The 57,671-nt window shown below is 55.1% G+C and carries 48 protein-coding genes and 1 tRNA gene (1 of these 49 running past the window's edge); 19 read left to right on the plus strand and 30 right to left on the minus strand.

What is annotated here, in order from left to right:
• Positions 1 to 130: 130 nt before the first annotated feature.
• Positions 131 to 1,930 (minus strand): aspartate--tRNA ligase, encoded by a 1,800-nt coding sequence (gene aspS, locus ACIQ20_RS04515; RefSeq protein WP_395777783.1) that lies wholly within the window; start codon positions 1,928 to 1,930, stop codon positions 131 to 133.
• Positions 1,931 to 2,156: 226 nt separating this feature from the next.
• On the opposite strand from aspS, the gene rnd reads away from it, so the two are divergent.
• Positions 2,157 to 3,362: a ribonuclease D gene (rnd, locus tag ACIQ20_RS04520; protein ID WP_395777785.1), complete on the plus strand. Its 1,206-nt coding sequence runs from the start codon at positions 2,157 to 2,159 to the stop codon at positions 3,360 to 3,362.
• 11 nt (positions 3,363 to 3,373) lie between these two features.
• Here rnd and ACIQ20_RS04525 read toward each other — a convergent pair whose 3' ends face one another.
• From ACIQ20_RS04525 to ACIQ20_RS04540, 4 genes are read right to left on the minus strand one after another with little or no spacing between them, the layout of a single operon-like run.
• Positions 3,374 to 4,879, minus strand: coding sequence for a Ppx/GppA family phosphatase (locus tag ACIQ20_RS04525; RefSeq protein WP_395777787.1), 1,506 nt, complete (start codon positions 4,877 to 4,879; stop codon positions 3,374 to 3,376).
• A 1-nt stretch (position 4,880) separates the two neighbouring features.
• On the minus strand, positions 4,881 to 7,160 hold the full coding sequence (locus tag ACIQ20_RS04530) for an RNA degradosome polyphosphate kinase (protein WP_395777789.1): 2,280 nt from the start codon (positions 7,158 to 7,160) through the stop codon (positions 4,881 to 4,883).
• A 12-nt stretch (positions 7,161 to 7,172) separates the two neighbouring features.
• Entirely contained in the window at positions 7,173 to 7,880 is a 708-nt protein-coding gene (locus tag ACIQ20_RS04535) for a hypothetical protein (RefSeq protein WP_395777791.1), read from the minus strand.
• A 42-nt stretch (positions 7,881 to 7,922) separates the two neighbouring features.
• Complete coding sequence (locus ACIQ20_RS04540; RefSeq protein WP_395777793.1) at positions 7,923 to 8,297, minus strand: hypothetical protein; 375 nt, start codon at positions 8,295 to 8,297, stop codon at positions 7,923 to 7,925.
• Positions 8,298 to 8,375: 78 nt separating this feature from the next.
• Between ACIQ20_RS04540 and purM the strand changes: the two genes are divergently transcribed.
• Positions 8,376 to 9,446 (plus strand): phosphoribosylformylglycinamidine cyclo-ligase, encoded by a 1,071-nt coding sequence (gene purM, locus ACIQ20_RS04545; protein WP_395777797.1) that lies wholly within the window; start codon positions 8,376 to 8,378, stop codon positions 9,444 to 9,446.
• The gene (purN, locus tag ACIQ20_RS04550; RefSeq protein WP_395777800.1) at positions 9,443 to 10,081 is read left to right on the plus strand and encodes a phosphoribosylglycinamide formyltransferase; all 639 of its coding nucleotides are present in this window, start codon (positions 9,443 to 9,445) and stop codon (positions 10,079 to 10,081) included. The genes purM and purN overlap by 4 nt, the downstream gene beginning before the upstream one ends.
• Before the next feature lie 73 nt (positions 10,082 to 10,154).
• On the opposite strand, the gene ndk is transcribed toward purN, so the two are convergent.
• The 4 genes from ndk to ACIQ20_RS04570 form a co-directional block, all read right to left on the minus strand.
• Positions 10,155 to 10,577, minus strand: coding sequence for a nucleoside-diphosphate kinase (ndk, locus tag ACIQ20_RS04555; RefSeq protein ID WP_313586489.1), 423 nt, complete (start codon positions 10,575 to 10,577; stop codon positions 10,155 to 10,157).
• A 101-nt stretch (positions 10,578 to 10,678) separates the two neighbouring features.
• The gene (locus ACIQ20_RS04560; protein ID WP_395777802.1) at positions 10,679 to 11,020 is read right to left on the minus strand and encodes a hypothetical protein; all 342 of its coding nucleotides are present in this window, start codon (positions 11,018 to 11,020) and stop codon (positions 10,679 to 10,681) included.
• Complete coding sequence (locus tag ACIQ20_RS04565; RefSeq protein WP_395777804.1) at positions 11,020 to 11,493, minus strand: DNA polymerase III subunit chi; 474 nt, start codon at positions 11,491 to 11,493, stop codon at positions 11,020 to 11,022. Before ACIQ20_RS04565 ends, ACIQ20_RS04560 begins: the two co-directional genes overlap by 1 nt.
• Before the next feature lie 5 nt (positions 11,494 to 11,498).
• On the minus strand, positions 11,499 to 12,989 hold the full coding sequence (locus tag ACIQ20_RS04570; protein WP_395777806.1) for a leucyl aminopeptidase: 1,491 nt from the start codon (positions 12,987 to 12,989) through the stop codon (positions 11,499 to 11,501).
• A 166-nt stretch (positions 12,990 to 13,155) separates the two neighbouring features.
• Between ACIQ20_RS04570 and ACIQ20_RS04575 the strand changes: the two genes are divergently transcribed.
• The 6 genes from ACIQ20_RS04575 to rsmA all read left to right on the plus strand — a co-directional run bounded on the left by ACIQ20_RS04575 (position 13,156) and on the right by rsmA (position 21,057).
• Entirely contained in the window at positions 13,156 to 14,307 is a 1,152-nt protein-coding gene (locus tag ACIQ20_RS04575; RefSeq protein WP_395777808.1) for an LptF/LptG family permease, read from the plus strand.
• Positions 14,297 to 15,394 carry an LptF/LptG family permease gene (locus ACIQ20_RS04580; RefSeq protein WP_395777810.1) on the plus strand — a complete coding sequence of 366 codons (1,098 nt, stop codon included), beginning with the start codon at positions 14,297 to 14,299 and terminating at the stop codon, positions 15,392 to 15,394. Before ACIQ20_RS04575 ends, ACIQ20_RS04580 begins: the two co-directional genes overlap by 11 nt.
• An 81-nt stretch (positions 15,395 to 15,475) precedes the next feature.
• Positions 15,476 to 17,785 carry an LPS-assembly protein LptD gene (locus tag ACIQ20_RS04585; protein WP_395777812.1) on the plus strand — a complete coding sequence of 770 codons (2,310 nt, stop codon included), beginning with the start codon at positions 15,476 to 15,478 and terminating at the stop codon, positions 17,783 to 17,785.
• A 137-nt stretch (positions 17,786 to 17,922) separates the two neighbouring features.
• Positions 17,923 to 19,218, plus strand: a complete 1,296-nt coding sequence (locus ACIQ20_RS04590) for a peptidylprolyl isomerase (protein WP_395777814.1) — start codon at positions 17,923 to 17,925, stop codon at positions 19,216 to 19,218.
• A 4-nt stretch (positions 19,219 to 19,222) separates the two neighbouring features.
• Positions 19,223 to 20,233 carry a 4-hydroxythreonine-4-phosphate dehydrogenase PdxA gene (gene pdxA, locus ACIQ20_RS04595; RefSeq protein ID WP_395777876.1) on the plus strand — a complete coding sequence of 337 codons (1,011 nt, stop codon included), beginning with the start codon at positions 19,223 to 19,225 and terminating at the stop codon, positions 20,231 to 20,233.
• The gene (gene rsmA, locus ACIQ20_RS04600; protein WP_395777816.1) at positions 20,230 to 21,057 is read left to right on the plus strand and encodes a 16S rRNA (adenine(1518)-N(6)/adenine(1519)-N(6))-dimethyltransferase RsmA; all 828 of its coding nucleotides are present in this window, start codon (positions 20,230 to 20,232) and stop codon (positions 21,055 to 21,057) included. The genes pdxA and rsmA overlap by 4 nt, the downstream gene beginning before the upstream one ends.
• A 4-nt stretch (positions 21,058 to 21,061) precedes the next feature.
• Here the strand turns inward: rsmA and metH are convergent, their stop codons facing one another.
• Genes metH through ACIQ20_RS04620 form a run of 4 tightly spaced genes read right to left on the minus strand, consistent with a single transcriptional unit; the run spans position 21,062 to position 26,677 of the window.
• Positions 21,062 to 23,737 carry a methionine synthase gene (metH, locus tag ACIQ20_RS04605; RefSeq protein ID WP_395777818.1) on the minus strand — a complete coding sequence of 892 codons (2,676 nt, stop codon included), beginning with the start codon at positions 23,735 to 23,737 and terminating at the stop codon, positions 21,062 to 21,064.
• A gap of 11 nt (positions 23,738 to 23,748) precedes the next feature.
• Positions 23,749 to 24,819, minus strand: coding sequence for a homocysteine S-methyltransferase family protein (locus tag ACIQ20_RS04610; RefSeq protein WP_395777820.1), 1,071 nt, complete (start codon positions 24,817 to 24,819; stop codon positions 23,749 to 23,751).
• Positions 24,816 to 25,688, minus strand: coding sequence for a methylenetetrahydrofolate reductase [NAD(P)H] (gene metF / locus ACIQ20_RS04615; protein WP_395777822.1), 873 nt, complete (start codon positions 25,686 to 25,688; stop codon positions 24,816 to 24,818). Before metF ends, ACIQ20_RS04610 begins: the two co-directional genes overlap by 4 nt.
• On the minus strand, positions 25,685 to 26,677 hold the full coding sequence (locus ACIQ20_RS04620; protein ID WP_395777824.1) for an ArsR/SmtB family transcription factor: 993 nt from the start codon (positions 26,675 to 26,677) through the stop codon (positions 25,685 to 25,687). Before ACIQ20_RS04620 ends, metF begins: the two co-directional genes overlap by 4 nt.
• A gap of 114 nt (positions 26,678 to 26,791) precedes the next feature.
• Here ACIQ20_RS04620 and rnhA point away from each other — a divergent pair, with 114 nt between their 5' ends.
• A complete protein-coding gene (rnhA, locus tag ACIQ20_RS04625) occupies positions 26,792 to 27,253 on the plus strand; it encodes a ribonuclease HI (RefSeq protein WP_395777826.1) in 462 nt (153 codons plus the stop codon).
• Here the strand turns inward: rnhA and ilvD are convergent.
• The 3 genes from ilvD to ACIQ20_RS04640 form a co-directional block, all read right to left on the minus strand.
• A complete protein-coding gene (gene ilvD / locus ACIQ20_RS04630; protein ID WP_395777828.1) occupies positions 27,250 to 28,974 on the minus strand; it encodes a dihydroxy-acid dehydratase in 1,725 nt (574 codons plus the stop codon). The two genes, rnhA and ilvD, sit on opposite strands and share 4 nt — an antisense overlap.
• 119 nt (positions 28,975 to 29,093) lie before the next feature.
• Positions 29,094 to 29,843 (minus strand): RlmE family RNA methyltransferase, encoded by a 750-nt coding sequence (locus ACIQ20_RS04635; protein WP_395777830.1) that lies wholly within the window; start codon positions 29,841 to 29,843, stop codon positions 29,094 to 29,096.
• Entirely contained in the window at positions 29,840 to 30,904 is a 1,065-nt protein-coding gene (locus ACIQ20_RS04640) for a Ppx/GppA phosphatase family protein (RefSeq protein ID WP_395777832.1), read from the minus strand. Before ACIQ20_RS04640 ends, ACIQ20_RS04635 begins: the two co-directional genes overlap by 4 nt.
• A gap of 155 nt (positions 30,905 to 31,059) precedes the next feature.
• Between ACIQ20_RS04640 and hspQ the strand changes: the two genes are divergently transcribed.
• Positions 31,060 to 31,392, plus strand: a complete 333-nt coding sequence (gene hspQ, locus ACIQ20_RS04645; RefSeq protein ID WP_395777834.1) for a heat shock protein HspQ — start codon at positions 31,060 to 31,062, stop codon at positions 31,390 to 31,392.
• Positions 31,393 to 31,424: 32 nt separating this feature from the next.
• The gene (phhA, locus tag ACIQ20_RS04650; RefSeq protein WP_395777836.1) at positions 31,425 to 32,285 is read left to right on the plus strand and encodes a phenylalanine 4-monooxygenase; all 861 of its coding nucleotides are present in this window, start codon (positions 31,425 to 31,427) and stop codon (positions 32,283 to 32,285) included.
• Positions 32,286 to 32,434: 149 nt separating this feature from the next.
• On the opposite strand, the gene ACIQ20_RS04655 is transcribed toward phhA, so the two are convergent.
• Both ACIQ20_RS04655 and ACIQ20_RS04660 read right to left on the minus strand, forming a co-directional pair.
• Complete coding sequence (locus ACIQ20_RS04655; protein WP_395777838.1) at positions 32,435 to 33,664, minus strand: OmpA family protein; 1,230 nt, start codon at positions 33,662 to 33,664, stop codon at positions 32,435 to 32,437.
• A gap of 227 nt (positions 33,665 to 33,891) precedes the next feature.
• Positions 33,892 to 33,967 (minus strand) — tRNA-Lys (locus tag ACIQ20_RS04660).
• 252 nt (positions 33,968 to 34,219) lie between these two features.
• Between ACIQ20_RS04660 and ACIQ20_RS04665 the strand changes: the two genes are divergently transcribed.
• The gene (locus ACIQ20_RS04665; RefSeq protein ID WP_395777840.1) at positions 34,220 to 34,813 is read left to right on the plus strand and encodes a hypothetical protein; all 594 of its coding nucleotides are present in this window, start codon (positions 34,220 to 34,222) and stop codon (positions 34,811 to 34,813) included.
• A gap of 37 nt (positions 34,814 to 34,850) precedes the next feature.
• On the opposite strand, the gene tgt is transcribed toward ACIQ20_RS04665, so the two are convergent.
• The 6 genes from tgt to gyrA all read right to left on the minus strand — a co-directional run bounded on the left by tgt (position 34,851) and on the right by gyrA (position 42,294).
• Positions 34,851 to 35,972 (minus strand): tRNA guanosine(34) transglycosylase Tgt, encoded by a 1,122-nt coding sequence (gene tgt / locus ACIQ20_RS04670; RefSeq protein ID WP_395777842.1) that lies wholly within the window; start codon positions 35,970 to 35,972, stop codon positions 34,851 to 34,853.
• Positions 35,969 to 37,033 (minus strand): tRNA preQ1(34) S-adenosylmethionine ribosyltransferase-isomerase QueA, encoded by a 1,065-nt coding sequence (gene queA, locus ACIQ20_RS04675; RefSeq protein ID WP_395777844.1) that lies wholly within the window; start codon positions 37,031 to 37,033, stop codon positions 35,969 to 35,971. The genes tgt and queA overlap by 4 nt, the downstream gene beginning before the upstream one ends.
• 302 nt (positions 37,034 to 37,335) lie before the next feature.
• Entirely contained in the window at positions 37,336 to 37,806 is a 471-nt protein-coding gene (locus tag ACIQ20_RS04680; RefSeq protein ID WP_395777846.1) for a peptidylprolyl isomerase, read from the minus strand.
• Between the two features lie 90 nt (positions 37,807 to 37,896).
• The gene (locus ACIQ20_RS04685; protein WP_395777848.1) at positions 37,897 to 39,030 is read right to left on the minus strand and encodes a peptidylprolyl isomerase; all 1,134 of its coding nucleotides are present in this window, start codon (positions 39,028 to 39,030) and stop codon (positions 37,897 to 37,899) included.
• The gene (gene coaD, locus ACIQ20_RS04690) at positions 39,027 to 39,512 is read right to left on the minus strand and encodes a pantetheine-phosphate adenylyltransferase (RefSeq protein WP_395777850.1); all 486 of its coding nucleotides are present in this window, start codon (positions 39,510 to 39,512) and stop codon (positions 39,027 to 39,029) included. The genes ACIQ20_RS04685 and coaD overlap by 4 nt, the downstream gene beginning before the upstream one ends.
• A gap of 34 nt (positions 39,513 to 39,546) precedes the next feature.
• Positions 39,547 to 42,294, minus strand: coding sequence for a DNA gyrase subunit A (gene gyrA / locus ACIQ20_RS04695; RefSeq protein ID WP_395777878.1), 2,748 nt, complete (start codon positions 42,292 to 42,294; stop codon positions 39,547 to 39,549).
• A 197-nt stretch (positions 42,295 to 42,491) separates the two neighbouring features.
• Between gyrA and ACIQ20_RS04700 the strand changes: the two genes are divergently transcribed.
• Positions 42,492 to 43,556, plus strand: a complete 1,065-nt coding sequence (locus ACIQ20_RS04700; RefSeq protein ID WP_395777852.1) for a hypothetical protein — start codon at positions 42,492 to 42,494, stop codon at positions 43,554 to 43,556.
• A 57-nt stretch (positions 43,557 to 43,613) separates the two neighbouring features.
• Here the strand turns inward: ACIQ20_RS04700 and ACIQ20_RS04705 are convergent, their stop codons facing one another.
• From ACIQ20_RS04705 to ACIQ20_RS04725, 5 genes are all read right to left on the minus strand, one after another.
• Positions 43,614 to 45,962, minus strand: a complete 2,349-nt coding sequence (locus tag ACIQ20_RS04705) for a transketolase (RefSeq protein WP_395777854.1) — start codon at positions 45,960 to 45,962, stop codon at positions 43,614 to 43,616.
• Positions 45,963 to 46,015: 53 nt separating this feature from the next.
• Positions 46,016 to 49,150: an efflux RND transporter permease subunit gene (locus ACIQ20_RS04710; protein ID WP_395777856.1), complete on the minus strand. Its 3,135-nt coding sequence runs from the start codon at positions 49,148 to 49,150 to the stop codon at positions 46,016 to 46,018.
• A complete protein-coding gene (locus tag ACIQ20_RS04715; protein ID WP_395777858.1) occupies positions 49,150 to 50,586 on the minus strand; it encodes an efflux RND transporter periplasmic adaptor subunit in 1,437 nt (478 codons plus the stop codon). Before ACIQ20_RS04715 ends, ACIQ20_RS04710 begins: the two co-directional genes overlap by 1 nt.
• Positions 50,587 to 50,843: 257 nt before the next feature.
• Entirely contained in the window at positions 50,844 to 51,296 is a 453-nt protein-coding gene (locus tag ACIQ20_RS04720; protein ID WP_395777860.1) for a hypothetical protein, read from the minus strand.
• A gap of 251 nt (positions 51,297 to 51,547) precedes the next feature.
• Positions 51,548 to 52,315: a class II aldolase/adducin family protein gene (locus ACIQ20_RS04725; RefSeq protein WP_395777880.1), complete on the minus strand. Its 768-nt coding sequence runs from the start codon at positions 52,313 to 52,315 to the stop codon at positions 51,548 to 51,550.
• A gap of 214 nt (positions 52,316 to 52,529) precedes the next feature.
• Here ACIQ20_RS04725 and ACIQ20_RS04730 point away from each other — a divergent pair, with 214 nt between their 5' ends.
• The 4 genes from ACIQ20_RS04730 (at position 52,530) to ACIQ20_RS04745 (ending at position 56,220) form a co-directional block, all read left to right on the plus strand.
• Complete coding sequence (locus ACIQ20_RS04730) at positions 52,530 to 53,618, plus strand: DUF2336 domain-containing protein (RefSeq protein ID WP_395777862.1); 1,089 nt, start codon at positions 52,530 to 52,532, stop codon at positions 53,616 to 53,618.
• A gap of 65 nt (positions 53,619 to 53,683) precedes the next feature.
• Positions 53,684 to 54,466 carry an NAD kinase gene (locus ACIQ20_RS04735; protein ID WP_395777864.1) on the plus strand — a complete coding sequence of 261 codons (783 nt, stop codon included), beginning with the start codon at positions 53,684 to 53,686 and terminating at the stop codon, positions 54,464 to 54,466.
• A 128-nt stretch (positions 54,467 to 54,594) separates the two neighbouring features.
• A complete protein-coding gene (locus ACIQ20_RS04740) occupies positions 54,595 to 55,086 on the plus strand; it encodes an Hpt domain-containing protein (RefSeq protein ID WP_395777866.1) in 492 nt (163 codons plus the stop codon).
• A 159-nt stretch (positions 55,087 to 55,245) separates the two neighbouring features.
• Positions 55,246 to 56,220, plus strand: coding sequence for an EAL domain-containing protein (locus ACIQ20_RS04745; RefSeq protein WP_395777868.1), 975 nt, complete (start codon positions 55,246 to 55,248; stop codon positions 56,218 to 56,220).
• Positions 56,221 to 56,224: 4 nt separating this feature from the next.
• Here ACIQ20_RS04745 and ACIQ20_RS04750 read toward each other — a convergent pair whose 3' ends face one another.
• Positions 56,225 to 57,373 (minus strand): DUF2336 domain-containing protein, encoded by a 1,149-nt coding sequence (locus ACIQ20_RS04750; RefSeq protein WP_395777870.1) that lies wholly within the window; start codon positions 57,371 to 57,373, stop codon positions 56,225 to 56,227.
• Positions 57,374 to 57,522: 149 nt separating this feature from the next.
• Here ACIQ20_RS04750 and ACIQ20_RS04755 point away from each other — a divergent pair, with 149 nt between their 5' ends.
• Positions 57,523 to 57,671 carry the 5' end (the start) of a CaiB/BaiF CoA transferase family protein gene (locus ACIQ20_RS04755; protein WP_395777872.1) on the plus strand. It continues 1,057 nt past the right edge of the window, so 149 of the gene's 1,206 nt are visible here — the first part of the coding sequence; its start codon is at positions 57,523 to 57,525; its stop codon lies off the right edge, out of view.

Below are 57,671 nucleotides of genomic sequence, written 5' to 3' on the forward strand. Positions count from 1 at the left end.
GCAACAAAAAACCAAAAAAACTCGCTCTCGCCGCCGTAGCCCGAAAACTCGTAACCATCGCAAATGCTGTCCTCAAACCAGTCCACATCTCACATGCTGAACTGACTTGATGACATTGAACAGGAAAGTCCTAGCTATTGGCTTTCTTATCATCCGCCACGACCCGCAGGCCCAAATCGCGCAATTGTTGCGGGGTTGGTAGGGTTGGGGCGCCCATCATCAAGTCTTGGGCGTTTTGGTTCATGGGGAACATGATGACGTCGCGGATGTTGGCGGTGCCAGCCAGCAGCATCACCATCCGCTCAATCCCGGCCGCACAGCCGCCGTGTGGGGGCGCGCCATAGCGGAAGGCATTCACCATGCCGCCAAAGCGGGCTTCAACTTCTGAAGCTGGGTAGCCAGCCAATTCAAAGGCCTTGAACATGATTTCTGGCTTATGGTTGCGAATACCACCCGAGACCAATTCATAGCCATTGCAGGCCAGATCATATTGATAGGCATAGACGCTCAATGGATCGCCTTGCAGGGCTTCTAGACCGCCTTGCGGCATAGAGAACGGATTGTGCGAGAAGTCGATCTTGCCGGTGACTTCATCGGCTTCATACATCGGGAAGTCGACGATCCACGCAAAGGCAAAGCGGTCGGTCTCGGTCAAGCCGAGTTCATCGCCAATCACCATGCGGGCTTTGCCCGCAATGCGCTCAAACGCCTGTGGCTTACCACCCAAGAAAAAGGCCGCATCGCCCGACTCAAGACCCAATTGCTGGCGGATGGCCTCAGTACGCTCTGGTCCAATATTCTTCGCCAAGGGGCCTGCGGCCTCTAGGCCAGAGCCGTCTTCGGCCTGACGCCAGAAGATATAGCCCATGCCGGGCAGTCCTTCTTTCTGTGCGAAGGCATTCATGCGGTCACAGAATTTGCGGCTGCCGCCACCTGGTGCTGGGATGGCGCGGATTTGCGTGCCGGATTGTTCCAAGAGATTTGCAAAAATGGCAAAGCCCGAGCCTTTGAAATGCTCGCTCACCACTTGCATCTTGATCGGGTTACGCAAATCTGGCTTGTCGGTGCCATACCACAGCGCGGAATCCTTGTAGGAAATCTGCACCCAATCGCGGTCGACCTTCTTGCCTTGACCAAATTCTTCAAACACGCCCGCGATCACCGGCTCCATGGTCGCAAACACATCGTCTTGTGTCACAAAACTCATTTCCACGTCCAGCTGATAGAAGTCCGTTGGCGAACGGTCTGCACGGGGGTCTTCATCCCGGAAGCAGGGGGCGATCTGGAAATATTTATCGAAGCCCGCAACCATGATCAGCTGTTTGAACTGCTGGGGCGCTTGGGGCAGCGCATAGAATTTGCCGGGGTTGAGACGGCTTGGCACCAAGAAGTCGCGCGCGCCTTCAGGGCTGGAAGCCGTCAGGATGGGTGTGGTAAACTCGGTAAAGCCTTGGTCCATCATGCGCTTACGGAAGCTATTGACCATTTTTGAGCGCAACATGATGGTGTTGTGCAAGGTCTCGCGCCGCAGATCGATGAAGCGATAACGCATGCGGATGTCTTCAGGATAATCGGGCTCACCAAAGACAGGCACCGGCAATTCGTTGGTGACTTCAGAGTGCACTTCGACGCTGATGACGCGCAATTCTATCCCACCCGTTGCAAGATCGGGGTTAATAGTAGAAGGGTCGCGGGCAATCACTTCGCCTTCCACACCGATGACGCTTTCTGCCCGCAAGCGGGTTAGCTTATCAAAGCTTGGATTGGTTGGCCCGCACACAATCTGGGTGATGCCGTAATGGTCGCGCAGATCGATAAAGGCTACGCCCCCATGATCGCGACGGCGATGAATCCAGCCGGCGATCTTGACGGTTTGGCCAACATGATCGGCGCGAAGCGCGCCGCAAGTGTGTGTACGAAAGGCTGACATGGGTGAGTGCCGATTCAATGAGTTTGTTTGAGTGCGCGATAGACCGCGTGACGACCAAAAGGTCAAGAAAGGAGGGCATATAGCGCGGCCATAAGGTTAGGTCTCGCGCCTTTTGGCACCAGACGTGTTGCACCAAAGTGCCAATCTGGCCTGTTCTGCATTATTTTAGCCGCGAGACCGGCTCTGGCTCTCGCACTTTATGTCAATCCACTCCATACGAGATCGCATGAAAGTGATCCAAACGACCCAAGAGCTGGCCGAAGCCTGCGCCGCCATTGCCCAACATGAGTTTGTCGCGGTCGATACGGAGTTTCTGCGCGAAACCACCTACTGGCCGATGCTCTGCTTGATTCAAGCAGCAGCCGGCGAAGTTGAGATTTTGATCGACCCGCTGATCGAAGGGCTCTCGCTTGATCCGTTCTTGGAACTTCTGGCCAACGATCAGGTGTTAAAGGTCTTCCATGCGCCGCGTCAGGACTTGGAAATCTTCTATCGCTTGATGGCGGGCAAACTGCCCGCGCCCGTCTTTGATACCCAGACAGCGGCTATGGCTTTGGGTCTGGGTGAGCAGATTGCCTATGATGGCCTTGTGATGGCTTTGTTGAAGCGGCCGGTTGATAAGTCGCACCGCTTTACCGATTGGAGCCGCAGGCCCTTGTCGGAAAACCAATTGGCTTATGCTTTGGCCGACGTCACCCATTTGCGCGACCTGTATCCGAAGATGGCGGCTCAGCTGGAGCGCAAAGGGCGGGCTGATTGGGTCGGGGAAGAGATGAAGGCCTTTGTCGATCCTGCTGCTTATGACACTACGCCAGCTAATGCGTGGAAACGCCTGAAGCCGAAGCGTTTTGCGCAAGATTATCTAGCTGCCTTCTTCACCGCTGCGACCTGGCGGGAATGGTTTGCGCAAGAGCGCGACGTGCCGCGTGGCCGTATCTTGAAGGACGATGCCATCTTTGAAATCGCAGAACAACGCCCACGCGATGCGGATGCCATGGACCGCATGCGTGCTCTGCCAAAAGGCTTTGGTCGGTCAAAAGGGGGCGTGCAATTGCTGGAAGCTCTAAACGAGGCTTTGGAAAATCCAGCCGAATTTGCGCCTAAAACAGAACGCCCACCCTCCTCTCCCCCTGGCCTTGGCCCTGTGGTAGAATTGTTGAAAGTGCTGCTGCGCTGTGAGGCGGAGCGTTTGGGCGTGGCGTCTAAGCTTCTCGCAACCGTCTCAGACCTTGAAGAGATAGCGGCGAGCGACGCTGCTGATGTGGCGGCCATGAAGGGTTGGCGGCGCGAAGCTTTTGGCGAAAAGGCGCTGCGTCTTAAGCGCGGGGAAATTGGCCTTGTCATGAAGGGCAAGCGCGTGCGCGTATTTGATGTGGCGGCGGATGCGATCGTCGAAGATGAACCTGAGACGGATGGCGATGAAGCGGCTTGAAGCTTCTTTCGCTACTCCACCAAAGTCGCCACAGGCGTCTTGAGAATTTGGCCGAGTTGATCGAGGCGCTTAAGTGCTTGCTCTGCAAAGAGCCCCTTAAACTCTGGGTTTGTTGACAGGGTCAATTTCCCATCGCGATGGCTCAACTTGGTTTGGGTCAGAAGTTGCGCTGACCTTCCAGACAATTCCGCGCCCAAGCGGATGGCAGCACCTAAAGCATCCGCACGCACCAGACGTTCTTCATCCAACAAGCGCTTGACCAGATTGGGCTCAATCTCATCGAGCTTGGCACCATAACGGCGGGCGGAGACGCGGGCCAGAAAGACACGCTCAATATGGGAGGCAGCAGGATAAGGAGCACGCAGGACGATTTCAAAGGCAATCCGGGCGCGGTCATCGGGGTGCAAGGTGGCACCAACATCAGCCAGCATGCAGGCTGCTGCGCGCAAAATTTCACCACGACGGTCTGGGAACAGCCGCGGCAAATCCTCGAACACGGGCATCACCCACCAGAACAAGGCTTCGCCAAATTCGCGCATGCGGGGGTCCGAGCCGACCATGGCAATAGCTCCGGCCACCAACGGGTCCTGTGCGCGCTCTTGCGGGCTCAATTCTTCCATCAAGATGCCTTCACGAAGACCGTGAGAGGAGATGATGACGCTGTCAAACGCACCAAAGTCGAGCAGAGCCCGCAGCAAAGTTGCAGCATAAGGCAAGGTTTCTGCCCGCTTCCCGGTTGAGCCATCAATGCGTTCCAGAGAGCGCTTGCTTTGACCCGACACAAAGTCGCAAATGGTGATCGCTTCGGCCCGCGTCATGGCATAATTGTGCAGAACTTGCAGAGGATAATTGCGGGTGATCATGTCGATCTTGGCAATGGCCCGCCAAGCGCCACCAACCGCGTGCAATTCCGTTCCGCGCCCAAGTGGCAGGACATCGGATTTGGTCAGCACGTTGTCGATGCGTTGTCGCATGTCCGCCACGTCGAAATTGTCCGTAACGCCCATGGCTAAAGGGCCCAAAGGCCAGCTTTCAGCTTTGCCAGGTCCTTCCGGACTTAAGGCAACCAACTCAAGGCTAGAGCCTCCCAAGTCGCCAGCAATGCCCCCTGCCCCAGGTGCCCCGGCCAAAACGCCCAAGGCAGACAGACGGCCTTCTTCAGGTCCGGAAATAACGCGAACATCAAAGCCCGTTTCGCTACGGATTTGGTTCACGAAATCCGCACCATCGACAGCGTCGCGCACGGCAGCGGTCGCAACCGCATGAATGGTTGTAATCCCAATCGCGTCAATTAGTAGCCGGAACCGCCGCAAGGCTTCTAGCGCTCTGCGCACACCGGTAGGGTTCAGCATACCCGTTTCAGGCACCCCACGCCCAAGACCCGCCAGCACTTTCTCGTTCAAAATCGGTGCATTGGCACGGCCTTCCACCCGGTAAATCACCAGACGGACAGAGTTTGAGCCAATATCGATCACCGCTTGGTCGCGCAGCGGGTTCAAAACAAATCGATTCGGCATATCAGGCCTTGGTGCTGCTGCGCGTCGACTTACGGCGGGCTTTGGCGCGCGGTGCATTTGGACGTGTTAGGCTGGCGGCGCGGCCACGCCCGGAGAGGCTGGGGTTCTCCATAAACCACGTATGCACATTGAAAGGCTCTGCCTGATTGACGGGTACAACCCGTTGATAGGTGCCGTCTGGCTGCATCGACCAGCTTTGCGCCTCGTCCGCCAAATTGGCGACCATGATCTGATCAAGGATTTGCTGGTGCACAGTCGGGTTCTCAATCGGCACCAATGTCTCTACACGACGATCAAGATTGCGCGGCATCCAGTCAGCGGACGAGAAATAGACCCGTGCCGATGGGCTGGGCAGCGTCGCGCCATTGGCAAAACAAACGATGCGTGAATGCTCTAAGAAACGGCCGACAATTGACTTCACGCGAATGTTCTCCGACAAGCCGGGGAAGCTTGGTCGTAAGCAACAGATGCCACGGATGATTAGGTCGATTGGTACACCAGCTTGGCTGGCTTCATACAGCTTCTCGATCACGACAGGGTCTACGAGCGAATTCATCTTCGCCCAAACTCCGCATGGCTTACCTGCTTTGGCAGCCGCGATCTCTTTATCTATCAGACCTAAGAGAACAGTCTTCATATTAACGGGCGAAACCGACAGCTTTTCCATCTGGGCAGGGGTGGCATAGCCGGTGACGAAATTGAACAAACGCCCCGCGTCGCGGCCAAAGGCGGGGTCTGCGGTGAAGAGAGATAGGTCGGTATAAACACGCGCGGTGACGGGATGATAATTGCCAGTGCCAAAGTGCGCATAGGTGCGCAATGCCGTTCCCTCACGGCGCACAACGAGACTGACTTTGGCGTGGGTCTTTAAATGCACAAAGCCATAAACGACGTGGACGCCCGCTCGTTCCAAGTCGCGCGCCCATTTCAGATTGGCTTCTTCATCAAAGCGGGCCTTGATCTCTACCAAGGCCGTGACGGACTTGCCCTGTTCAGCCGCGGCAATCAGGGCCGCGACGATGGGGGAATCGGTAGAGGTGCGATACAACGTTTGTTTGATCGCCAGAACATTGGGGTCGCTCGCCGCTTGCCGCAAGAACTGAACGACAACGTCAAAGCTCTCAAACGGATGGTGGACGAGAATATCTTTTGCCCGAATGGCAGCAAAACAATCGCCGCCAAAGTCTCGGATTCGTTCGGGGAAACGCGCCACATAGGGTTTGAACTTCAGCTCTGCCCGGTCATCTGGAATGATCTGGCTAAGCTGCGCGATACCCAAAATGCCGTTGACGCGCACCACTTCATTCGGTGCGGCGCGCAATTGCTCGATAATGAAAGCTTGCAGGTCCACAGGCATGCCAGCTTCAATTTTCAGGCGCACCACATCGCCTTTGCGCCGTTCGCGCAGGGCTGCCTCTGCTTGGCGCACAAGGTCTTCAGCTTCTTCTTGAAGTTCAACGTCGCTATCGCGGATGACGCGGAACGCACCCGAACCAATAACGTCATAGCCCGGAAACAAAGTGTCTGCGAACAGCCGGATGGCGGTTTCCACCGCCACAAACCGGCGCACACCGTCCAAAATGGGCAGCGGCATAAAGCGGGCTGCTTGCATAGGCACCGGCACCAGCGCCGTCATCAGGCGGCCATCATGCTCTCGCCGCAAGCGGAATGCGACGGTAAAACCAAGATTAGGGATAAACGGGAATGGGTGAGCCGGATCAATCGCTAACGGCGTCAAGACCGGGAATAATTGCGTCAAGAAATCATCACGCAATGTTTCGCGGTCAATTTCGCCGGCCTCTTCAACCGAGACGACGGCAAAGCCGACTTCACGCAATTCGGCATGGATGGCGCGCCAACAGGCCTGCTGACGATCCATCAAGGCGCTGGCGACCTTATCAATGCGCGCCAATTGCTGGATCGGGGTCAGACCATCTTGACTAGGCGTCTTGATGCCATCGCGCACCTGCTCTCGCAGACCCGACACGCGCACCATATAGAATTCATCCAAATTGCTGCCGCAGATCGACAAAAACCGCAGCCGCTCCATGATGGGATGGGCATGATTTTCAGATTCATCCAGCACGCGCGCATTAAACGCCAGCCACGACAACTCGCGGTTGAGATAGCGCTGTGGATCGGGACCGCGCACGATTGGGGACTTTGGCTTGGTCTGACGCACCGGCGCTTTGCGGGTCACCAATTGATCTGGCGTTATGGCCAAACCTTGAACCGAGGGTTCAACACCCAGTGCCGGATCGGAATCTGTGGGTTGGGTCATAGAAGTCCTCAGCTAAGCCTCAAATAAGTCACTGCTTTGCGCGTGCTCATCGGTCCAATCGTTAGGATAGAGCGCGCGCAGCGCACGTTGTGCTAACGCCATAGGCGTTTTTAGTGAAGGAGTCGCGACTGTTTCGAGACAGGCAGTCACAGCTTTTGCAGCTTCAAAGGTCCGTGGGATCCGCGCTGCGAGATAGGTGGCTGAAGGCTCATCCAGTTTAAAGCCCTTTGCAGCGCCATATCGGACGATGAGTTGCGCCAATAATTTCTGCTCTGGTGCCTTCAAAGATTCCGTGGCTATGGCTTTCAATCGGGATTGTAAGTCAGCCAAACGATAAGGCCATTGCGATGGCGGTTGTCTGGATAACACTAAAACTGCCCCACCTTCCCGTTCAAGGCGCGATAATAGCGCAAACAAAGCAGTCTCGTCGGCTTGATCGGCCTCGTCGATCAACGCAACCAACTTCCCTGGTACGGCGGGTGCTTCGGCAAATTGGAGGGTCAGATCGGCACCCTTGAGCACAGGAGCGGAGGCCATTTCAGCCCAGATAGCACCCAAATGAGATTTACCCGAACCCGCCTCGCCAAAAAGACAAAATACGCCACCGGGCCACGTGCGCCACTGGTCCAAAGCCGCCCGCGCAGAGGCGGTTTCCTCTGAAACGACAAACGCCTCAGTAGCATAGTTTGGCGTTCCAAAATCCAGATGCGCTTGGCTCATGGTGTCGGGTATCTTTCCAGAAGCAGATCGCATTGCCTAAACTTAAGAAGCCGCGACTTTCACCACTGCACCGGCACCATCGAGTTTCAACTCTAAGCCCGCACGCGCCAAAATGGCCTGCAAGTCAGCTGGGGTGCCGTCATAGCGAAACAAGATCAGGGCACCATCAATGGAGATCGCGCTGATAGAAACTGAAACACCCTGCAGCCTACTTAGGGCCCCGCGCAATTTGCCCCACTCCTCTATGTCTGAATAGATGGCTGAGGCACTTAGGCTGGATTGGGCTGTTTGCGTCACCGGTGCGGTGGGGCTGGTCGCCGATTGGGCAAATGCGGACGGGGTGAGAAGGATCAGGCCCAATCCAAGACAGGGACCAATCCATCGGGGCATAAAGCCATGAAAACGCGTGTGGGTCATGATCTGTCTATAGCGCGAATGCAGGCCAACGTGAAACACACTCTTGCGGTCAGAGCTGTTGCCGATCATAGGGCTTGCATGACTTCTGACTCACACATGCCGCCCCGTCCTGATGCCGCTCCCGGCACGCTGCCAACCAATGGCCTGACCTATAAGGATGCGGGCGTTGATATTGATGCGGGCGATGCGCTGGTGAAACGGATCGCGCCATTGGCAAAGGCGACTGCGCGTCGTGGTGCTGATGCGGCGCTCGGCGGCTTTGGTGGCCTGTTCGACCTAAAAGCGCTTGGCATGACTGATCCCATTTTGGTCTCAGGTACCGATGGCGTTGGGACTAAGCTTGAGATCGCTCTGGCTGCAGGCATTCATGACGGCATCGGCCAAGACTTGGTCGCCATGTGCGTGAATGACGTTTTGGCACAAGGTGCCGAGCCGCTATTCTTCTTGGATTATTTTGCTTGCGGGAAGCTAGATCTCGAAGTGGCGACAGCGGTCATCAGTGGCATTGCGCGCGCGTGCAAAGAAGCGGGCTGTGCGCTGATTGGCGGAGAGACCGCCGAAATGCCTGGCATGTATAGCGAGGGCAAATACGACCTCGCCGGCTTTACCGTGGGCGCTGTAGAGCGTGACAAAGTCTTGCCAAAACTCGACAGCATGCGGCCCGGCGACGTGCTCGTGGCTTTGCCGTCCTCTGGGCCTCATTCCAACGGCTATTCCTTGATCCGCAAAGTCGTTGCGGTCAGTGGCCTATCTTGGGAAGCCGCAAGCCCATTTAGCGAAGGGCAAACTTTGGGTCAGGCGCTGTTGACCCCGACGACCCTCTATCCAGCCGCTGCGCTGCCGGCGATCCGGGCCGATCTGGTCAAGGGCTTGGCCCACATTACGGGCGGCGGCTTGACCGACAATATTCCACGTATGTTGCCCAAGCATCTGGTTCCCGCCTTGGATGAACAAGCTTGGACTTTGCCGCCGGTCTTCCAATGGCTGCAGGAAACAGGGGGGATCGCCGCCAGTGAAATGGCACGCACCTTCAATTGCGGTATTGGCTTGGTTGCGAGCGTTGCGCCAGAAAACGTGCCTGCCCTGCTCGACCTTTGGCTTGAGCTTGGCCAAGACCCTATCGTGTTAGGCGAAGTTCGCGCCGCATGACCAAAGCGCGTGTCTTGGTACTAATCTCGGGCGGGGGCAGTAATCTGCAGACCCTGATCGATGCCAGCCGTGCCGCTGAGTCTGCCTATGACATCGTCCACGTGATTTCGAACCGCCCTGACGCTTACGGCCTCCAGCGTGCTGAACAAGCAGGCATCACGGCCCGCTGCCTAGACCACAAGGCCTTTAAAGAGCGTAGCCTCTTTGATGCCGCTTTGGCTCAGATGATTGATGAAGTCTGCCCGGATTTGATCGTCTATGCAGGCTTTATGCGCATCATGGGTGCAGACTTTGTCTCGCGTTATGAAGGGCGGATGATCAATATACATCCATCCCTTTTGCCAAACTTTCCGGGGCTTCATACCCATACCCGAGCCCTGGAAGCCGGTGTTACCATCCATGGCTGTACCGTCCATTGGGTGACAGCAGGCGTGGATGAAGGGGCAATCATTGGCCAAGCAGGAGTGCTGATAAAGCCCGGTGACACACCCGATGATTTGGCCGCACGTGTTCTGGTGCAAGAACACCGCCTCTATCCCGTCTGCGTGCAGGCAGTCGCGTCAGGCTCAGCTAAACTTGTCGACGGGCGCACGATGCTGGACGGCAAGCCAGGTGGCATTGCGCTGTTAGGCTAGGCCCTACAAACAAAAATGGCGGCCACTTATGCGACCGCCACTTTCCTGCTTTATTATCGCTTAAACCGGAGGCTTAGCCGACGATTTCGTTGCCGGCGAAGAATTGTGCAATTTCTTGAGCGGCTGTTTCAGCAGCGTCCGAACCATGGACCGTGTTTTCACCAACCGAAACCGCGTGTGCTTTGCGGATGGTGCCTTCAGCGGCGTTGGCTGGGTTGGTTGCACCCATCACATCGCGGTAAGCGGCAATGGCATTTTCGCCTTCAAGAACTTGGACGACAACTGGAGCAGACGTCATGAAGTCAACCAGTTCGCCGAAGAACGGACGTTCGCTATGGACGGCGTAGAAGGTCTCAGCTTGCGCGCGGGTCATGTGGATGCGCTTTTGTGCAACGATGCGCAGGCCAACAGCCTCAATCATCGCATTGACGGCACCGGTCAGGTTCCGGCGGGTCGCATCTGGTTTCAAAATCGAGAAGGTACGTTCGAGTGCCACAGTGGCCTCCTTAAGAAGTTAGCAAGCGCGCCCTCGGTTGAGCGCGCAATCTTGGATTTGGATGGCGCGCCTCTAGCAGTCCCGGCGGCGAGTTGAAAGCCTTATGAGCAATATATCCTGCCAACTCTTGTTCCCCGGTTGATTTCGATATTCAACCGACCCGGCGCTACCGGCTGGGTAACGGGGTCACCCAAACGGTAAATTCGGGTGCCCGGTGGCAGTTTAAGCGTCAGCACATCGCCGATGGTGCGGCCAACTAGCGACTTATAGGGGCCAACATCGCACTTGGGCTGAACTTGGGGGGAAGATTTTTGAGCGGCAGAAGTCGCTACAGTTGGAGCTTTTGGTGCGACCGAAGCTGCAGGTGTGGCTGCCTGGGGTGTGGTCGGGGCTGGTTCAGTCTTTGCAATTTGATCGCTGGCAAAGGCCAACGTGAGGATCATTAGCCATTCTTTGCCCATCGTCCATCCTCTCCTTGGCTCCAATAGGTCGGCAAAAGGCCAGCCTCTTTGGCCACCCGCCATTGCTGGCGCGCATGAGTGACATTGTCGGCGTCACGGCCATCAAACAATACAAATATCCGGGCAACACCCTCTGTCGCGGTCCAACTGGCTCCATCAAGCAAAAACACAGCCTCGGCACGGGCAGAAGGTTCAGATTGGCCAACAGGGCTGGCCCCCAGCTCTATCGGCGATAGGTGACTGTCTTCAGCCTCCGGGGGTTGATGAGGCAGCCAAGAGTTAGGCTTCCAAGTCCATAAGTGGCTATCGAGCGCCTGCAAGCGCTCAGACGAGGGTGACAGCACCTGCGCGCGCCACCCTCGATCTAGGCATTTCTCAATAAGCGGCGGCAAAGTCTCTTCGACGCTGGCCGATTCCAGATGGTAGAACCAGATTTCGGCCGCCGTTTCGATCATGAACTTTAGCCTTCAAAGGAGTCCGCAACCAAGCGATTCAAGAGACGCACGCCATAACCCGTGCCCCAAGAAGGTTCACGCGGATCATCATTGCCGGGCTTCCAAGCTGTGCCCGCGATATCGATGTGGGCCCAGTCCACGCCTTCTTTCACAAAGCGCTGCAGGAATTGCGCCGCGGTGATTGAGCCCGCACCTGCCCCGCCGCCAGAACGCTGCACGTTCTTCATATCGGCAATCGGGCTATCCATCAGCTTGTTATAGGCTGGGGTCAGCGGGAAGCGCCACACAGGCTCTTCGGCCACAGTCCCGGCCTTGGTGATCTTAGCTGACAAATCGTCCGAGTTTGAGAATAGCCCTGCAAACTCATGGCCGAGCGAGATGATGATCGCCCCGGTGAGGGTCGCGAGGTCGATCATGGCTTTCGGGGCGTGCTTTTCTTGTGCATAAGTCATGACGTCACAGAGAACCAAGCGGCCCTCCGCGTCGGTGTTCAGGACCTCAATCGTTTGACCACTCATAGAAGTGACAATATCCCCTGGGCGCTGGGCAAGGCCGTCTGGCATGTTTTCAACAAGGCCAACGAGGCCGACGACATTGGCTTTGGCTTTGCGACCAGCAAGGGCGCGCATGGCCCCAGCGACCGCGGCAGCACCACCCATATCGCCTTTCATATCCTCCATGCCGCCAGAAGGCTTTATCGAGATACCACCTGTATCAAAACACACACCCTTACCGACCAAAGCCAGTGGGGCTTCATCGCCACCACCTTGCCACTTCATCACCACCAACTGGCTCTCGCGTGCTGAGCCCAGACCGACGCCCAGAAGCGAATGCATGCCCAAAGCAGCCATTTGCGCTTCACCTAAAACTTCGACTTCTACGCCAAGCGACTTCAGCTCCTTCAAGCGCTTGGCGAATTCTTCAGGGTGGAGCACATTGGCAGGCTCGTTAACGAGGTCACGGGCGAAGCTGACGCCATCGACCACGGCTTGGTGCGCTGCCCAATCATCGCCGCCTTCGGGGACATCAATGCTGAGTGTCTTCAAGCTGGGCTTCTGTTCTGCCTTGAGCTGGGTGCGATAGGTGTCGAACCGATAGGCGGCCAAGGCAGCCCCAAAACCGATTCGCGCTGCATGGGCAGCATTGGCAACCTTTTTCCAGCCAGCCAGAGCCACGCTGGCAACTTCAATGCCAGAGGTCAAAAGCGCCTTTGCACCAGAGGCAGCCGCACGTTCCAGCACCGCACCATCAACTTTTGCAAGGTCACCAACGCCAACCAACACCACCACATCGAGCGTGTCGCTAGGCGCGTGAACCGTCAAAACTTTACCAGCGCCACCATTGAACTTAGCGGCGGCAACAGCCTTCGAAAGCCGGGATTTGCACGCGCGATCAAGCTTTTGCGCCGGAGGCGACATCGCCGCCTGACCGTCGGCTTGGCCCACAAACGCAATGACTGCCTTCGCCTCTGTTCCGGAAGTAAATTCGATTTTCATAGCTTTAACGCTCCCAAATCCTGCACCGGCTTGCCCTAGCAAGCGGTCAACAAACAGACCCAGCCAAGCTGGATGTAAAGATGATGGCTTCTAAATTGCGCGGCACGGTGTTAGGTGCAACTGGCAAGCTGTCAATCGTTGCCTCCCCAGCACAGCTAACGGAACCATGAACAAGCTCCAACGCTATTATTTTGGCCAATTGGTCCCAGTGTTTCTCCTGATTATGGTCGGGTTGACGCTGATTGCTTTATTGACTCAGAGCCTCTCGCAGCTCGATTTGCTCTTTGAGCGTGGCCAAAGTGCGGCAACCTTCTTGGGTATCTCTCTGCTTGCGACACCCCAGATTATGGCGATTGTTATGCCGGTCGGCCTATTCGCGGCAGTGAGCTGGACCTATAGCCGACTACACCAAGATAATGAGATCATTGTTGCCTATGGCGCTGGGTGGACTTTATGGCGGGTAGCGGAACCTGCCTTTCGATTAGCAGCCTTAGGCGCTGTGGCGGCGCTAGCTGTCAATTTGTTTGTCCAGCCCCTGGCACTGCGGGAAATGCGCGAGCGTTTGTTTGAGATACGCGCAGATTTTGCGAGTTCAATGGTCCGCGAAGGAGAATTTCGTTCGACGGTCGATGGCCTGATGATTTTTGCGCGCCGTATCGACCGCGACGGAACGTTGAATGGCCTTATTATTTCTGACACCAAGTCTGCTTCAAACCCGGTGATCTATGCGGCGCAACGCGGCACAATTGCCAAGCTTGAAACTGGGCCCGTAATCGTGCTGCAGGATGGGTCAGTCCAGCGTAAACTGGACAACGGTCAGATCGATTTGATTGGCTTTTCCAATTATGTCGTTGAGTTACGCGGTTTTGCAGACAAAAATCTTGAGCTCTTCTACAAACCCTCAGATCGTTTCTTGCCTCAATTGTTAAAGCCAGACCTTACCGATTATTGGGACCGCGACCATGTGGGTGATTTATTGGCCGAAGCCCATCGACGGTTGGCCGCCCCAATCATTTGCTTGTCTTCTGTCGCATTAGCGATGCTGGCGGTTTTGGGAGGCTCCTTCTCCCGCCAAGGCTATGCTGCCCGGATTGGGTGGGCCTTTGGTGGACTGATCTTTATGCTCTTAAGCTTTACAGGCTTAATTCCAACGGTTGCTGACACTCCGGGCCTCGGCCTCGTGCTTTATCTAATCCCCTTAGCTGTGCTTTTCTTTTCAACGCGTTCAATGCGGACGCGCTTACCCATTTTTGTAAGTTTATCAGACAGTTTTGAGCCCGGTTTAAAGCCTAAAGAGCGGGGCGATTATGCACATTAGTCGGCTAGATATCTACATCTTCAAACTCACGCTCTCAGGTGTGTTGGTAGCGGCAGGCGGGGTGTGCCTCTCGATCATTTTGGTCGATATCATTGAACAATTGCGCAACGTCTCTGGGGTGGCGAATGCTAACACGTTCACCGCTTTGCGCTTTACGCTGATGCGCACACCAGGAATTCTGGAACTGGCCTTGCCGTTTGCCGTTCTTGTGGGCTCGATTGTCACCTTCATGCGGTTGGCACGGAGTTCTGAGATTGTTGCGATGCGGGCCTCTGGGGTGTCGACCTGGCGGTTTCTAAGTCCAGTTGCTGTCTTGGCTGCTTTAGTCGGACTATTTGCAATCTTCATCCTAGGCCCATCAGCGGCCCGCCTTAACCTCGCCTATGAAACCCAATTACAGGCCCTCAGTGCAGTAGCGACCACCAAAACCGGCGAAGGTGGCCGCACGATGATGTGGATCAAGGATCGCGGGCCAGACCTCCAGCTAACAATATCAGCGGAGGCAGGATCGGCAGGACAGTATAGTAAAGTCACTCTTCTGGCGTTTAGTAAGACGGATTCACGTTTCATCGCACGTTATGATGCACAGACCGCGACACGATCTGAAAAGTCGTGGACCCTATTCAATGGCACAAAATCGTCAGTTGGTGCCCAAGCAACGCTCTTTGCGACCCTTACATTTCCTATTCTCAAAGATCGTTTGGACGACAGCCAGAAGAATAAAGATGCAACGGCGCGGGCGATGTCGATCTGGGATCTCCCACGCGCTGCTCGCGATGCCGAAGCAGCTGGTGGCTCTCCCCAGCGTTATTGGTTGCAATTCCATCGGAAATTGGCGCTCCCAATCGCGCTTTTGTCGATGGCCATGATCGCAGCTGTTTTGTCGTTGAGCAGCGATCGTTTTGGGCATAGAGCCATCATGGCAGCTGCAGCAATTACAGCCGGGCTCCTCGTCTATTTTGTAAATGACATATCCGGCGCTTTAGCCACAGCAGGCTATGCGCCGAGTTGGATTGCAGCTTGGTGTCCGCCCCTTGCAGCTTTATTTATTGCCCTTGCAACGGTCTCCTATCGCGAAGATGGGTGAGCTTAGCCGCTAGACGCGGGGTGAGTCGCTCTTTACACCCAAACCATGTTTTCCGCTGTGGCGACTCATCGAGGATCGCTTATGTCCCGCGCACTGCACCGTCAGTTACTGGCCCTTTCGCTTGGAACCCTCATGGTGCCAGTGCTTGCGTCTGCGCGTGAAAAACCAGACTGGAACCTTCAAGAGGCACCAGCGGCGAAGGTCATCAACAGAACCACAGCTGCAACCGATGCACCAGTTCTAAAAAAGGCAGAAGACCCCGTATTATTAGAAGCCGATGCGATTGAGCAGAGTGACGAAGCGGGGGTCGTCATTGCCAAAGGTAATGTGACCGCGCGTAACAATGGCCGTACGGTTCGTGCTGACCAAATCAATTACAATCAGAATACTGGCATCGTAAAAGCCTTTGGCCATGTAACGGTGGTAAATGCCGATGGTTCAACTACCTTTGCCGATGAACTTACTTTAGACGACGAGTTGTCAAGCGGCGTTGCTGGCAATTTTGCTTCCAAGTTTGCAGACGGCTCGACTTTGGCAGCCAATGCAGTCGTGACGCGCGAAGGCGACCGGAAGCTCATGTCGCAAGCGGTGTTTACCGCCTGCCCCATATGTAAGGATGGCAAGACCAAACCTTCATGGATCATCCGCGCACGTCGTGCGATGCAGAATGAACGCGAAGAGTCGATTGTGTACAATGACGTCGTCTTCGAGGTGAAGGGCGTTCCGGTTCTTTATATCCCTTATTTTGCGCATGGAGACCCATCTTCCGGGCGACGTTCAGGCTTGTTACAACCCAAGCCCGGAGAATCGTCGCGCAATGGCTACTTCATCGAGCTGCCCTATCTTCAGGTAATCGATCCGTCTTCCGACATCACCATCACGCCACTGATCAGCCAATATATCAACCCGGTCCTTCAATTGGATTACCGGCGGAGATTCTATTCTGGTGGCCTCGTTCTAAATGGCTCTGTCACGAAAGAGAAATTCTTTGGCAAACGCGGCGAAAAGCTTGGGGAATCTGATTGGCGTGGCCACATTTTTGGAGATGGCGAGTTTAAAATCAATGATACTTGGAACTGGGGCTTCACCGCCGAGAGCGCCAGTGATGACCTGTATCTGTTCCGCTATCGCATCAGTCAGGACAATACTAAAGCGGGCTTGGTTCGCCCACAAGCTTCGCGGCTGATGTCCCAGCTCTATGTGCAGGGCCAAACAGATCGATTCTATGTGCGGTCATTGAGCGCTGTGTTTCAAGACTTAGTGCCGGGGGAACGGCGGAAAAATGTCCCGCGCGTGGCTCCTTTGGTAGAAGGCACATATCGCTGGCTGATTGGTCCGATGAATGGTCGGCTCGATGTGTCAGGATCTGCCGTATCTCTGATGCGTACCGAGGGGCGTTTAGACTCCATAAGGGGCAATATTGGCGCAACTTGGCGCGGCACTCAAATTCTCCCCGGAGGGTTGGTTCTAGAGCCTATGGCCATGGTTCGTGGCGACTATTTCGACTATAGTGAAGGTTCGAATACCGGGGCCGTTTCAACAACGCCTCTAAAAGCTGACTCGTTCGGGCGAGGTTTGGGATTGGCCTCTGTGGATTTACGCTGGCCCCTGATCCGTCCTGGCAACCGCTTCAATTTGACCTTGGAGCCGCGGATGTCGCTGACTGTTGCTAGCGAAGATGATCAGCAAAACCGCGTGCGCGTAGAAGATGCTTTAGGCTTTGAAATGGATGCAACCAGCCTATTCCGCCCACTTGGTGCGGCCGGCATGGATTTGTGGGAGCCGGGCAGCCGCGTCAGTCTTGGGGTGCGGGCTGGGATCGACGTTCTGCCAACCTCTGCCGCTAATTCGGTGCCACTGCGCGCAAATGCATTTCTAGGACGCCGTATCAGGACCGATAATGCGAGCGCCTTTAGCCGCGCCTCCAATCTGGACAGAAAGGAATCGGATTGGGTTGGCGATTTTGAACTGCGCCATGGCGATTATGGGAGCTTGAATGGTCGTCTGCGTTTCGATGCTGAAACTGGCAAACTGGTCCATACCGAAGCCCTTGCGCGCCTTAAGCTTTGGCGCACCGAGACGAGCCTTCGTTATCATGAATTCGATTCCGGTACGGCCGGACCAAGCCGAGCCAATAAGGAATTACAGGGCTCAGTTATTCTCACGCTCAACAAGAACTTTAAACTGTTCGGCGCGCTCTATCGCGACTTCAATTCTGACACCAATCTGCGCTCTGCATATGGCCTGATTTATGGCGATGACTGCACTGATTTTCGCATTTTCTACGAAGAACTTGGGACGCGAAACCGCTTCATTGAGCCCTCGCAATCTATCCGCTTCCAAATCGCATTCCGCACTTTGGGCGAACTGTCCGACGCCCCATTTGACTGAGGTATATCTGCCTAAAGATCGACAAAATTACTGTGCATTGACTTGCACCTGAGGAGTCCGTTGGTCATGAACGGATTTTCGGATAGAAGACTATGGCAAAACGTCAACAATCGCGCGCAGGCGCATGGAGTGAATGGATGAGCAAGGGGACAATCAGCGCATGTGCAGGCCGCGTCGCACTAGGTGCGGTGCTGGCGCTCTCTTGCGCAGTCTGGCTAAAGCCTCAAGCAAGTCTGGCTCAAGCTCGCCCTTTAAGTGAAGGCGTTGCCGCTATTGTGAATGATCAACCGATTACTCGCCTTGATGTGCGTCAACGAGTCCAATTTCTCATTGCGACATCTGGTGCACAGCAAATCACACCAGAGCTTGTCCAACGCGCCACCTCGGCAGCGTTAAATGGCCTGATTGATGAGCGTCTTCAATTGCAGGAGGCGTCCAAATTTAAGGTGGATGCATCAGACCGCGAAGTTGACCGCATCTTAACCAACCAAGCCCGGCAAAACGGGGCAACGCTAGAAGCTTTCTTCCGCGATTTGGCAGAAATTGGCGTCTCGGCTCAAAGCTATCGAGACAAGACGCGCGCTGAAGTCGTTTGGCAGCGTATCGTCAGCGGGCGTTTTGGATCGCGCGTTCGGGTCAATCGTGATCAGGTAAAATCTGCACTTGATCGTATTTTGGCCAATACAAACAAGCCACAATATTTAATTTCTGAGATTTTTCTGGAAGATGAAAATGCTCAGAGCGCGCCCCAAACGCTCGAAGGTGCCAAGACCTTGGTGCAACAATTAAGGGGAGGCACGCCTTTCCAATTGGTCGCACAGCAATTCTCTTTTGCTCCTTCGGCCTCCACCGGCGGCGATATGGGCTGGATTACCTTGGGCGAGCTAAAGACAGAAGTGGCTGCGGCTGTTGAGCAGATGGGGCCCGGTACAGTCAGTGACCCGATTGTTATTGCTGGTGGCGTCATGATCGTCTCTGTCCGTGAAAAGCGTGAGCCTAGTCCACCTAAAGCCACGCTTAAGCTGAAGGAAATGACTCGCAAAGTTGCGACCGGTGCAGATGAAGCCACATGGAGGCGCGCTGAACAGGCCGCCCGCCTAAGCCGCGACGCTTTGCGCAACGGCTGTGATGGCGTGACACGTGCAGCACAACGCAGTTCGCTGGAAGTCATTGATTATGGCGAAATCCAAGACGAAGATTTGGGCGAGCCCTTCCGCACTCAAGCCCTTGGCCTTTCCAATGGGCAAGCCAGCGCGGTGTTTCGTTCAGATGCCGGTGTCCATGTCATGGTCTTGTGTGACCGTGAAAACACGGGCTCTGACATCCCGACGCTCGAGCAATTGGAAGACCGCCTGTATGATCAGGAATTGGCCCTGATCGCCCGCCGCTATCTGCGGGATATCCGCCGTGAAGCGGCAATTATCCAGCCTTGATCGCGTGACGCCAGATTTATCAGCCCCGAAGCGGCCGCTGGTCATCTCGATGGGCGATCCAGCCGGTATCGGTCCAGAGGTCACAGCAAAAGCTTGGCAAGCCTTACGGCATGGCCCTACACCCTTTTGCGTCTTGGGTGACCCTACGCTTTATGGCTCGGTTCCAACTCAAGTCATTAAAGAGCTATCCGAAGCCCTCCAGTTTTTTGGTGATGCTTTGCCTGTACTGCAAGGCTTAGAGACGCGCGGGGTTGTCTTGGGGCAGCCAAATCCCGCCCACGCTGGCGCCATCTTGGGCGCGATTGAGAGCGGCGTCGACTTGGTTCTTTCTGGCCAAGCGTTGGCCCTTGTAACCGCCCCGATTGCAAAGTCCGTTCTGATGGCTGCAGGCTTTAGTCATCCGGGCCATACCGAATTTTTAGGGGCCTTGTTGTCTACCACCCCTTTTGACCAAACCCGCGGCCCAGTGATGATGTTGGCAGTCGATGGGTTGCGCGTTATTCCCGTCACCATTCACTGCGCGCTCTCTGAAGTCCCCAGCCAATTGACGCAAGAAGCAATCATTCATGCAGGTCTCGTGACTGCCGAAGCGCTACAGCGCGATTTGGGGCTGAAAGCGCCGCGCCTAGTCGTTGCAGCACTCAACCCGCACGCGGGTGAAGAAGGGGCGTTTGGCGATGAAGAAAGCCGGATCATTGCCCCTGCAGTTGCGGCCCTTCAAGCTATGGGTCTCAATGTCAGAGGTCCCCTCCCCGCCGACAGCCTTTTCCATACCGAAGCACGCGCGACCTTTGATGTGGCCATCTGCATGTATCATGATCAGGCGTTGATCCCGCTAAAAGCGCTCGATTTCTGGGGTGGAGTCAATGCTACTTTGGGTCTGCCCATCATCCGAACCAGCCCCGACCATGGGACAGGGTTTGACATAGCCGGACGAGGTATTGCGCGTCCAGAATCCATGATTGCAGCCATTCAGATGGCGGCGGCAATGGCGCATGGGCGGATGAACCAATGAGCGGCGATCTGCGACAAGCGCTGGAAGAATCGGATTTGTTCGCGCGTAAAAGCTTGGGCCAACACTTTCTCTTGGACCTAAATCTAACTGGAAAGATTGCGCGCTTAGCTGGGATTCAAACTGGCGAAACGGTGCTGGAGATTGGCCCAGGTCCAGGTGGCCTAACCCATGCGCTTCTAGCCAGCCCCGCTGCGAAAGTCATTGTGGTGGAGAAAGACCCCCGCTTTGTGGCGCATTTGAATAGCTTTTTTGCTGACCAGCTCGATCGCTTGGTGGTGATTGAAGCCGATGCGCTAGCGATCGAGGAAGAAGTCCTCCTTGCCAGCCATGGGGCGACGGGCCCTGCCCGCATCATTTCAAACCTGCCCTACAATGTCGGAACGCCTTTATTGGTGAAATGGCTCAAAGCCGGGCCTTGGCGCGGGCCGATGTGCTTGATGTTTCAAACCGAGGTCGCTGAACGTATTTGCGCCCGCCCAGGCAGCCCGCATTATGGCCGACTTGCGGTACTGGCGGCTGCTCGTTGTGACGCCCGTCTGGCGCTGCATGTACCGCGCCTAGCCTTTGTACCGCCGCCTAAAGTCGAAAGTGCTATCGTGATCTTAGAAGATCATAACAGGCCATTTGCCGACTTAGCCGGCCTTGAACACGTCACCGCCCATGCCTTTGGCCAGCGGCGCAAAATGTTGCGCGCTAGCCTGAAAGGGCTGGGTAATTGCGAAGCCATCTTACGCACCGCTGGCATTGATCCAACGGCGCGACCTGAGACGATAGAGCCTGAAGGCTTCTTCGCCTTGGCCAAGGCTTGGCGGGCAAGCGCTTAACGCTCTAAGCCTCTTGGACAATTTTCGCAGGCTGGGTTGGGTCATAAGCCAGAATTGGCGCTAACCAACGTTCGGCCTCGCGCATCTCCATGCCTTTACGGATGGCATATTCGCTCACCTGATCGCGGTCGATCCGGCCTACGCCGAAATACTCAGCCTGTGGATGGCTGAAGTAGAGGCCCGAAACAGACGACCCCGGCAACATGGCGAGGCTCTCCGTAAGCTTCATTCCAACTTTAGCTTCGGCATCCAAAATTTTAAATAATTGTTGTTTCTCGGTATGATCTGGCTGCGCAGGATAGCCAGGTGCAGGACGAATTCCGCGGTATTTTTCACCAATCAGATCTTCCACTGGCAATTGCTCATTGGGCGCATAGCCCCAATGGTTCTTGCGTACCAATTCATGCATCCGCTCAGCAAAGGCTTCGGCTAGGCGGTCGCAAAGGGCTTGGAACAAAATGGCCGAATAATCATCATTGGCGTCCTTGAAGGCTTGCGTGCGTTCACGTTCGCCATGACCTGCAGCAACCGCAAAGCCACCGATCCAGTCGTCCACGCTCTCCGGGGCAACAAAGTCAGCCAAGGCCAGATTGGCACTGCCCGCACTCTTGATCATTTGTTGGCGCAACGTGTGGAAGGTGGTCTCACGTTTTGTCCGGCTCTCATCTTGCCAGACTGCAATATCGTCTCCAACCCGGTTGGCTGGCCAGAAGCCGATCACACCCTTTGCCGTAACCCATTTCTCGGCGACCATCTTATCGAGCATGGCGCGCGCATCCGCATAAAGCGGCTTGGCCGCCTCCCCCACGATCTCATCTTCCAAGATCGCCGGGAACTTGCCGTGCAATTCCCAGGTGGCAAAGAAGGGCGTCCAGTCGATGACGGGCACCAAGTCCGCCAGCGGATAATCGTCAAACACCTGCGTGCCGATAAAGCCCGGCTTAGGTGGCGCATAGTCAGTAAAGTCCAACTTGGCGGCATTGGCGCGGGCCGCAGCCAAAGTCGCGCGCGGGCGCTTATCTTGACCGGCAAAATGGGCAAGGCGCGCACGTTCTTGATCGTCAAGTGTCTCTTGGATCAGATCTTGGCGATCGTCGCCCAAGAGCTTTTGCACAACAGGCACCGCGCGGCTCGCGTCGGTCACATATAGGACAGGCCCCTTATAGTTTGGTGCGATCTTGACCGCAGTGTGGGTGCGCGAAGTGGTCGCCCCGCCAATCAGCAAAGGCATATCGCCAAAGCCTTGCCGCTGCATCTCGCTGGCAACCCAGCTCATTTCGTCAAGTGACGGCGTAATCAGACCGGACAGGCCAATAATATCCACCTTATGCTCGCGGGCAGCTTCAAGGATCTTCTCGCAACTGACCATGACGCCCAAGTCCACGACATCGAAGCCATTACATTGCAAAACGACGCCGACGATATTCTTGCCGATATCGTGCACATCGCCCTTTACCGTGGCCATCAGGACCTTGCCTGCTGCCTGATCCTGCGTTCCTAAGCGCAGTTTTTCCTCTTCCATGTAAGGCAGAAGGTGAGCAACGGCTTGCTTCATCACGCGGGCGGATTTCACCACTTGGGGCAAGAACATTTTGCCAGAGCCAAACAGGTCGCCAACCAAGTTCATCCCGTCCATCAACGGGCCTTCAATCACATGAAGTGGCCGATCAGCTTCAAGGCGAGCGGCTTCTGTATCTTCCACGATGAATTCGGTGATGCCATGCACGAGCGAATGAGCCAGACGCTCTCGAACCGGGGCTTCGCGCCACGACAGGTCCTTGACCGCTGCCTTTTGACCTTCTTTGCCGCGATAGTTTTCGGCCGTTTCCAGCAAGCGCTCAGTGGAATCGGCGCGACGGTTCAAGATCACATCTTCGCAGCGCTCGCGAAGCTCCAGATCGATGGAATCATAAACAGCCAACTGGCCGGCATTCACGATCCCCATATCCATCCCCGCTTTGATCGCGTGATAGAGGAAAACAGCATGCATGGCTTCACGCACGGGCTCATTACCCCGGAACGAGAAGGAGACGTTAGAAACCCCACCCGACACATGGGCGTGGGGCAGGGTTTCCCGAATGATCCGAGTCGCTTCGATAAAGGCGACGCCATAATCGTTATGCTCTTCAATGCCGGTCGCGACTGCAAAAATATTGGGGTCGAAAATGATGTCTTCGGGAGGAAAGTCGAGCTTGTCACGTAAAAGATTATAGGCCCGGGTACAAATCTGCACTTTCCGGTGCACGGTATCGGCTTGGCCCAGTTCGTCGAAGGCCATGACGACAGCTGCCGCCCCATAACGCCGCACCTTCTTGGCCTGTGCCAAAAATTGCGCCTCGCCTTCCTTCATCGAGATGGAGTTCACGATGGGCTTGCCTTGCGTGCATTTAAGGCCCGCTTCAATGATCTCCCACTTGGAGCTATCGATCATTAAAGGCACTTTGGCGATGTCCGGCTCGACCGAAATCAAGTTCAAGAAGGTCGTCATCGCCTTCACACCGTCAATCAGTGCCGCATCCATATTGATGTCGAGCACATTGGCGCCGCTTTCAACTTGCTGCAGCGCGACAGCCAAAGCAGCCGTGTAATCGTCATTCTCGATGAGCTTACGGAACTTGGCAGAGCCGGTCACATTGGTCCGCTCGCCGACGATCACGAAGTTAGAAAAAGGATTGGTCAAAGGGGTCTCGATCACGCTGCTGCGGTAAAGGGTTCAAGGCCAGAAAGCCTCAAGGCGGTTTGGATTACGGGGGCCACACGCGGCTTACCATGGCTGGCGGCGTGGGCGATGTGGTAGATATGGTCTGGCGTCGTGCCGCAGCATCCGCCCATGACATTGACCAAGCCTTCTTGCGCCCAAGGCGTCATGGTGTGGCACATATCGTCAGGCGTTTCGTCGTAACCGCCAAAGGCATTGGGCAGGCCAGCGTTGGGATAGACCGATACTTTGCAAGTTGCCACGCGCGACAACTCGGCCAAAAAGGGGCGCATCTCATTGGGACCCAATGCGCAATTGAGGCCAATTGACCATGGATTTACGTGGCGAACGGCATTCCAGAAGGCTTCCACGGTTTGGCCGGACAAGGTGCGGCCCGAACGGTCGGTGATCGTGCCCGAAATCATGATGGGCACAGCTTCGCCTCGCTCTTCCAACACTTCAGCAATGGCATAAAGTGCTGCCTTGGCCACCAAAGTATCGAAGATGGTCTCAACCATCAGGAAGTCGACGCCGCCATCAAGCAGGCCCAAGGTTTGCTCGCGATAAGCAACTACCATTTCATCAAAAGAAGCAGCGCGATAGCTTGGATCATTCACATCTGGTGACAAAGACAAAGTCTTGTTTGTTGGTCCGATAGACCCAACAACTGCCTTTGGCGCATCCGCAGTTTCAAACGCCAAACAAGCCTGACGCGCCAGCTTTGCTGCCTCCAGATTAAGCTCATAGGCTAACGGCTCAAGCGCATAATCGGCTTGGCTGATGGTGGTCGCATTGAAGCTATTGGTGGAGATGAGGTCAGCGCCTGCCTTCAAAAATGCCTCATGAATGCCCAAGATGATGTCTGGCTTTGTAATGACCAAGAGATCATTATTACCCTTCAAAGGGTGATCGTGATTGGCAAAGCGGGCACCACGATAATCATCTTCTTCCAGCTTAAACGTCTGGATCATCGTACCCATTGCCCCGTCCAAAATCAGGATACGGTCGAGGCCAATCGCTTCTAATTTGGCTAAACGGTCTTGGCGGCTTTTAAAATGGGTCATGCCGCATCCTTCTCGGTGGCAGGCGTTTTGAGGCCCAATCGACGGCAGGTGGCAAGCGCCAGCTCTGCGCGGTTGAGGGTGTAAAAGTGGAAGCGGTCAACGCCTTCTGTCTGCAGCCTTAAGCACAGGTCTGCTGCAACGGAGGCCGCCACCATATCGCGGACCTCTGGGCTTTGATCAAGGCCATCAAAGGCCTCAGCAAACCAAGCCGGAATGCTAGTACCAGTCGACGTGGCCATGCGCGTATAGCCTGCAACATTGCCGACAGGCATGATGCCCGGCAACAGCGGAATAGTGATGCCCGCCTTGGCCGCCGCGTCGCGGAAACGCAAATAGACGTCTGCGTCGCAAAAGAATTGGCTGATTGCTCGCGTTGCGCCAGCGTCAATCTTCGCCTTCAGCACGTCAATGTCATGCTGCAAGCTAGGGCTTTCGGGATGCTTCTCCGGGTAAAAGCTGACTGACACGTCAAAGTCTGCAATGCGCCTGGCCGCTTCGGTAACTTCTGTAGCATTCACATAGCCATCGGGATGGGGCTCAAACTGCGTGCCAACCCCAGTTGATGGATCGCCCCGCAGCGCCACAATGTGGCGCACGCCAGCCGCCCAATACTCCCGCAACACCTCATCGACTTCCGCTTTCGACGCCGCGACACAGGTGAGATGTGCTGCCGGCTGCAAGCTTGTCTCCTCCAAGATTCGCTTAACGGTGCGGTGGGTGCGTTCCCGGGTTGAGCCACCTGCACCATAGGTCACAGAAACAAAATCCGGTGTCAGCGGCGCTAGACGGGCAATCGCATCCCACAACTTCGCTTCCATCGCCTCGGACTTGGGCGGGAAAAACTCAAAAGAAATTGTGGGCTGGCTCATGATGTAATCCTAGATTCTAAACGTTCTTTTGTCGCGGATGCGGGGAGCGATAGTGGGAGTTCGGCCTTCCACAACGTGACTGCTAAGCCTGATTGACCCGCGTCCGGGGCGATATGCTCGACAGCTTCCACCACCAAGCCAAACTGCTCACACCACTGTGTGACTTCTTGATCCGCGAAACCAAGGCGACGATGGGCGTGGGCTAGTCGAAGCTCTTCATAGGCATGTGGCGCAAAGTCTGCGATCAAAAGGGTGCCCCCTGGCTTGAGGATGCGGGCTGCTTCTTTGATCGCGGCTTGGGGCTCTGGCAAATAGTGCAGCACTTGATGAATGGTCACCAAGTCCGCGCAATCATCATCATAAGGAAGGCCCAAGATATCGGCCTGACGGACGGAAGCTTGACCGCTGCCTGTATCATCTAGGCGCGCCCGAGCAAGTGCCAACATCTTGCGACTGGAATCAACGCCTTCCGCGCGGCGCGCTTGTGGAGCGAACAATTCAATCATTCGGCCAGTGCCAGACCCCAGATCAATATGAAGGCCAAAGTGCTGGCCCGTGACGGCTTCAACCAACCGAGCCTCAACCAACGCTTCTGGTTGATGCAAGCGGCGCAATGCATGCCATTCGTCCGCAGCCGTTTCGAAATAAGCGCGCGCAACCTCTTCACGCTGGACTTGAACTTGTGCCAGACGCTCTAGATCCCGCACCAGAACCAAGTCATCTTGAGGGACTTCATCCAGGATGGTGCGAATGATGCGCCCTTCTGGACCATCTGTCTTTAAGCGAAAGAATACCCACGCACCTTCAGGGCGACGTTCTAGAAGACCAGCTTCCGCCAAAAGCTTCAAATGGCGCGATACCCGCGGCTGACTTTGGTTGAGCACTGTGGACATTTCACCAGCCGCCAATTCGCCACGCGCCAGCAAAACCAGAATCCGCAAACGCGTCGGTTCTCCAATGGCTCTCACGATGTCGACGATCTTGTCCATAACCAATCCTAACATGAAGATATAAACATATCTTTATATGATCTGGCAAGGACTTTATGCGACGCCGCAGACAAAGGGGTTTGAAGTCGCAGAAAACCTCCATACAGAGTTCTGATGATAGATGCTACGCCCTCACCCGTAACAATTCATACCGACGGTGCTTGTTCCGGAAATCCTGGCCCAGGTGGCTGGGGAGCGATTCTACAGTTCAACGGCATCGAAAAGGAGATTTTTGGCGGTGAGCCTTTGACCACCAATAACCGCATGGAGCTTATGGCAGCCATTATGGCACTAGAAAGCCTCAAGCGCCCCTGCCCCGTCATTCTCTACACCGATAGCCAGTATGTCCGCCAAGGCATAACGGAGTGGATCCATGGCTGGAAGAAACGGCAATGGCGTAAGGCCGATGGCAAGCCTGTGATCAATGCGGATCTATGGCAGCGCTTAGAAACCGCCAACAAAGCCCACAAGGTAAATTGGCGCTGGGTTAGGGGCCATGCAGGCGACCCAATGAATGAGCGGGCAGATGCTCTGGCCCGTCAAGGAACAGAGCTTGCCCGCTCACGGAAGGCTTAGATATCAGCGTACATGTGGGTTTCGGCGGCTGCCCCTTCATGGGTAACAGCGCCCAAATAAGCGGGCCCAACCAATTTCGCAAATTTGGCAATGGCCCCGGAATTATAGTTGGTCTTGCGGGGTTTCCAAGCTGCACGGCGGGCCGTGAGGACCTCTTCAGAAACCTCAAGATCAATCGTGCCAGCCAGGGCGTCGATGGCGATGATGTCGCCATTTTCGACCAAAGCAATCGGTCCGCCGACGGCCGCTTCTGGTCCAACATGGCCAATACACATGCCGCGCGTTGCCCCTGAAAAACGTCCATCGGTGATCAGCGCGACATCGCCGCCCCGACCAAGACCATAGAGCGCTGCGGTAGTCGACAGCATTTCCCGCATCCCGGGGCCACCACGAGGCCCCTCATAGCGAATCACCAAGACTTCACCGGCCTCAAAAGCTTCGTTTGAGACCGCTTCGAAGCACGCTTCTTCGCCGTCAAACACCCGAGCTGGACCACGGAAGGTCAAATTGGCAAGCCCTGCAATTTTCAGCATGGCACCATCTGGAGCCATGGAGCCCCACAAACCGACCACGCCGCCATTTTCAGTCAAGGGCGCTTTTACCGAATGAATGACTTTTTGATCCGGATTCCACGTAACTTTCTCGATATTCTCACCCAAGGTCTTGCCGGTTACCGTGATGCAATTGCCGTCGATCAGATTTTCATCCAGCAGCGCGCGTAATAGCATCGGCATGCCGCCCGCTTCACCCATATCCTTAGCGACATATTGGCCGCCGGGCTTTAGATCGGCGATCCAGGGCGTCAACATGAAGGCGTCGGCAACATCCTTCATGGTAAACTCAATACCGGCCTCGTGCGCCATTGCTGGCAAATGCAGCGCTGCATTGGTCGAGCCACCGGTGGCAGCCACCACGATTGCCGCATTCACAAACGCTGCGCGGGTACAGATGTCGCGCGGGCGCAGATTGCGGGCGATTAAGCCTACAACCGCATGGCCGGAGGCAACGCCATAAGCGTCGCGGTCCAGATAGGGCGCAGGCATGGAGGACGACAATGGCAGGCTTAAGCCGATGGCTTCGGCCACGCAGGCCATCGTGTTGGCAGTAAACTGACCACCACAGGCACCGTCACTGGGGCAAGCATGGCGCTCAATCTCGCACAATTCTTCAAAATCCATCCGCCCCGCAGCATGGGCACCTACGGCCTCAAACACTTCTTGGACCGTAATGTCTTTGCCCCTGTGTCTGCCCGGCAAGATCGAGCCGCCATAGAGGAACACGCTCGGCACATTGAGGCGCAACATCGCCATCATCATGCCGGGCAAGCTCTTGTCACAGCCTGCAACCCCAACCAAAGCATCGTACGAATGGCCCCGGATCGAGAGTTCAACCGAATCGGCAATTACTTCCCGAGATACTAGCGACGACCGCATACCTTCATGGCCCATTGCGATCCCATCGGTGACGGTGATGGTGCAAAATTCCCGCGGGGTTGCGCCTGCCTCTTTCACACCCGCAGCAACAGCATGACCCTGACGCATCAAGGCCGTGTTGCAAGGTGCGCTTTCGTTCCAGCACGTGGCAACGCCGACAAACGGGGCCTCAATCTCGCGCGTACCAAGCCCCATCGCATAATAATAGGAGCGATGCGGGGCCCGGGCGGCACCCAGTGTAACGTGGCGACTTGGCAGTCTTGATTTATCCCAGATGCGAGTGGTCATGGCTATTCCTCATAAGTCCACAGCCTTATGGCGCGGGAATTGTTCTTTTAAAAGCATCCGAACGACTTTGTGACCATTTGTTGCAGGGTCGTTCGCGCTGCGAAGCAAGTAGACTGGCTTCAGTTACCCTTAAACCCAGTAGCTACCATGAACAGCTCTACACTTTCCGCGCGGCTAGACGGCGGCTTAGCATGGCGCACATCTTTGAAAGATTGCTTCAGGAGCGTGAGGATTTCGGTCTCAGTGCCGCCTTGAAACATCTTGGTTACAAACGCGCCACCTGGGGCCAAGACCCGCATTGCAAAGTGCGCTGCGGCTTCCGACAGCGCTGCAGTCCGCAAATGGTCTGTCTGCTTATGGCCGACCGTATTGGCGGCCATATCGCTCATCACTAAATTAGGGGCCCCGCCTAACAGGGCGACGAGTTGATCTTCCATCCCTTCGGCCAGAAAGTCGCCTTGAATGATTGTCGCGCCTTCGATCGGATCCATGGGCAAAAGATCAATCCCGACCAAGGCGGAGGCACCGCGGCGCGCAACAACTTGCGTCCACCCACCTGGCGCCGCTCCAAGATCAACGACCCGGCCATGATTTGGGATGAGGTTGAATTTCTCATCCAGTTCAATCAATTTGTAAGCTGAACGGGCTCGCCATCCATCTGCGCGAGCCTTGTGGACATAAGGATCGTTTAACTGCCGTTCGAGCCAACGGGCGGACTGAGCCGTGCGATTTTTTCCAGTTTTGACCCGCGTTGGCGTGGCGCGCGTGTCGGTTTCGCCGACATCAAATACCACCCGACGCCTGCGCTCTGGCAGTGCTGGCGGTGGACCTTTCTTGGCCCATTTTCCTTTATCTTTTTCGTCGCTCATGAATTGGCCCGCCTGCGCCTGCGCCGGCGGCGCGGTGGTTCTAACATGGTAAGGATTAGCCCTTCGCGCAAACCACGGTCTGCAACGCGAAGGCGTAGACTGGGCCATCGGTCTAGAATGGCCTCTAAAATAGCAGCACCTGCCAGCACCAAATCGGCGCGGTCCGGTCCGATGCACGGCTCCGCCGCTCTCCCGGCTTTGTCGCGGGCCATTAGGTTCGCAATTGCCGCCCGGGTATCGTCTTCAGATATCCACAAGCCGTCGACGAGCCGTCGGGAATAGCGGGCTAAACCCAAGTGAACCCCAGCCAAGCTCGTCACTGCGCCAGACGTGCCGACAATATGGGCCCTTCCGGTTATCAAATGGTCGCGCACTAAATCGGGCGCTACAAACCCAGACACATGATCTGCAGCGCATTGTTTCATGGCAGCATACCAATTGCGCGTGTCGCCATGTTCTGGAAACTGATCAGCTAAAGTAACCACGCCAATCGGCGCTGAAAACCAGTGCTCTAACTTTGGCCGACGCTCTGCCCCACGGTTTACAGCCCAGGAAAGCTCTGTTGAGCCGCCACCTATGTCGACAACGAGGGCGCCAACGCCTGCAGGATCAAATAAGTCGGCGCATCCAATTACGGCTAAGCGGGCCTCCTCATTCGGGCTGATGACTTCAAACCGAATGCCAGTCTTACGTGTGATCTCTTTTAAGAATGAGGTCCCATTGCGGGCAGCACGGCAGGCCTGGGTGGCAACGCAGCGTAATCGTGCAGGCTTGTAGCGCTCGATCTTTTCTGAGCAGGCCTGAATGGCGGCATAGGTGCGCTGCATCGCTCGTTCAGACAATAGGCCTGTCGCTGACAATCCTTCTCCCAAACGAACAATCCGTGAAAAGGAATCAACCACGCGAAAGCCGCCCGGGGCGCGCTGCGCCACCAGCAGACGACAGTTATTGGTCCCAAGATCCAAGGCAGCGAAACACTGCGCAGGATCGTGCGACGCGTGGACGCTCTGAAGCGGGCTACCAACCAGTCCCGTCGCAGGCGTTGAAAGGCCGCCGGCCATGTCAAACCTCTGTATGCGCCGATACTCAGCGCTATGTTGCAACTATCGTAACATCCTATTGGCGAAGGGCAATCTCTGCGCATGTTTCACAAGAGGTGCTTGCACGACGAAACAATCGTGCATAACTCTGGTGCTCAGGAAAGGAGCGCCCTCTCATGTTAAATCAAACAGCGAAGTTTCGAATCGGAGAGATCGTGCGCCACCGGCTCTTTCCATTTCGGGGCGTTATTTATGACGTTGATCCCGAATTCGCCAATACTGAAGAATGGTGGGAGGCGATTCCCGAAAATCTGCGTCCACGCAAGGATCAACCTTTCTACCATCTTCTGGCTGAGAATGATGAAACCCACTATGTTGCTTATGTATCAGAGCAAAACCTACTACGAGACACGTCTGGCGAGCCAGTCGAGCACCCGACTGTCTCAGAGCTGTTCGCAGACTTTGACGGTGAGTCCTATGTGCGGAAGCCTAACATGAAGCTTAACTAGGACCTAAGCGATTCGGGGACAGAGGTTGTGTGATGAATACCAAAGATATGGACAGCACACCCCCATCCTACGCCGCCGCCGACTGGACGATTGATCAAAACTGGTCAGCCTACACCTCCGAAGAGCATCAGCGTTGGACGCGCCTCCACGAACGGCAGATGCAGGTTCTGCCAGGCCGCGCATGCGATGCCTTTATGGATGGATTATCGGTCCTAGATCTTCATGGCGAAGGAATCCCTGAATTTAGAGCTTTGAATGAGCAATTGTTGCCGATTTCAGGCTGGACCATTGTTGCGGTACCGGGCCTCATTCCGGACATCGTCTTCTTTGACCATTTAGCCAATCGGCGCTTTCCCGCGGGCAACTTCATCCGCTCCGACGCTGAGTTTGATTACATCGAAGCACCAGACGTATTTCACGATATCTTCGGCCATGTACCGATGCTGACCAACCAAGTCTTTGCTGATTATATGCAAGCTTATGGTCAAGGTGGCCTGCGCGCCATGAGCCTCAATAACCTCGACGCCTTAGCGCGGCTGTATTGGTATACGGTCGAATTTGGCCTGGTTGCCTCGCCAAAGGGGCCGCGCATCTATGGCGCGGGCATAGTCTCATCACCAGCTGAAAGCTGCTTCTGTCTCGAATCACCCTCACCTAACCGGCTCGGCTTTGATCTGCTTCGCGTCATGCAGACGCGCTATCGCATCAATGATTTTCAAGAAACCTATTTCGAAATCAGTGACTTTAATGATTTGTTCCGTGCAACCTCGCAGGATTTCGCACCGCTCTACATGCAACTTGAAACTGCCCCAAGTTACGCGCCGGGCGAGACCCTATTGAGCGACAGTTTAATTCAGATGGGTGATCGCACCTACCTTCGACCTGAACATTAAAAGGCAATCTGTCGCACCAATCGTCTCTGTGGGGACCTTTGCGCAATTCTAGTTGCCGCCGACTGTCTGTCGATACGCCCCTAACCTCCTTGCACAAACAAAAAAGCCCGGCGGTTTCGCCGGGCCTTCTGGTTGGATTGTGACTAAGATCACTGGAAGGTGAAGGTCACTTCTGCGCGACGGTTCAAAGGTTCCTTGACGCCATCAGCAGTTGGCTTAGCCGGCTTGGATTCACCAAACGCTTCGCCAGTCATCAGATCACCTGGGACGCCACGAGCAACCAAAGCTTCACGGACAGCAACAACACGCTTCTGAGAAAGCTCAATGTTGTATTGTGGCTTACCCGACAAGTCAGCATGGCCCTGGATCAAGGCTGTCTGATAGTTGCAGGTCTGTGCCGACAACTCTTGCACCGCGTTATCCAGCACGCTGGTCGCTTCCGCAGTCAGGAAGGACTTGTTGTGCTCGAAGTACACCACGAGCGAACGACCGTCACACACTGGTGGTGGTGGTGGTGGCGGAGGAGGCGGTGGTGGTGGCGGAGGTGGCGGAGGTGGTGGTGGTGGCGGAGGAGGAGGTGGCGGAGGTGGCGGAGGTGGCGGTGGTGGAGCCGGTGGTGGTGGTGGTGCTGCGAAGGAATAACGCAGACCCAAACCGATGCCGCCAATGCCTGGCAAACCGCTTGTGCCCGAACCAGCGCCCAAAGTCAGAGGAGCTGTGGTCGATCCACCGGTCGCGTCCGAAGGAATGCGGCCAGTACCTGCGAACGACAGGTCCGCAACGTTGACATAGGTGTAGGTGAGGTCGGCGTTCAAACGCTCAGACAACTTCAAGCCCAAGCCAGCAACCAACTGCCAAGCAAAGCCCGTGTCGCTGTCATTGATCGAAACTGCCGAAGCCCGGCTCAACGCCAACAATGGGCTGGAGGCGTTTGCTCTGTCAAATGAACCAGCCAATAGGTCAACGCGGGCCAAGCCAACGCCGGCACCGATGAATGGGTTGATGCTGCCATCACGGTTGAAGTCATACAGGCCGTTGACCATAGCAGTCCACACGCCGATATTACCGACGGTTGAGGATACGCCGCTATCTTTGAAACCAGCGTTGCCTTTAGCCAATTGTGCTTCAATGCGGAAACCGTTTTCGAAACCATAGCCTAATGCAAGGTTTCCGCCCCAGCCGCCGTCACCCTTGGCACCCTTGCCAATGATATAAGGCGACTGACCGACGCCCGATGGGTTCACAGGAGCATCAATATCAACGCTGCCACCGATGCTGTAGCCAGTGCCTGCGCTACCATACCAACCATCAGCGGATACGATGCCTGGCGCGGCTGCCAATGCGATAACCGCAGAGGCGCAAAGCCAAATTCTCTTCATGGGTCTATTTCCCTCATAAATCGATAACGCTCGGTTGAGCGCTCCACAAACCTAATAAACGATGAAATTGAGAGGTCAACCACTTGCTTAAGAGTTAGTCATATTCGAAACGGCAAATTCGCGTGTTAACTGCAACAGTGTTGCAATAGCGCCTCACGCGCTCAAGCAGCAATTTGGTTCCACAAAAACAACACCAAAACTAACCATCAAACGGATCAGAAAAGAATTGGTGAGCCCGCCGGGGTTCGAACCCGGGACCTACTGATTAAAAGTCAGTTGCTCTACCGGCTGAGCTACAGGCTCCCAAAAACTGGGCAACGCGATTCCGCGGTCCGGGTGTGAGCGGCGCTGATAAGCACAGGCCTGCCTCCAGTCAATGCCCAGAGGTGAAGTTCATAGGCAATTGAGCACGCTAGCCTTACTGTTTATCGGATCGAGAAATTTATCAAGATCAAGGCGACTCCCGTGCAAGTTGGGCTTGACCAACCTACTCACCACAAGGCAAGTCATAATGGGACCATTTGGATCACGCTGCGCAGAAGTGGAACTAACACCATGTTCAACTGTCACCCTCTGGGACTTAATCGCGGAAAGTTGCTGCAAGTGCGGGTCTTAGCTTTCGCGTTGGCAGTAATCAGCGCAGCGACATTAACAGGTTGCGCGAGCACAGGCGGGCCAAACCCCTCGGCGTCAACAACCACAGCCACCAGTGGAGATGGCGATGGTAGCGAGGGTATTCGCGCTGCAGCCTCAGATGCCGCAGTACAGCCATTTCGCGATTTCGGCATGATGCGCCGAAAAATCCCAGCTGCCTTGGCCCGAATTGGGGATCCATACGCCCCACCAACTGGTCAAACCTGCGAATGGATCCAATATGAAATCCAACAACTAGACGCCGCGATTCAAGGAGATGTGGAGGCGACCTCGGGCCATGATGATAGCTCAATGGCCTCAAAAAGTGGCAGTATGGCCAGAGAAGGGGCGACGGAGGCGGTGCGTGGTGTTGGGTCCATGCTGGTACCCCAGCGTAGCCTGGTGCGCATGTTGACGGGTGCCTCAAAAGCCGACCGCTTGTACGCTGAAGCCGAACAGCGTGGCATGGTACGCCGCGGCTATCTGCGTGGACTGGCTGATTCGAAGAAATGTTGAGCTCAATCGGCGAACAATTCCTGCTCGCTCAGGCCAATTAAGATGGATCAAATCCCCATCGCACCCGCAGTGCTTGGCGAGCCTCGCTAAACTTGCCTGCAGCAATTGCATCCCGCAAATGTGCCATCAAATCCTGATAAAAGCCCAAATTGTGCCACGACAATAGGGTTTGGCCCAAAATCTCCTCAGCTTTGAACAAATGATGCAAATAGGCCTTGGACCACCTGTTGCTGGCAGGGCACGTGCTTTCTGGATCGATCGGGTCAGCATCCTCGGCGAATCGGGCATTCTTGATATTGATCGGCCCATCCCAAGTCCAAGCTTGGCCGTGTCGCCCAGCGCGGGTCGGTAAAACGCAATCGAACATATCAACGCCGCGCGCGACGGCCTCGAGAAGATCAATGGGTTTACCGACGCCCATCAGATAACGCGGCTTATCTTGCGGCAATTCTGGGACAGTCACATCTAATGTCTGACACATCAGCTCATGCCCCTCCCCGACGGCCAAACCGCCAATGGCATAGCCATCAAAGCCAATTGATTTCAGGGCTTCCGCTGACCGCGCGCGTAAATCTGGAAAGATTGATCCTTGAACAATTCCGAACAAGGCTTGGCTCTCACGAGTCCCGCCAAACGCTTCTTTGGACCTTGCTCCCCAGCGGGCGGATAATTCCAGCGAAACCAAGGCCTCTTCATGGGACGAGCCAAACGTTGTGCACTCATCCAATTGCATAATGATATCTGAGCCAATTAGGTCAGCCTGCAATTCGATGGAGCGCTCTGGCGTCAGCATATGTTTTGAGCCGTCGATATGGCTGCGAAACTCAACGCCGGCTTCGCTCATTTTGCGTAAGCCGGCCAAGGACCAAACTTGGAACCCGCCCGAATCAGTCAAGATCGGCTTATCCCACCCCATAAAGTGATGCAGCCCGCCCAGACGCTGCAACCGTTCGCCGCCCGGGCGCAACATCAAATGATAGGTATTGCCCAATAAAATGTCGGCACCTGTGGACTTCACTTGATCCACACTCATGGCTTTGACGGTGGCGGCGGTGCCAACGGGCATAAAGGCCGGGGTCCGAATCTTGCCACGCGGCGTTTCCAATTCGCCTGTGCGCGCCAGTCCATCTGTTGCGTGGCGGGTGAAGGTAAAGCTCATGAAGTTTGTGCTTTCCAAAGCAAGCTTGCGTCGCCGTATGAATAAAAGCGATAGCGCGCATCAATGGCATGGCGATAGACGTCGCGCAAAGCTTCCATCCCAATCAAAGCCCCAACCAGCATCAAAAGCGTCGACTTGGGCAAGTGAAAATTGGTGATCAGGCCATCCACCACTTTGAACTGATATCCGGGCGTGATGAAAATGGCGGTGTCGCCACTGCCATAGGTGATCTGGCCATCTTGATCGACAATAGATTCAAGCGTCCGCAAGCTCGTTGTGCCAACGGCAATCACGCGCCGACCTTCGGCTTTGGCGCGTGCGACTGCCGCCGCAGTCTGCGCACTGACTTCATAGGTCTCAGCATGCATCACATGATCTTGGATATTGTCGACCTTGACGGGCAAGAAAGTTCCCGCCCCGACATGCAAGGTCACCCAATGACGCTCAATCCCGGCTTCATCCAAGGCTTTTAGAAGCTCAGGGGTAAAGTGAAGCCCAGCAGTTGGCGTTGCAACCGAGCCCTCTGCGCGGGCATAGACCGTTTGATAATCCTGCGCGTCTTGGGCATCGACGGCACGCTTGCGCGCAATATAAGGCGGTAAAGGCATGGAACCAAATTGAGCTATCGCTTGATCTAGGTCCGCACCTGCTTTTGAAAAAGCCAAAGTAACTTCGCCTGCTTCGCCAAGCCCTGACACTTCGGCCTGAAAATCGTCATGGAACGTCAAAACATCGCCGAGGGCGACGCGCTTTGCCGGCCGCACAAAAGCCTTCCAGTGTGCGCCATCTACTCGCTGATGCAGATTGATATCAACCGAAACAGGCCCACCAACCGGTCCACGTTGAGCCCGGGTAGCCTTTAAAGAGGCCGCCAACGTGCGCGTATCGTTGAAAATCAGGACGTCTCCAGAACGCAAATAGCTGGGCAAAGCAGATACGATCGCGTCCTCAATGCCATGGTTGGGCATAGACACTAAAAGGCGCGCTTTATCTCGCGGAACGGCCGGCCGCAGCGCGATTAAATCTTCAGGAAGGTCAAAATCAAACTCAGACAGTTGCATAATCGTCCTCAACGGTCTGCCTGACGAGGCAAACCTCTCCTGCGACCAATTCGTCTGTCGTCAATGGACCAAACAGGTCCAGTTGAGGCAGATTTAGTTGACTAAAGGAAAGTAAGTAACCATCGCCTGGCCTCGCTTGATTAGTGAGACGCTGGCCTGCCTCCCTGCATCACAAGTAGGTCGAACTGGGGTAAGCGCAAATATTGTGCTGAGGCTATGCGCTTAGCATATTTGGGCCGCTGTGCGCGAGTAACGTCCAACGGTCCAGCAGACGCTGGACCGCCGGGCAATCACAGACTCTATTATGCGACGTCTGCTGCGACTTTCATCGAGACGATCTTACCCGGCGCGCGTGGTGGCTCACCCTTTGGCAGAGCGTGAACGGCTTCCATGCCCGAGGCAACCTTGCCCCAAACTGTGTATTGGCGGTCAAGGAAGGTGGCGTCATCCAAGCAGATGAAAAACTGGCTATTGGCCGAATTTGGCGCATTGGTGCGCGCCATAGAGCAAACGCCTTCGACATGGGGTTCAGCATTAAATTCCGCTTTGAGGTCTGGCTTCTTTGAGCCACCCATGCCGCTGCCATTGGGGCAACCGCCTTGGGCCATGAAGCCGTCGATCACTCGATGAAAAATGATCCCATCATAAAAGCCTTCACGTGCCAATTCCTTGATGCGCGCTACATGGCCAGGGGCCAAGTCGGGACGCAGGTCAATCGTGACTGTGCCGGTGCTAAGTTCTACAATCAGTGTGTTTTCGAGGTCTTGGCTCATAATCATCTCCATGTCGCAAGGCGTCCTAAACGCAGATGCACGCGCGGCAAAGCCCTAGCCGCCAATTGATGTCAGCAATCGCCTTCTGATTTAACGGACAATCCGGCCTTCTGGAGCAAGATCACAGTTGGAAAAGGCTGCACCGCGTTGCTCCAACGTCGCTTTCAGCTTGGTTTGAAAACTGGGCCCATCGGTGCGCTGAACCATGACCGAGGGACGATCAGCTTCTGGAACATCTGCTAGAACCCGGACGGAAATCATTTTGTCTGGATCGACAACAGGCTCACCTACTTTAAAGGCCCGAATAACATCCGTCCCCACGACAGCGCGGCCCCAAATCGTATAGCGACGATCCAAGGTCGGATAAGCAGCCCGCATCAAGAAGAATTGGCTGTTGGCGGAATTCTCGTCACTACCCCGCGCCATGCTGGCCACGCCCAAGCAATGATTACCCCATGCTGCAACCTTTTTGTCGGAGGTCCGCTCCATCAAAAGATCTGTTTGAGACGTGACAGGAATCGTATCCATCCACCCGATCGTAGCACCGCCACGATCTACCGCACGAACAAAGTTAGACGCAGCACCGCGGCGGAAGTTAAACTCCCCGCGCAAATCAGGTTGGTCAGAGCCACCCGTCCCGTCTCCCTTTGGATCGCCGCCTTGGGCCATAAAGTCGCTGACGACCCGGTGGAACGAAAGTCCGTTATAGAAGCCTTCGCGCGCCAACATTTTGACACGGGCGACATGGCCAGGCGCCATCTCGGGGGCCAATTCCACAATGACACGCCCTTTTGTGGTCTCATAGATAAGCGCGTTCTCGGGATTCAACACGCGCCAATCTTCCGCCGGAAAGGCTACTTTGTTGGTGGCTGCAGGTGCTGGGACAGCTGCGGCTGGTGCAGAAGGTTTCACAGGCGTCGCTTGTGGTGGCGTGGTCCATTGTGCAACAGCGGCAGCAGGCTTGGCAGCCGCCTTTACAGCCCCGGGTACAGCCGGTGTCGAAGCTGGACGCGCCGCAACTGGAGCTGGCTTCGCAGCTGGTGGTTTCGTGGCAGTTGCTTTAGCGGCAGGGGTTGCTGCCTTCTTCGCAGGGGCTTTCTTGGGGGCCGGCGTTTCACCCATCGGTACAACCCGCAAGGCAGGCCCGCTCGACTGAGCAAAAGCGGCAGGACCACCAAGGAGGGCAAGTCCGCAGCAACCCAGAGCCAGAATTTGCTGTCTCACTTGAATTTCTCCTTCAGGGCACGAACGACATTCTGGCTCACAAAGGGCGTAACATCGCCGCCCAAGCGAGCGATTTCTTTGACAAGGCGCGAGGCAATCGCCTGATGCTGAACATCCGCCATGTAAAAAACCGTTTCTATGTGTGGATTGAGTTTTTGGTTCATACCGACCATCTGAAACTCATATTCAAAATCTGATACGGCGCGCAAGCCGCGTACAATGCAGGTAGCACCGACTTGCTCAGCAAAACTGATCAATAGTCCTTCCATGGGACGCACTTCAATCTCGCCATATTGCAAGAATTGCTCCGTGTCCTTGACCACCATAGCCACACGCTCTTCCAGCGAGAACGTGGGCCCTTTGTCGCGATTGATAGCGACACCAATCACCAATTTGTCGAACAATTTGATCGCCCGACCAACCACATCTAAGTGGCCTAAGGTAATAGGGTCAAAAGTTCCTGGATAAAGACCAACACGCATCAACGTCTCCTCCCCAAAATGTGGGGTGAACCCTTTAGCTGCTTGGCGCAGCTGGTGAAGTGTCCGTACCCTCTGCGGGACCCTCGGCATCATCCGAGCCCATATCGGCCAGACGCTCTACCGAGACCACACGCTCGCCCTCTGAAACGCGGATGATCATCACACCTTGGGTGGAACGACCGGCCCGCCGGATCTGATCTACACGGGTCCGAATCAATTGACCACCGTCTGTGACCATCATGACTTCATCGCTCTCCTCGACCGGGAAAGCCGCAACCAACTGGCCGCCGCGGCGCGACAAATCATGGGCGACGATGCCCTTCCCGCCCCGATTGGTGACACGATACTCATATGAGGAAGCCCGCTTGCCAAGACCTTCTTCGGCTACGGCGAGCACATATTGCTCGCGCGCAGAGAGTTCAGCGTAACGCTCGGGTGACAATTGGGCTGGCCCGACATCACCTTCAGACCCGTCTTCAGCTAGGTCAACAGCCGCAGTCGGCTCGACTTCTTCGCCCTGAACCGACCGGCTCTGCTTGATATAGGTCGCCCGTTCTTCTGCGGTTACATCAACATGACGCAGGATAGACATGGCAATCACTTCATCGCCTTCAGCCAAGGTAATGCCGCGGACACCGGTTGAATCGCGGCCTTTAAAGACGCGAACGTCTGTCGCTTGGAAGCGAATGCATTGACCCAGTCGGGTGGTCAAAAGCACGTCGTCCTGATCAGAACAAATGGCCACATCAACGATCTGATCGTCTTCATCGTCAAACTTCATGGCAATCTTGCCACCACGCGCCACGCGCTGGAAATCAGACAAGGAATTGCGCCGGACATTACCTTTGCGGGTGGCAAACATCAGTTCCAAAGCGCCCCAGCTGTCCTCGTCCTCGGGCAGAGGCATCACAGTGGTGATTTTCTCGTCCTTCTCGATTGGCAAAATATTGGCAATCGAGCGGCCTTTGGTGCGCGGATCGCCTTGCGGCAAACGCCAGACTTTTTCGCGATAGACGATTCCTTTTGACGAGAAGAACAAGATCGGCGCATGAGTAGAAGCCGCGAACAGGCGGACCACGAAATCCTCGTCTTTGGTTTCCATGCCCGAACGCCCACGTCCACCACGATTTTGGGTCCGATAAGTCGAAAGAAGCGTCCGTTTCACATAGCCAGCGTGTGAAACCGTCACCACCATATCTTCGCGCTCAATGAAGTCTTCATCTTCCAGGTCAAGATCAGCTTCGATAAAGACAGTGCGGCGTGGCACGGCATAGGTGTCACGCACATGGGTCAATTCACTGCGGATAATTTCAATCACACGCGACCGTGACCGCAGAATATCCAGCAAATCGGCGATCTTAGCAGCCAAGGAGCGGACTTCATTTGACAATTCATCGCGGCCCAAACCGGTCAACCGTTGCAATCGCAAGTCCAAAATAGCGCGGGCCTGGTCTTCACTCATCCGGATGGTGCCAGCCTCTGTCAGGACGGAACGGGGGTCAGCGATCAATTGGATAATGGGTGCCAAATCATGGGCAGGCCAATCGCGAGTGGTCAACGCCAGTCGGGCAGAGGCTGGATCGGGCGATTCCCGGATCAAGCGCACAACTTCGTCGATATTGGCAACGGCAATCGCCAAGCCAACCAAATCATGACCGCGTTCACGAGCTTTGTTCAGGCGATGCCGTGTACGGCGGGCGATCACTTCTTCCCGGAAGGTCAAGAAGGTCTCAATGAGGCCCCGCATCGACAATTGAATGGGCCGACCACCAACCAGCGCCAACATATTGACACCAAACGAGGTTTGCAGCTGAGAATAGCGGTAGAGTTGGTTCAAAACGACCTCTGCAGAGGCGTCGCGCTTGAGTTCAATCACGACCCGCATACCGCGACGGTCACTCTCATCGCGAAGGCCTGAAATGCCTTCAACCCGCTTCTCACGAACCAGCTCGGCGATCCGCTCGATCATTGAGGACTTGTTCACTTGATAGGGAATTTCCGAGATGATGATAGCTTCGCGTTCGCCGCGCAGGGTTTCAACGGATGTCTTGCCACGCATAATGACAGAACCGCGCCCTGTTAGCAGACCATTGCGAGCACCCGTGCGGCCGACAATCTCTCCACCTGTTGGGAAGTCAGGACCGGGTACGATGTCGAGTAAATCTTGATCCGACAATGTGGGGTCATCCAAGATCGCCAAAGTGGCGTCGCAAATTTCACCCAGATTATGGGGCGGAATATTGGTCGCCATACCGACGGCAATGCCGCCTGCACCGTTGACCAGCAGGTTTGGATATTTAGCTGGCAGTACAACAGGTTCGCTCTCAGAGCCGTCGTAATTGTCTTGGAAATTGACCGTGGACTCATCAATATCGTCCAACAAAGCCATGGCGACTTTGGCAAGCTTGCTTTCCGTGTATCGCATCGCGGCAGGTGGGTCACCGTCGACTGAGCCAAAGTTCCCCTGCCCGTCGATCAACGGCAAGCTCATGGAAAAGTCCTGCGCCATACGAACCATCGCGTCATAAATCGCACTGTCGCCATGAGGGTGATACTTACCCATCACGTCACCGACGATGCGCGAAGACTTCACGTGTTTCTTGTCCGGCGTATAACCACCTTCACCCATGGCATAGAGAATCCGGCGATGCACAGGCTTCAAACCATCGCGCGCATCTGGGAGAGCCCGCGCCACAATCACGCTCATCGCATAGTCCAGATAGGAGGACTTAAGCTCGTTCTCGATCGAGATTGGCGTGATGCCCTTTACGTCGACAATCACTGTCTCTGGGCGGTTGGGTTCAATCGGATCTGCGCCGTCTGTTTCTGGGGTATCGGTCAAAGGGTAAGCCGTCTTTTGTTGTTCAGGATGGTTGCGATTCGGGCGCAACCTTGCGCTCTTACACTAGCATTCGCCTGCGCACAGGTCCAAACTTCGTGCATGCATTTGCCGCCTTTTGGTGATAGAAGATGTGGGCAATGACCGGAATGGATGATCCTCCCCCCATCAACCAGCTTCAAGGGCAAGATAGCGCCCGCCCATCTGGCATTCTCTCACCGCTATTGATGAAATTGGCCGTCATCGGCGTTATTTTGGGATGCGTGGGGGTGGTTGTAGCCCTCCTTATGCCCAAGCCCAATTATGAAGGGCGGCTGGTTGGGCAGATCGGTGATGTTCATATCTACGCGGTGCCACTCACGAGCAATGAAGAAAGTCTTGTTGTCTGGCGCAGCGGACGCAAACTGGATGCTCTTCCCGCCGATCCAGCTACCCCAATCCAGCAATTTGACCTCTCCTCCTCCGATCGTCAGGCCGCAGGGACACGCCATCCAGACCTTGTGGTAGACGGCTGGTCTGGCGGCATGCATTGCTGTCTCACCCGACTTCTCTTCGATGGACCAACCGGCGCGCTCATTGGAAGGCTGTCGTTGGGGGGAAGTGCCGCGTCGCGTTTCGTGCCGCTAAAGCGCGCAGACCCGTATCCCGCAGCATTCTTGGCTTATGATGATGCTACGCTTGATGGCCGCAGCGAGACATCAGGTGCCCCATTGGCCCCGATCTTGGTAGTCTGGCGTGGAAAGAACTTTGGGCTTTATGTTGAGGCGATGAAGGCTACAACGCCAGACAGTCCGCCGCCTTATCTTCTAGGGACTGAGTTCGAAGAGGCGCGATTAGAGCTTGCAACCACAGTGACTGCAGAGGCTGCCGGAACAAGAGGCGATATAGCGAAAGCGCTTAATCAAGCGGCCCAAACCCGCTTAGCTGAGATGCAAGCAGCCGCTCTAGACCCAGAAGATAACAGAAGCTATGCACCACTCATCAGTTTTCTCAATAACTATGTCTATAAAGGTCAAGCCGAAGCGGGGTTTGCCATAGTCAAGAAAGCACATGCGGCTTCACCTGACGCCCTCTACATCGCCTTGCAAACCTATGCTGAGCAAGTGCGACAGTCGCAATGGCTTGCGGACTTAAACGGCCTCAATGACGGCAAGCTAGAAGGCCTGTTAGACCAGATCGACCGACCCATGGAGGAAACACCATAGGCGCACCTAATACTTCTAGCCTTCATCCTTCCGAGGAAATTGCCAATGAGTAAATTCTCAGAAATGGAGATCGGCCGCCGCATCCAAAATGGCCTCGCAATCGAGGCGATAGGTCCGGTAAAGGTCCGGCAAATCGCCAGTCTGGCCGAACTGCTCTAAGCCCAGCGCACGAACCCGATGCCCAAGAACTGAGCCAACCCACGACAGGGCAGAGGGCGATCCATCCAGCAAGGTGATTAGTCCTGCACGCGCATGCAACGGGCTCAAAAGCTGTTCAATGTGACTGGCAAGACGTGGTCCACCTGTCCATCGCGCACGCCCTGATGCCGTCCAACCACGATGCAAAAGGTCTGGTGAGGTTACCGCGAGCACGCCCATACCCGGATAATCTTCCTTTAGCGCTTCAAATCCGGCCAACGCCTCGGGTGCCAAGGCCCCGCAATAGACCAACGCCAACTCTGCCCCGGGGCTGGGCTGAATCAACCAATAGGCACCTTGTAAAGCCCCCGTTTGCCAGCTGTTGTCGAGTCGAGCCGGCTGGTTAAGCAGGCGTGTCGACAGCCGGAAATAATGGCACCCGCCTGTCTCTTCCTGCAGATCGACAAAACTGTGGCGCATCAGAAGGGCCAATTCGTCAGCAAAGGCAGGCTCCCAATGAGTCAAGCCTGGCTGGCCCATGCCGATCAAGGGCGTGTTGATGGATTGATGCGCGCCTCCTTCGGGCCCGAGCGTTAGACCAGAAGGGGTTGAAACTAAGAGGAAGCGCGCATTTTGGTAAATCGCATAATTGAGCGCATCAAGGCCACGGGCGATGAACGGGTCATAAAGGGTGCCGATGGGAAACAGGCGCTCACCAAAATGCTCCCCCGCCAGACCAAAAGCGGCCAGATTCAGGAAGAGGTTATTCTCAGCAATGCCCAATTCGATATGCTGCCCTGCCCCGGACCCGGTCCAGATTTGCGGGCTGGCGATCTTCCGATCCTTGAACACATCCTTGGTGGCCGTGCGCGAGAACAAGCCCCGTCGGTTCACAAAGCCCCCAAGATTGGTGGAGACGGTCACATCTGGCGATGTCGTAACAATGCGGGCAGCAAAGTCGCTTTCGGTTTTAGCGATATCGGCAAGTATTTTGCCAAAAGCCGCCTGAGTAGCTTGCTGCTCCCCACTTGGTACTTCAAACGCGCCTGGGATGGCTACGGGTGCTGGTTGAAACCGTCGTTTCGCATCGGCTTGAAATGGAGCTTGTGCGATCAAGGCCCGCACCTCTGCTTCATGGGTAGGGCTTAACCCCGCTAGGGCCTCCCACTCTTGCCCCACTGGTATGCCAATGGATTGCCGTAAGACATCAATCTGATTGGGAGTCATTAAGCCGGAATGGTTGTCCTTGTGACCTTGAAACGGCAAACGCCAACCTTTGACAGTATAGGCGATGAACAATTTCGGTCGATCATCCAGAGCCGCTTGCTCAAACGCCTCGACCAAAGTTTCAAGGCAGTGGCCGCCCAGTTGCGTCATCAAATTCGACAGCGCAGCATCGTCATAGGTGCCGACCAAGTTCTGGCCCTCTAACGGCAAATCCTGCAGCAAACGCTCCCGCCAAGCAGCACCACCTTGATAGCTCAGCGCAGCGTAAAGGTCGTTTGGGCAGGTTTCAATCCAAGCCTGAAGCGATTGCCCGCCGGGCTTAGCAAAAGCCTCTAACTGGCGCTTTCCATATTTCAGGGTCATGACGTCCCAGCCGACGGTCTCAAATATATCGTCGAACCGATCCCACATTCGTTCGGAGGTCGTGGCGTCCAAGCTTTGGCGATTATAATCGACAATCCACCAAATGTTGCGCAGATCGTGCTTATAGGCCTCAATCAAGGCCTCATAAATATTGCCCTCATCGAGCTCAGCGTCCCCCAAAAGTGCGATCATCCGGCCCATGGATTCAGTGGGGACACGGCCACGGGCGGCGAGATAATCCTGCACCAAGGAGGCAAAAGCGGTTACAGCAACCCCCAAACCAACCGAGCCGGTGGAAAAATCGACGTCGTCTTTGTCCTTTGTCCTGCTTGGGTAGGATTGCGCGCCGCCTAGCCCCCGAAAACGCTCCAATTGATCGCGTGTTTGGCGGCCAAACAAATATTGAGCGCCATGGAAGACGGGGCTGGCGTGGGGTTTAACCGCTACCCGATCTTGTGGACGCAAGGCTTTGAAATAGAGCGCCGTCATCAGACTAGTCATAGAGGCACACGATGCCTGATGGCCGCCTACCTTCAGGCCATCGCGATTCGGGCGCAGATGATTGGCGTTATGAATGGTCCAAGAAGCCAACCAAAGAAGGCGTTCTTCCACGGTGGCGAGTGCTGAAAGCTCGCTTGGCGACAGTGAAGGCTTGGATACAGGAGCAATGGCGTTCATGCCCACACTTTAGCGTCACCTGCCAAATCCCGCCAGTGCTGGTTTTTGGCAAGTTATTCGGCAGCGGCGGCTTGCGCCTGAGTCTCGCTACGCTCAAAGTCCTCAATCGCCTTGGCCCGCGCTTCAGGACTGCCGGTAAAGCGGGCGAGCATCATGTAAACGACGGGCACGACATAAAGCGTCAAAGCTGTCGCACACAGCACACCAAACACCACCACAACCCCGATATTGGCGCGCGCTTCACTTCCAGCCCCGGTCGATAAAGCCAAAGGCAAGGCCCCGGCGACAGTAGCAACAGAGGTCATGAAAATCGGGCGCAATCTCAAGTCAGCAGCTTCAGCAATCGCGTCACGAACTGAACGACCTTCATCGCGCAATTGATTAGCGAATTCAACGATCAAGATACCGTTCTTTGCTGCCAAAGCGACGAGGATAATCAAACCAATCTGGGAATAAATGTTGAGCGTAAAGCCCGCCGCATAAAGCCCGAACAATCCCCCGGCTATGGCCAGCGGCACGGTGATCATAATGGTTATGGGATGGACGAAGCTTTCAAACTGCGCAGCCAACGTCAGAAACACGATCAAAATCGCCAAAGCAAACGCAAAGCCGATGGCGGAACCGGCTTCTTTGAATTGTTGCGATTGGCCGGTGTAATCGATCTTCATATCTGGCTTCATATCTGCAGCAGCGGCTTCTTCTAGCCACTTAACTGCCTCCCCGATGGAGTAGCCTTTATTGAGATTGGCGATAATCGTGACAGCGCGCAATTTGTTGACGCGGGGCAAATCATCTGTTCCACCTAAATTCTTGGTGGTCACAAGGTTGGATAGGGGGACAAGCTCCCCGGTGCGATCAGACCGCACATAGATCCGGCCAAGTGCTTCAACACTTTGCCGCTCGCGCCGATCGACCTGAAGAATGACATCATATTCTTCGCCATCGGCAGGATAAGTCCCAACCCGACGTAAGCCTGTGGTGGCCTCCAACGTGCGGCCTATCGACTGGACTGAGACGCCGAGCGCGGCTGCCCGCTCGCGATTAATGGCAATCTCAATCTTGGGCGAGATCGGCTCATAATTCATCCGAATGCGCGCAAAGCCCTCATTCGCGCGGCCTTTGGCGACAATCTTTTCAGCAACGGCTGCTAATTCCAAATAGTCGCTGCCGCCTAAAACAATGGCTACGCCATCATTTCCACCGCCCCGACCGCTCGAAAAGGCATTCTGCATGGACGCGCGGAATTGCGCGCCAGGGATGCCAGCTAGCTTGCGATTAAGCTCATCGACAATCTCATTGCCATCTCGGCGCGTGCCCCATTCGGCCAAGAAAACGCGACTGAGGCCGCGATTCATCCGGTTGGTGCCCTGATCTTGAAAGTTTGGCGCAATGACAAGAGTCCGAGACGCCTCACCGCTTTTGACATATTCAGCAAGAACGGGTTCGATTTTGGCGACTATCTGACGGGTATAGGCAAAGCCTGCACCCTCAGGCCCACTGAATTGCACAGTGATATTGCCGCGGTCTTCAAGGGGGATAAGCTCATTGGGTAGCTTAGTTGCAAAAAACCATGCCGCTAAGATTGCGACGCCCATAACTGCAAAGGCTGTCTTCGGGGCTTTCAAGCTGGCTTTGACGGAGGTCGCATAGGACCCACGTACCGCGTCAAACGATTTGTCGATGAAGGCAGAAAGCTTGTTGGACTTGTCAGCGGGTTTCAACAAAAGCGAACCCATCATGGGCGTCAACGTCAGCGCCACAAAGGCAGAAATCGTCACTGCGGAGGCAATTGTCACGGCCAGCTCAACAAACAAGCGACCAACGAAACCACCCGTAAACAGAAGCGGCGTGAAGACGGACACCAAAACCGCTGTTGTCGCAATGACGGCAAAGGCAACTTGGTTGGTACCACGCTGTGCAGCAATTAGAGCAGGCTCACCTTGGTCAATCCGGCGCTGGATATTTTCTAAAACCACAATCGAATCATCGACAACCAAACCAATGGCGAGAACCAGTGCCAAGAGCGTGATCAGATTGATTGAGAATCCAAAGACGCCCAAAACACCAAACGTCGCGATCAAGCAAACAGGAATGGTTGCGGCCGGCAATAGAGCGGCGCGGAACGAACCCAAAAACAAGAAGATCACGAGGATCACCAAAACAACCGCTTCGGCCATCGTAGTCCAAACGCCAGAAATCGCGCGCTCGATAAAGACTGTCGAGTCAAATGCAACAACGATTGTTGTGCCCTTCGGCAGGGTCTTGGCAATGACATCGTTTTGCGCTCGTATGGCCTTGGCGACCTCGAGCGCATTGGCATTGGATTGGCGGACAATGCCAAGCCCGACCTGATTTACGCCATTGCCCCGGAAGATCCGGCGGTCATCTTCAGGTTCGACGGCAACACGCGCGACATCTTCCAAGCGGGTAACCCGCCCATCACCACTGCGCCCAATTGGCATACGCCGGAACTCTTCAGCGGTGCGATACCCGCGAGCAATCCGCATCGTATAGTCGCGCTGTTGGCCTTCAATAGTCCCCGCCGGCAATTCAACGTTTTGAACGCGCAAGGCGGCGTCAACATCATCAGGTGTTAGACCCCGCGCAGCGAGCGCTTCGGTATCGAGCCAAACCCGCATGGATTGGCGCAGGCCGCCAAACACACGAACTGTGGCGACTCCATCGATCGCGCTTAAGCGGTCAACCAATGTCCGCTCAGCAAAACTCGTCAATTGTCCTGTCGTCAAATTGCTTGACGCCAAATTGAGGAACATAATAGGCTCTGAGTCAGCATCAGATTTTTCCACTTGTGGCGGATCTACGCCCTGCGGCAGGCGGTTTTGGATCCGGCTGACCGCGGCGCGGACGTCATTGGCAGCTTCGTCCAAATTCCGCGATAGCTTAAATTCAACCCGAATGGACGAACGACCATCGCGGCTTGAAGCCTGAATTGAGGCGAGCCCCTCTATACCGGTCAACTGGTCTTCGATAATTTGGGTGATCCGGGTCTCAACAATATCCGATGAAGCGCCGCGATACTGGGTGGTAATAGAAACAATTGGGGGATCAACCGCAGGCAACTCACGCAAGGGCAAGGTACGAAAGGCAATCAAGCCGAACGCGATCAACAGCAGGCTGGCCACTGTGGCCAGGACTGGGCGCTTGACTGAGACGTCAGCTAGAAACATCAGCCGCCACGCCCATCTGACTTAGCGGCCGTGGGAGCTGCTTTGGTATCGGCAGACTTCGCAACCGGTGCGCCGCCACCAACTGGCTTAATGCCTTGGCCATCCCGCAGGCCAACCAGGCCTTCAGTGATCACCATTGCATTAGCAGGTATGCCGCTGATAATTTCGGCAAAGCCATCACGGCGCATCCCAATGCTAACAGGTATGCGCTTTGCCTTCTGCCCATCCTTCCCATCGCTTTGAGCGATGAAAACAAAGCTCGCATTGCCTTCTTCTAAGAGCGCAACCTCGGGCACGGCCGGCATGCGCCGGTCTGATGTCATCAAATCAACACTCATCAACATTCCTGGGCGCAATCGACCGTCATTATTGGGAATATAAGCGCGTGCCCGAATAGATCGCGACCTAGGGTCGATGCGTGTGTCAACAAAGCGAACCGTCGCCTTATAGAGCTGGTCAGGTATCGCCGTTGAGCGGATCGCGACTTCTGTGCCCACCTGCAGCGAGTTGATCCGAGTTTCTGGAACGTCAAAGTCAACTTTAATCTGGGAGATATCGTCCAAGGTCGCTAATACATCGCCGGGGCGGGCCAATTGGCCGGGACTAACGGTACGCAGTCCGATCCGGCCAGCGAATGGTGCGCGAATGATCCGGTCAGACAAGCGTGACTGCACCGAATTAGACCGGCTCGCGACGCTTTGAGCGCGTGCGCGGGAGGATTGGGCGCGCTGGTCGACGCTTTGAGCACGCCTGGTAAGCGCATTTGCCCGTGCTTTTTGCGTTTCGATCCGTTGCGAGGCACCTTCGGCACGCTCTTTGGCCACTTGAAAACGCGACTCGGCTGCCTGCATTTGCGCAAGTGCTGAATCTAGCCGGGCTTTTGACGCAAAGCCCCGATCGGCCAGAGCGGTCACGCGGTCAAAGTTCAACTTAGCTTCGCTGCGAACGGCCTCGGCTTCTGCAATGCCCGCGCGCGCTGCTTCAAGGTCACGACTGACAGCATTGATTTCATTATAGGCTGCATCTGCTTCAGCTCGCGCGGCGGCCGCTTCTTGATAGACACCGTCCGCGTCATCGAAGGCAGCGGCAACATCATTGCGAGCGCCCCCAAGGTCGGCTGATTGCTCGGTCCGGGCCAGAACAATCAAAATAGCCCCACGCGCCACATTTTGACCGCTCTCAAATCGAACTTCGTCGACAACATCTTGAACTTTGGATGTTACGGTGATGGATTCATTGGCTAAAGCCGTTCCAGGAATCTCAACACGATCTGAAAACGTGCGCACTTCGGCTTTAGCCAAAGTGACATTGGCAGGCCGCGCCCCGCCTTTACCGGCTCCGCCCTTGCCTTGGCTTGCAGAGGCACCAGAAGACGCGCCACCTATGCTTGATTTACCGAACAGGCCTACTTCTTTGAGGAGGACGAACGCAAACATGGCGACAAAAGCCGCCCCCGCCCATGCAAAGAGAAAATGTCGTCTTAGAAATTCAGGCAAAACGAGTGTCTCCGAGACAGGCTTTTCTTGGAATTTATAGCTTGAGCGTTAGAACCTTAGTGTGACGGTAAGCGCCTTGTCATTATATTCACCTGCACTTTTATTGCTTCTGCCGCAACATGGACGCTTCGGCATCAGATTGTGCACACCCACAATTTGCCTCTTGAAGGCTTATAGCAATGGGATTGTCTTCCCAGTCAAAACTTCTGCCAGAGGCCGACCACCAAGCCGCGGTCTGCAGAAACCGCGCTTTGGTCAAAAGACTTTCTCCAGCCGAGTTCCAAGGCTAGTGTGTCAGAAATGGGTCGAATATAACTGATTTGCGCCCGGACAATCGCCTTCGTGCAACCATTCCCCTCCCCAAAAGCCTTCAGGATAAATCGTTGTTTTTTAGACATATTCAAGCCAAGGGTGGCATCAAATCGGCTTCCAATGCCAGGTTCGCTGCAGGTTCGCGAAGCCGCTTCAATGTTGACCCAGCCTTTTTCTCGAAAACTTTTACCGACAGCGACACGCGTCTCGACGCCAAATGCCCGTTCGCTTTGATTTTGTGTTTTGGGAATAGAGAATCCGCTGACTTGTGTGGAGATTGCAATCGTTTTCCCAACATAGATTTTGCGTCGTGCCCCCACCTGCATTTCATCCAACACCCATGAGTCATTTGGCGATTAAACGGCTGAGCTTAGCGATGGAGCGACAACAACAGCCCAACCTCGCTTCAGCCCATATTCTCCATAGAACTCAAACGAAGTTCCAGCCTGTGCTTGGTCGGTTTTGACTTCAACTAAGTTGGCAATCAGCACGCCATGTTGCGGGGCCAGCAGCCATGCACCAGAGGAGGCGGCCGACGGTGCAACGCCGACCCACCCAAAACTCAGCCAAACCAAAAGCCTAAATCGATCTAAGTGTTGAACCCGGGAGATTGGCGTGCCACCTTGCGTAACAGGCCCGGCCACGCCAACATTCCGCCAAGTGCCTGAGTGAATGCAGGTTTGACTTGCTGGCCCACCCGCTCTTCCATCGCCTCATCACAGGTCAAAAGTTCGCCGCCAGATTGGGCGAGGACCTGCATCTTGCAAGCGCGTTCTAAGTAAAACATCCGCATAAAGGCCGAAGCAGCAGACTCACCTACGGTCAACGTGCCGTGATTACGCAACAACATAAAATTCTTGGAGCCAATGTCATGCACCAAGCGCTCGCGCTCATCTAAGTCGAGGGCAACGCCTTCATAGTCATGATAGGCAAGATCAGCGGTGCAAGCCATGGCTGTCTGTGAAATGGGCAACAACCCCCCTTTCTGCGCGCTGACAGCTACACCCGCATCGCTATGACAATGGATGACGCACATAGCGTCCTCACGGGCGGCATGGATAGCAGAGTGAATGGTAAAGCCTGCTGGATTGATGAAATAGGGCGTAGGCTCAATGACGTTCCCATTCAGGTCGACCTTCACCAAGGAAGAAGCGGTGATCTCGTCAAACATAAAGCCGTATGGGTTGATCAAAAAGTGGTGATCTGGCCCCGGCAGACGCAGAGAGATATGGGTGAAAATCATATCATCCCAACCATAAAGCGCGATCAGACGATAAAGAGCGGCACAGTCGACACGCGCGCGCCACTCAGCATCATCCACTCTTTCGCCATAGATCGGGGCAACACTGGCCATCATACCGGTTAGTGCAGGAGCTGCACCTGCTGGCAAAGCAGAACCACCTCGCGCGCTTGTATTCTGGCTATGTGCGTTCATCAGACGTTACCTCCATTATCGGGGCGGCACTTTTGCCCCACTTTGATTTTCGGTCAAGTTACCTGCAGAAACTTTGCGTTTCTACAAATGCCATTTACATTCTGGTAACCACACCAACCCTACCCATCATACCGTAATGGGAAATAATAGCACCAACCATCCCCTCATTTCTCTCGCGGAAAACAGTTCACGCGAAGCACGCGAGGCGTTGGTTGCGGCCACTGCCGCACAGTTCCTCGATACCGGCGATGAAGCCAGCTTGATGGAGCGGACTTTATTCTCCGATATCCTCGTCAAACTCTACAATTTTGCGCGGCAAGAGGTAAGGCTCAAGCTATCGGCAACTTTGGCCATGGCCGATTGGGCCCCGATTGAGTTGGTTCGAGAACTGGCAATGGATTCCTTTGAAATCGCACAGCCGATTCTGGCTTTTTGCCCGATCCTCAATGACGATATCCTTGTTGAGGTTGTTAAGGCGTGCGGGTTTGAGCATCGCATGACGATTGCGGAACGGTCTTGTATTGGAGAATCGGTTTCTCAAAGCCTGATTGAGACCGAAGACAAGAAGATCCTCAGCAACTTGGCAGCAAATGTTACAGCTCGGATCGCCGTCAACGATTTTGAGCGCGCCATGAACGTGCTGTCGGAGACACCAGACACACTCAATTCCCTCATCACCCGCCATGACTTGCCGCCTAGCTTGGTTGCTGCGGCCTTTGCAATTGCCGGCGCGGAGGCCCGCGACGCGATCACAGCCCGTGTATCCTCACGAATTGCCAGCCGTTTGATAAATGTGGTTGGCGATTCTACGGCGGCAGTAGCTGCGAAAGCCACGAAAAGTGCCTTCCACCATCCTATGCCCGAGAATGTGGTTGAGAACGTGCGCAAAACCGCTCGTAATCTTGATGTAAAGCCAACCCCTGGTTTCTTGGTTGCAGCTTTGATGCGCGGAGAGCGCGAGCATTTTGTGCGCGGCATCGCCCGTATTTTGGAGCTGCCGGTTGCAGGCGTAAGCCGGAAGCTGGTAAATGCCGAGACAGAAAGCATTGCGCTGGCTGCGCGAGCTGCTAACTTTGATTCCTCGATTGTTCGAACCATTTACGAGACTTTGGAAGTACGTTCGATTCCTTGGACCATCGGTGACGATCGCACAGTTGCCCTCATCTGGATGCGCTGTTCCCCTGGTGCAGCGCGCACTGCCTTTGCAAAAGGCATGACCGACTAATAAAGAGTAGAAGCTGCTTTCTTCTCATTCTAGAGGAGTGGTTAGACTTTGGTTGGGTAGAGTCCATGACGCCATCACGCAGACGCCTTGAACGCATTGCCTTTGTTGCCAGCGCTCGACCCGAAGCACGCGAAGCCATGATGCGCATGCGTCATCTTTACGGCTCGGTCAAAGAAAGCGACGCGGATGTCATTGTGGCTCTAGGAGGCGATGGCTTGATGCTGGAAACCCTTAGACGTCACATGGAGGACGGGATCCCTGTGTTTGGTCTAAACCAAGGCACAATCGGTTTTTTGATGAATGATTACCGTGAGGGCGATTTACCTGATCGGATCGCGGCGGCCAAAGCATCGGTCATCCATCCTTTACGTATGGCCACAGTTCAAGTCGATGGCCAGGTTCACGACCATGTTGCGATCAATGAAGTGTCGCTGCTCCGCCAAACCCATCAGACCGCAAGGCTGAGGATCGTGGTTGATGAAGCAGAACGCCTTAATGAGATCATTTGTGACGGGGTCTTGGTGGCAACACCAGCTGGCAGTACCGCTTATAATCTCTCCGCTCACGGCCCGATCCTACCTTTAGGATGTGGCTTGTTGGCATTGACACCTATTAGTGTTTTTCGTCCACGCCGGTGGCGCGGTGCATTGCTGCGGCGAGAATCGTACGTGCGGTTTGAAGTTCTCGACGCTGACTTACGTCCAGTTGCGGCATCTGCCGACAGTCAAGAAGTCCGCAATGTCGCCAGCGTCAGTATCCGTGAAGATCGCTCTCGTAGCATGGTGATGTTGTTTGACCCGGACCGGTCGCTTGATGAACGCATGCTCGCCGAACAATTTGCGCAGTGATTCAACCTATTTGCTCAACCAACGCCAACTACCCAACGGTACTAGCTTAAAATCAACAGCCCAAACCTTGGCCTTTCATAATCTATTAAATGCAATTCGATAGACTCTGTCAGATAGTGGAGTTTAAGATGGCAAGCCAAGACGACCAAGTTGAATTTATCTCGCCACCCAATCGTTTGAAAGCGAAACTAGGTAATCGTCTTGGCGGGTTTGACGCTGCAGCGATTGCGCGGGCCGAAGCCGCTCTTGCATCCATGTCGGACCAATTTGGCGGCTGGCTCAATGATGAGCTGGTAAAGCTCGAAGCAGCCTATGCCATCGTCAATAAGCCAGGTTCGGGCGAACATGAACTTGAAGAGTTTTATCGCCGCGCCCATGACCTTAAGGGCTTGGGTGCCACGTACGGGTTCCCAATTGTTTCGCAATTTGCAGCCTCTTTGTGTAAGTTGATCGATAGTCCAGAAGGTCGCGCACAAGCCCCTCGCCAAATTCTGGATGCCCACGTTGGCGCGATCATTGCTGCGGTTAAGCAAAACATCAAAGATAGCGACCATCCAATCGGCAAAGCCTTGTTGATCGAGTTACAGACACAAGTGAATCGCTACGCCGCCAGCCAATAGTCGGCCCTAACTTTTTCAATGCATTTGAACCCGGCCCTATGGTCGGGTTTTTGTTGGAATTACGAATAAAATTGTCCCGGGTGACCTGACCGCCGCTTAAGCCCTCCATGCTAATAGACCCCAGTTCGATATGCGGGCATGGGGGTCGAGATAGAGCCGATGGTAACGCAGGTGGTTTCCTTAGCGCGCGTTGAATTGCTTCAAAGCCTTGCTGCTGGCGAGATTCAATTGGCTTTTCAGCCGCAAGTCGAGTTGTCCACCAAGAAAATTGTCGCGTTCGAAGGTGTGGCCCGTTGGCACCATCCAAAGCTTGGTATTTTGTCTCCGGGTCTGTTTTTTAGCCTTGCCGCAAAGGAAGGCCTGATTGGCGTTATGAGCCGCACATTGGCCGCCCAGGCTGCTCGCGCGATTTATACGTGGCGCAACCATGGTTATGGTATCGATGTCGCCATCAATATTTCCATGACGGACGTTCTGGACCCGGGTTTTGCGCGTGATCTGGCCGATTGTGTGGCGAGTGAAGGTGCCAAAGCGGAGTGGATTGTCCTCGAGATAGACGAAGAGGAATTGACCTGCACCGGCAATCAAGGCCTTGCCTGCTTGGAGATATTGGCAGGATTCGGCTTTAAGATCGCCCTTGATGCGAAGGGGCCACCAAGCCTTGCCCTTGATAAACGGGCGCGTGCCCTCTTCTGCCAGCTTAAGTGTGGTGGCTCCACGATGCTAACGGTGGCAAGCCGGCTTCATTCGGTCGGTGCCAGTGCATTCATGCGCCGAATTCAAGCCGCCCAAGGTGCTGGGATGCCGGTTGTTGCGGTTGGGGCAGAGTCTTCCAAGGCCATTCGCCAATGTTATCAGATTGGTTTCACACGCCTTCAAGGCCACTTTGTGTCTCTGCCCCTGAGCTTTCAGTCAGCGTCACAAATGCTGCTCGAGCAGCCGTCTGGACTGGAAGCCGATGATGAACCTCTACCAGGGGCTGAAGCTGGAACACCCACTTTAGAAATAGCTTTGGAGTCTGCTCAAGAGCCAGAGTTAGACGAGCAAACGTCAAAACTGCCTTATAGGCCGCTCCAGCTTTTCAGCTTCGAGGAATTGACGGAAGCGGATCAAGTAGGCTCGGAAGCTGCTTGAAGGTCTAGCCAGCAGCAAGGCGCTTTTCTTCGGCCTCTTCGCGAACATAGTCGAGCTTTTCGAGTAGATAGTTCAAATCCTCGTCAGGAATCGACTGGAAGCGCGTCAACACACGCTCAATCATGCGCTTACGGAAGCGGGTACGATCATCAGCCGTGCCATCAAACTCCGTCTCATGGAGGACCTCGATGGCAGCCCGGAAAGCGGGATAGAGGCTAGGCGGCATACTAGCCCGCTCAAAAATGGCGCGCAGCCCCATAGTGCCGCCGTCGTGAACCAATAGCCAAGCTTTGTTGTGGGGAATCCCTGCCAGTTCAGCAAAGGCATATTCGACCAAGCGCACTTCGCCTTGACACAGCGCACGCAGCACAAAGCTGGGTGTCAAGCGGCCATTGAGATGCAATTGTTGGATGTAGCGCTTCATGTCCGCTTGCAGGCCAGCCTGCGCGATCAAATCAATTCCGGCGCGCTCACGTGTGTTCGTCGCCAGATCAATTGCCATCTGTGGCGGCATAGCATGTTTTTCGACCAACCGATCAAACAACTCACCAGTCAGGCGAGCCGCCAATTTTTCAGAGACCAACACAGGCAGAATTGGCCGCTCAACCATGGCTACCTTCAATGCGTGCACAGTCGGGAACCGATCCAAGGCGCGGGTCATGCCCACCTCATTGAACTCAGCCCCTTCATTATGAAGCGCTTCAATAATGGCCCCATCAACGCCAAAGGTACACAGAGCCGTCGTTACAGTCTCCGATAGGCTCTCTCGACGGGCGATCGCATATTGGCGTGCGGGCTCGGCAGATTCGAGGATCTCAACCAAATCCTCATCACTGAGCACCGGTGAACTTTCCAAGAGCGGCACCGCAATCGATTCAATATCGCGCGCAAGTTTTGATGCAATTTCAGGAGGTAAGTTGGGTGATGCCTTCAAGGTCACGGCCAATGCCCGGCGCACACGCTCTGCGGCGCCAGTAACAACGATCTGCAGAATTTGCTCCGCATAAGCGCGTTCTTCATCCGTCAGTGTCACCGTATCGATGCGTCGACAGAGGCGATAACACGCCAAAGCACGATCTTCATCGGTATCGCCTTTGATTAAAGCCCGAATGTCTGCTTCACTCAGATTTACGCGTAGCGTTGAAACGCCCATGACACATCGCTCCCAGAACCACATTTGCCGTGATTCGCAACACAGCTAAGGTGCTCTGTTAGGGTTAATGGCGTCTTTACACAGGTAAACACTTCGGCTGTTGTAATGCAGGTCACGTATAAAAATCAAAATCTTCGGGGGAACACATTATGCTGCTTAAGGGTCTAAAGGTCATCGAATATGCCACGTATATCGCAGCACCGGGTGCAGGCGGCTTGATGGCCGATTGGGGGGCAGACGTCATCAAGATCGAGCCTCCTGGCGGTGACCCGATCCGCCGCTTCTTCGATACAATTGG

Source organism: Aquidulcibacter sp. (assembly GCF_044346625.1).
In the GTDB taxonomy this organism is placed as follows: domain Bacteria; phylum Pseudomonadota; class Alphaproteobacteria; order Caulobacterales; family Aquidulcibacteraceae; genus Aquidulcibacter.

What these genes read in the sequence shown, in the direction of transcription:
- aspS (WP_395777783.1), bottom strand. Translation starts at nt 1,930, where the DNA reads ATGTCAGCCTTTCGTACACACACTTGCGGCGCGCTTCGCGCCGATCAT.
- rnd (WP_395777785.1), top strand. Translation starts at nt 2,157, where the DNA reads ATGAAAGTGATCCAAACGACCCAAGAGCTGGCCGAAGCCTGCGCCGCC.
- ACIQ20_RS04525 (WP_395777787.1), bottom strand. Translation starts at nt 4,879, where the DNA reads ATGCCGAATCGATTTGTTTTGAACCCGCTGCGCGACCAAGCGGTGATC.
- ACIQ20_RS04530 (WP_395777789.1), bottom strand. Translation starts at nt 7,160, where the DNA reads ATGACCCAACCCACAGATTCCGATCCGGCACTGGGTGTTGAACCCTCG.
- ACIQ20_RS04535 (WP_395777791.1), bottom strand. Translation starts at nt 7,880, where the DNA reads ATGAGCCAAGCGCATCTGGATTTTGGAACGCCAAACTATGCTACTGAG.
- ACIQ20_RS04540 (WP_395777793.1), bottom strand. Translation starts at nt 8,297, where the DNA reads ATGACCCACACGCGTTTTCATGGCTTTATGCCCCGATGGATTGGTCCC.
- purM (WP_395777797.1), top strand. Translation starts at nt 8,376, where the DNA reads ATGACTTCTGACTCACACATGCCGCCCCGTCCTGATGCCGCTCCCGGC.
- purN (WP_395777800.1), top strand. Translation starts at nt 9,443, where the DNA reads ATGACCAAAGCGCGTGTCTTGGTACTAATCTCGGGCGGGGGCAGTAAT.
- ACIQ20_RS04560 (WP_395777802.1), bottom strand. Translation starts at nt 11,020, where the DNA reads ATGATCCTCACGTTGGCCTTTGCCAGCGATCAAATTGCAAAGACTGAA.
- ACIQ20_RS04565 (WP_395777804.1), bottom strand. Translation starts at nt 11,493, where the DNA reads ATGATCGAAACGGCGGCCGAAATCTGGTTCTACCATCTGGAATCGGCC.
- ACIQ20_RS04570 (WP_395777806.1), bottom strand. Translation starts at nt 12,989, where the DNA reads ATGAAAATCGAATTTACTTCCGGAACAGAGGCGAAGGCAGTCATTGCG.
- ACIQ20_RS04575 (WP_395777808.1), top strand. Translation starts at nt 13,156, where the DNA reads ATGAACAAGCTCCAACGCTATTATTTTGGCCAATTGGTCCCAGTGTTT.
- ACIQ20_RS04580 (WP_395777810.1), top strand. Translation starts at nt 14,297, where the DNA reads ATGCACATTAGTCGGCTAGATATCTACATCTTCAAACTCACGCTCTCA.
- ACIQ20_RS04585 (WP_395777812.1), top strand. Translation starts at nt 15,476, where the DNA reads ATGTCCCGCGCACTGCACCGTCAGTTACTGGCCCTTTCGCTTGGAACC.
- ACIQ20_RS04590 (WP_395777814.1), top strand. Translation starts at nt 17,923, where the DNA reads ATGAGCAAGGGGACAATCAGCGCATGTGCAGGCCGCGTCGCACTAGGT.
- rsmA (WP_395777816.1), top strand. Translation starts at nt 20,230, where the DNA reads ATGAGCGGCGATCTGCGACAAGCGCTGGAAGAATCGGATTTGTTCGCG.
- ACIQ20_RS04610 (WP_395777820.1), bottom strand. Translation starts at nt 24,819, where the DNA reads ATGACCCATTTTAAAAGCCGCCAAGACCGTTTAGCCAAATTAGAAGCG.
- metF (WP_395777822.1), bottom strand. Translation starts at nt 25,688, where the DNA reads ATGAGCCAGCCCACAATTTCTTTTGAGTTTTTCCCGCCCAAGTCCGAG.
- ACIQ20_RS04620 (WP_395777824.1), bottom strand. Translation starts at nt 26,677, where the DNA reads ATGGACAAGATCGTCGACATCGTGAGAGCCATTGGAGAACCGACGCGT.
- rnhA (WP_395777826.1), top strand. Translation starts at nt 26,792, where the DNA reads ATGATAGATGCTACGCCCTCACCCGTAACAATTCATACCGACGGTGCT.
- ilvD (WP_395777828.1), bottom strand. Translation starts at nt 28,974, where the DNA reads ATGACCACTCGCATCTGGGATAAATCAAGACTGCCAAGTCGCCACGTT.
- ACIQ20_RS04635 (WP_395777830.1), bottom strand. Translation starts at nt 29,843, where the DNA reads ATGAGCGACGAAAAAGATAAAGGAAAATGGGCCAAGAAAGGTCCACCG.
- ACIQ20_RS04640 (WP_395777832.1), bottom strand. Translation starts at nt 30,904, where the DNA reads ATGGCCGGCGGCCTTTCAACGCCTGCGACGGGACTGGTTGGTAGCCCG.
- hspQ (WP_395777834.1), top strand. Translation starts at nt 31,060, where the DNA reads ATGTTAAATCAAACAGCGAAGTTTCGAATCGGAGAGATCGTGCGCCAC.
- phhA (WP_395777836.1), top strand. Translation starts at nt 31,425, where the DNA reads ATGAATACCAAAGATATGGACAGCACACCCCCATCCTACGCCGCCGCC.
- ACIQ20_RS04655 (WP_395777838.1), bottom strand. Translation starts at nt 33,664, where the DNA reads ATGAAGAGAATTTGGCTTTGCGCCTCTGCGGTTATCGCATTGGCAGCC.
- ACIQ20_RS04665 (WP_395777840.1), top strand. Translation starts at nt 34,220, where the DNA reads ATGTTCAACTGTCACCCTCTGGGACTTAATCGCGGAAAGTTGCTGCAA.
- tgt (WP_395777842.1), bottom strand. Translation starts at nt 35,972, where the DNA reads ATGAGCTTTACCTTCACCCGCCACGCAACAGATGGACTGGCGCGCACA.
- queA (WP_395777844.1), bottom strand. Translation starts at nt 37,033, where the DNA reads ATGCAACTGTCTGAGTTTGATTTTGACCTTCCTGAAGATTTAATCGCG.
- ACIQ20_RS04680 (WP_395777846.1), bottom strand. Translation starts at nt 37,806, where the DNA reads ATGAGCCAAGACCTCGAAAACACACTGATTGTAGAACTTAGCACCGGC.
- coaD (WP_395777850.1), bottom strand. Translation starts at nt 39,512, where the DNA reads ATGCGTGTTGGTCTTTATCCAGGAACTTTTGACCCTATTACCTTAGGC.
- ACIQ20_RS04700 (WP_395777852.1), top strand. Translation starts at nt 42,492, where the DNA reads ATGACCGGAATGGATGATCCTCCCCCCATCAACCAGCTTCAAGGGCAA.
- ACIQ20_RS04705 (WP_395777854.1), bottom strand. Translation starts at nt 45,962, where the DNA reads ATGAACGCCATTGCTCCTGTATCCAAGCCTTCACTGTCGCCAAGCGAG.
- ACIQ20_RS04710 (WP_395777856.1), bottom strand. Translation starts at nt 49,150, where the DNA reads ATGTTTCTAGCTGACGTCTCAGTCAAGCGCCCAGTCCTGGCCACAGTG.
- ACIQ20_RS04715 (WP_395777858.1), bottom strand. Translation starts at nt 50,586, where the DNA reads ATGTTTGCGTTCGTCCTCCTCAAAGAAGTAGGCCTGTTCGGTAAATCA.
- ACIQ20_RS04725 (WP_395777880.1), bottom strand. Translation starts at nt 52,315, where the DNA reads ATGATGGCCAGTGTTGCCCCGATCTATGGCGAAAGAGTGGATGATGCT.
- ACIQ20_RS04730 (WP_395777862.1), top strand. Translation starts at nt 52,530, where the DNA reads ATGGGAAATAATAGCACCAACCATCCCCTCATTTCTCTCGCGGAAAAC.
- ACIQ20_RS04735 (WP_395777864.1), top strand. Translation starts at nt 53,684, where the DNA reads ATGACGCCATCACGCAGACGCCTTGAACGCATTGCCTTTGTTGCCAGC.
- ACIQ20_RS04740 (WP_395777866.1), top strand. Translation starts at nt 54,595, where the DNA reads ATGGCAAGCCAAGACGACCAAGTTGAATTTATCTCGCCACCCAATCGT.
- ACIQ20_RS04745 (WP_395777868.1), top strand. Translation starts at nt 55,246, where the DNA reads ATGGTAACGCAGGTGGTTTCCTTAGCGCGCGTTGAATTGCTTCAAAGC.
- ACIQ20_RS04750 (WP_395777870.1), bottom strand. Translation starts at nt 57,373, where the DNA reads ATGGGCGTTTCAACGCTACGCGTAAATCTGAGTGAAGCAGACATTCGG.